The organism is Candidatus Nitrosotalea sinensis (genome assembly GCF_900143675.1).
Classification (GTDB): domain Archaea; phylum Thermoproteota; class Nitrososphaeria; order Nitrososphaerales; family Nitrosopumilaceae; genus Nitrosotalea; species Nitrosotalea sinensis.
In genome coordinates this window covers 1-57299 of the sequence record NZ_FRFC01000001.1, presented here as the reverse complement: position 1 = coordinate 57299, position 57299 = coordinate 1, and the positions used below count along the sequence as shown (strand labels likewise).

64 protein-coding genes and 2 tRNA genes (1 of these 66 running past the window's edge) are annotated in these 57299 nt (G+C 37.3%); 40 read left to right on the top strand and 26 right to left on the bottom strand.

What is annotated here, in order from left to right; genetic code table 11:
• Positions 1-187, bottom strand: partial view of a nickel pincer cofactor biosynthesis protein LarC gene (gene larC, locus NSIN_RS00330; RefSeq protein ID WP_101008834.1) — the 5' portion only. It extends 1046 nt beyond the left edge of the window; only the first 187 of its 1233 coding nucleotides appear in the window; its start codon is at positions 185-187; its stop codon lies off the left edge, out of view.
• A gap of 121 nt (positions 188-308) precedes the next feature.
• Here larC and NSIN_RS00325 point away from each other — a divergent pair, with 121 nt between their 5' ends.
• Positions 309-1217: a malate dehydrogenase gene (locus NSIN_RS00325; RefSeq protein WP_101008833.1), complete on the top strand. Its 909-nt coding sequence runs from the start codon at positions 309-311 to the stop codon at positions 1215-1217.
• A 42-nt stretch (positions 1218-1259) separates the two neighbouring features.
• Complete coding sequence (gene larB / locus NSIN_RS00320; RefSeq protein ID WP_101008832.1) at positions 1260-2039, top strand: nickel pincer cofactor biosynthesis protein LarB; 780 nt, start codon at positions 1260-1262, stop codon at positions 2037-2039.
• On the opposite strand, the gene NSIN_RS00315 is transcribed toward larB, so the two are convergent.
• A complete protein-coding gene (locus tag NSIN_RS00315) occupies positions 2029-2745 on the bottom strand; it encodes a VIT1/CCC1 transporter family protein (protein WP_101008831.1) in 717 nt (238 codons plus the stop codon). The genes larB and NSIN_RS00315 overlap by 11 nt on opposite strands.
• A 108-nt stretch (positions 2746-2853) precedes the next feature.
• Here NSIN_RS00315 and NSIN_RS00310 point away from each other — a divergent pair, with 108 nt between their 5' ends.
• Positions 2854-4419 carry a B12-binding domain-containing radical SAM protein gene (locus tag NSIN_RS00310; RefSeq protein ID WP_101009000.1) on the top strand — a complete coding sequence of 522 codons (1566 nt, stop codon included), beginning with the start codon at positions 2854-2856 and terminating at the stop codon, positions 4417-4419.
• On the opposite strand, the gene NSIN_RS00305 is transcribed toward NSIN_RS00310, so the two are convergent.
• The 6 genes from NSIN_RS00305 to NSIN_RS00280 all read right to left on the bottom strand — a co-directional run bounded on the left by NSIN_RS00305 (position 4412) and on the right by NSIN_RS00280 (position 9383).
• Positions 4412-4750 carry a hypothetical protein gene (locus NSIN_RS00305; RefSeq protein ID WP_101008830.1) on the bottom strand — a complete coding sequence of 113 codons (339 nt, stop codon included), beginning with the start codon at positions 4748-4750 and terminating at the stop codon, positions 4412-4414. The genes NSIN_RS00310 and NSIN_RS00305 overlap by 8 nt on opposite strands.
• Before the next feature lie 105 nt (positions 4751-4855).
• A complete protein-coding gene (locus tag NSIN_RS00300; protein WP_165775206.1) occupies positions 4856-5791 on the bottom strand; it encodes a PEFG-CTERM sorting domain-containing protein in 936 nt (311 codons plus the stop codon).
• 116 nt (positions 5792-5907) lie between these two features.
• Positions 5908-6759 (bottom strand): PEFG-CTERM sorting domain-containing protein, encoded by an 852-nt coding sequence (locus tag NSIN_RS00295; RefSeq protein WP_101008828.1) that lies wholly within the window; start codon positions 6757-6759, stop codon positions 5908-5910.
• Between the two features lie 67 nt (positions 6760-6826).
• Positions 6827-7711: a PEFG-CTERM sorting domain-containing protein gene (locus NSIN_RS00290; RefSeq protein ID WP_101008827.1), complete on the bottom strand. Its 885-nt coding sequence runs from the start codon at positions 7709-7711 to the stop codon at positions 6827-6829.
• 151 nt (positions 7712-7862) lie between these two features.
• Complete coding sequence (locus NSIN_RS00285; RefSeq protein WP_101008826.1) at positions 7863-8417, bottom strand: PEFG-CTERM sorting domain-containing protein; 555 nt, start codon at positions 8415-8417, stop codon at positions 7863-7865.
• A 63-nt stretch (positions 8418-8480) separates the two neighbouring features.
• Positions 8481-9383 carry a PEFG-CTERM sorting domain-containing protein gene (locus NSIN_RS00280; RefSeq protein WP_245871848.1) on the bottom strand — a complete coding sequence of 301 codons (903 nt, stop codon included), beginning with the start codon at positions 9381-9383 and terminating at the stop codon, positions 8481-8483.
• 171 nt (positions 9384-9554) lie between these two features.
• Between NSIN_RS00280 and NSIN_RS00275 the strand changes: the two genes are divergently transcribed.
• The 7 genes from NSIN_RS00275 (at position 9555) to NSIN_RS00245 (ending at position 18838) form a co-directional block, all read left to right on the top strand.
• Positions 9555-9806, top strand: a complete 252-nt coding sequence (locus NSIN_RS00275; RefSeq protein WP_101008825.1) for a DNA-directed RNA polymerase subunit H — start codon at positions 9555-9557, stop codon at positions 9804-9806.
• Complete coding sequence (locus NSIN_RS00270) at positions 9806-13153, top strand: DNA-directed RNA polymerase subunit B (protein ID WP_101008824.1); 3348 nt, start codon at positions 9806-9808, stop codon at positions 13151-13153. The genes NSIN_RS00275 and NSIN_RS00270 overlap by 1 nt, the downstream gene beginning before the upstream one ends.
• Positions 13153-16947 (top strand): DNA-directed RNA polymerase subunit A', encoded by a 3795-nt coding sequence (locus NSIN_RS00265; RefSeq protein ID WP_101008823.1) that lies wholly within the window; start codon positions 13153-13155, stop codon positions 16945-16947. The genes NSIN_RS00270 and NSIN_RS00265 overlap by 1 nt, the downstream gene beginning before the upstream one ends.
• A complete protein-coding gene (locus NSIN_RS00260) occupies positions 16940-17257 on the top strand; it encodes a ribosomal L7Ae/L30e/S12e/Gadd45 family protein (RefSeq protein ID WP_101008822.1) in 318 nt (105 codons plus the stop codon). The genes NSIN_RS00265 and NSIN_RS00260 overlap by 8 nt, the downstream gene beginning before the upstream one ends.
• Positions 17258-17331: 74 nt before the next feature.
• Positions 17332-17790, top strand: coding sequence for a NusA-like transcription termination signal-binding factor (locus tag NSIN_RS00255; RefSeq protein ID WP_101008998.1), 459 nt, complete (start codon positions 17332-17334; stop codon positions 17788-17790).
• Between the two features lie 5 nt (positions 17791-17795).
• Entirely contained in the window at positions 17796-18233 is a 438-nt protein-coding gene (locus NSIN_RS00250) for a 30S ribosomal protein S12 (RefSeq protein ID WP_101008821.1), read from the top strand.
• A gap of 5 nt (positions 18234-18238) precedes the next feature.
• Complete coding sequence (locus tag NSIN_RS00245) at positions 18239-18838, top strand: 30S ribosomal protein S7 (RefSeq protein ID WP_101008820.1); 600 nt, start codon at positions 18239-18241, stop codon at positions 18836-18838.
• Between the two features lie 25 nt (positions 18839-18863).
• On the opposite strand, the gene NSIN_RS00240 is transcribed toward NSIN_RS00245, so the two are convergent.
• Positions 18864-18966, bottom strand: a tRNA-Gln gene (locus tag NSIN_RS00240).
• A 31-nt stretch (positions 18967-18997) separates the two neighbouring features.
• A complete protein-coding gene (locus tag NSIN_RS00235; protein WP_101008819.1) occupies positions 18998-19318 on the bottom strand; it encodes a hypothetical protein in 321 nt (106 codons plus the stop codon).
• Between the two features lie 37 nt (positions 19319-19355).
• On the opposite strand from NSIN_RS00235, the gene NSIN_RS00230 reads away from it, so the two are divergent.
• Positions 19356-20057, top strand: coding sequence for a YkgJ family cysteine cluster protein (locus NSIN_RS00230; RefSeq protein WP_101008818.1), 702 nt, complete (start codon positions 19356-19358; stop codon positions 20055-20057).
• Positions 20058-20067: 10 nt separating this feature from the next.
• On the opposite strand, the gene NSIN_RS00225 is transcribed toward NSIN_RS00230, so the two are convergent.
• Genes NSIN_RS00225 through alaS form a run of 3 tightly spaced genes read right to left on the bottom strand, consistent with a single transcriptional unit; the run spans position 20068 to position 26703 of the window.
• Positions 20068-21075, bottom strand: coding sequence for an NAD(P)/FAD-dependent oxidoreductase (locus NSIN_RS00225; protein ID WP_101008817.1), 1008 nt, complete (start codon positions 21073-21075; stop codon positions 20068-20070).
• Between the two features lie 45 nt (positions 21076-21120).
• Positions 21121-23991 carry a leucine--tRNA ligase gene (gene leuS / locus NSIN_RS00220; protein WP_101008816.1) on the bottom strand — a complete coding sequence of 957 codons (2871 nt, stop codon included), beginning with the start codon at positions 23989-23991 and terminating at the stop codon, positions 21121-21123.
• 3 nt (positions 23992-23994) lie between these two features.
• Positions 23995-26703: an alanine--tRNA ligase gene (alaS, locus tag NSIN_RS00215; RefSeq protein WP_101008815.1), complete on the bottom strand. Its 2709-nt coding sequence runs from the start codon at positions 26701-26703 to the stop codon at positions 23995-23997.
• Positions 26704-26780: 77 nt separating this feature from the next.
• On the opposite strand from alaS, the gene NSIN_RS00210 reads away from it, so the two are divergent.
• From NSIN_RS00210 to NSIN_RS00200, 3 genes are all read left to right on the top strand, one after another.
• Positions 26781-27287, top strand: a complete 507-nt coding sequence (locus NSIN_RS00210) for a hypothetical protein (protein WP_101008814.1) — start codon at positions 26781-26783, stop codon at positions 27285-27287.
• 64 nt (positions 27288-27351) lie between these two features.
• On the top strand, positions 27352-27654 hold the full coding sequence (gene rpl12p / locus NSIN_RS00205) for a 50S ribosomal protein P1 (protein ID WP_101008813.1): 303 nt from the start codon (positions 27352-27354) through the stop codon (positions 27652-27654).
• Between the two features lie 110 nt (positions 27655-27764).
• Positions 27765-28349 (top strand): TRIC cation channel family protein, encoded by a 585-nt coding sequence (locus NSIN_RS00200; protein WP_101008812.1) that lies wholly within the window; start codon positions 27765-27767, stop codon positions 28347-28349.
• 7 nt (positions 28350-28356) lie between these two features.
• Here NSIN_RS00200 and rplJ read toward each other — a convergent pair whose 3' ends face one another.
• Complete coding sequence (gene rplJ / locus NSIN_RS00195) at positions 28357-29223, bottom strand: 50S ribosomal protein L10 (RefSeq protein ID WP_101008811.1); 867 nt, start codon at positions 29221-29223, stop codon at positions 28357-28359.
• A gap of 1 nt (position 29224) precedes the next feature.
• Entirely contained in the window at positions 29225-29881 is a 657-nt protein-coding gene (locus NSIN_RS00190; RefSeq protein ID WP_101008810.1) for a 50S ribosomal protein L1, read from the bottom strand.
• Between the two features lie 188 nt (positions 29882-30069).
• Here NSIN_RS00190 and NSIN_RS00185 point away from each other — a divergent pair, with 188 nt between their 5' ends.
• Entirely contained in the window at positions 30070-30504 is a 435-nt protein-coding gene (locus NSIN_RS00185; protein WP_177346280.1) for an Lrp/AsnC family transcriptional regulator, read from the top strand.
• 1 nt (position 30505) lies between these two features.
• Here the strand turns inward: NSIN_RS00185 and NSIN_RS00180 are convergent, their stop codons facing one another.
• The 6 genes from NSIN_RS00180 to NSIN_RS00155 all read right to left on the bottom strand — a co-directional run bounded on the left by NSIN_RS00180 (position 30506) and on the right by NSIN_RS00155 (position 32520).
• Positions 30506-30988 (bottom strand): 50S ribosomal protein L11, encoded by a 483-nt coding sequence (locus tag NSIN_RS00180; RefSeq protein WP_101008808.1) that lies wholly within the window; start codon positions 30986-30988, stop codon positions 30506-30508.
• Positions 30989-31024: 36 nt separating this feature from the next.
• Positions 31025-31480, bottom strand: coding sequence for a transcription elongation factor Spt5 (locus NSIN_RS00175; protein ID WP_101008807.1), 456 nt, complete (start codon positions 31478-31480; stop codon positions 31025-31027).
• A 1-nt stretch (position 31481) separates the two neighbouring features.
• Complete coding sequence (locus tag NSIN_RS00170; RefSeq protein ID WP_245871847.1) at positions 31482-31667, bottom strand: SecE/sec61-gamma family protein translocase subunit; 186 nt, start codon at positions 31665-31667, stop codon at positions 31482-31484.
• A 47-nt stretch (positions 31668-31714) separates the two neighbouring features.
• Positions 31715-31963: a hypothetical protein gene (locus NSIN_RS00165; RefSeq protein ID WP_101008806.1), complete on the bottom strand. Its 249-nt coding sequence runs from the start codon at positions 31961-31963 to the stop codon at positions 31715-31717.
• Positions 31947-32243 carry a hypothetical protein gene (locus tag NSIN_RS00160; RefSeq protein ID WP_101008805.1) on the bottom strand — a complete coding sequence of 99 codons (297 nt, stop codon included), beginning with the start codon at positions 32241-32243 and terminating at the stop codon, positions 31947-31949. Before NSIN_RS00160 ends, NSIN_RS00165 begins: the two co-directional genes overlap by 17 nt.
• An 82-nt stretch (positions 32244-32325) precedes the next feature.
• The gene (locus tag NSIN_RS00155; RefSeq protein ID WP_101008804.1) at positions 32326-32520 is read right to left on the bottom strand and encodes a hypothetical protein; all 195 of its coding nucleotides are present in this window, start codon (positions 32518-32520) and stop codon (positions 32326-32328) included.
• A gap of 92 nt (positions 32521-32612) precedes the next feature.
• Here NSIN_RS00155 and NSIN_RS00150 point away from each other — a divergent pair, with 92 nt between their 5' ends.
• A complete protein-coding gene (locus NSIN_RS00150) occupies positions 32613-33389 on the top strand; it encodes a D-aminoacyl-tRNA deacylase (RefSeq protein ID WP_101008803.1) in 777 nt (258 codons plus the stop codon).
• Positions 33386-33682, top strand: coding sequence for a methylated-DNA--[protein]-cysteine S-methyltransferase (locus tag NSIN_RS00145; protein ID WP_101008802.1), 297 nt, complete (start codon positions 33386-33388; stop codon positions 33680-33682). The genes NSIN_RS00150 and NSIN_RS00145 overlap by 4 nt, the downstream gene beginning before the upstream one ends.
• A gap of 2 nt (positions 33683-33684) precedes the next feature.
• On the opposite strand, the gene NSIN_RS00140 is transcribed toward NSIN_RS00145, so the two are convergent.
• Positions 33685-34134 carry a 50S ribosomal protein L19e gene (locus NSIN_RS00140; protein WP_101008801.1) on the bottom strand — a complete coding sequence of 150 codons (450 nt, stop codon included), beginning with the start codon at positions 34132-34134 and terminating at the stop codon, positions 33685-33687.
• Entirely contained in the window at positions 34118-34519 is a 402-nt protein-coding gene (locus NSIN_RS00135; protein ID WP_101008996.1) for a 50S ribosomal protein L32e, read from the bottom strand. Before NSIN_RS00135 ends, NSIN_RS00140 begins: the two co-directional genes overlap by 17 nt.
• 101 nt (positions 34520-34620) lie before the next feature.
• Here NSIN_RS00135 and pckA point away from each other — a divergent pair, with 101 nt between their 5' ends.
• Positions 34621-36225 (top strand): phosphoenolpyruvate carboxykinase (ATP), encoded by a 1605-nt coding sequence (pckA, locus tag NSIN_RS00130; RefSeq protein WP_101008800.1) that lies wholly within the window; start codon positions 34621-34623, stop codon positions 36223-36225.
• 2 nt (positions 36226-36227) lie between these two features.
• On the opposite strand, the gene NSIN_RS00125 is transcribed toward pckA, so the two are convergent.
• Entirely contained in the window at positions 36228-38252 is a 2025-nt protein-coding gene (locus NSIN_RS00125) for a S8 family serine peptidase (protein WP_101008799.1), read from the bottom strand.
• 76 nt (positions 38253-38328) lie between these two features.
• On the opposite strand from NSIN_RS00125, the gene NSIN_RS00120 reads away from it, so the two are divergent.
• The 18 genes from NSIN_RS00120 to NSIN_RS00035 all read left to right on the top strand — a co-directional run bounded on the left by NSIN_RS00120 (position 38329) and on the right by NSIN_RS00035 (position 50054).
• Positions 38329-38952, top strand: a complete 624-nt coding sequence (locus NSIN_RS00120) for a superoxide dismutase (protein ID WP_101008798.1) — start codon at positions 38329-38331, stop codon at positions 38950-38952.
• 68 nt (positions 38953-39020) lie between these two features.
• Positions 39021-39443, top strand: a complete 423-nt coding sequence (gene pfdA / locus NSIN_RS00115; RefSeq protein ID WP_101008797.1) for a prefoldin subunit alpha — start codon at positions 39021-39023, stop codon at positions 39441-39443.
• Between the two features lie 11 nt (positions 39444-39454).
• Positions 39455-40798, top strand: a complete 1344-nt coding sequence (gene ftsY / locus NSIN_RS00110) for a signal recognition particle-docking protein FtsY (RefSeq protein WP_101008796.1) — start codon at positions 39455-39457, stop codon at positions 40796-40798.
• Positions 40795-41709, top strand: a complete 915-nt coding sequence (gene argF, locus NSIN_RS00105) for an ornithine carbamoyltransferase (RefSeq protein ID WP_101008995.1) — start codon at positions 40795-40797, stop codon at positions 41707-41709. The genes ftsY and argF overlap by 4 nt, the downstream gene beginning before the upstream one ends.
• Positions 41710-41757: 48 nt before the next feature.
• The gene (locus tag NSIN_RS00100) at positions 41758-42246 is read left to right on the top strand and encodes a 50S ribosomal protein L18 (RefSeq protein ID WP_101008795.1); all 489 of its coding nucleotides are present in this window, start codon (positions 41758-41760) and stop codon (positions 42244-42246) included.
• Positions 42243-42878, top strand: coding sequence for a 30S ribosomal protein S5 (locus tag NSIN_RS00095; RefSeq protein ID WP_101008794.1), 636 nt, complete (start codon positions 42243-42245; stop codon positions 42876-42878). Before NSIN_RS00100 ends, NSIN_RS00095 begins: the two co-directional genes overlap by 4 nt.
• A gap of 8 nt (positions 42879-42886) precedes the next feature.
• Positions 42887-43354: a 50S ribosomal protein L30 gene (locus NSIN_RS00090; RefSeq protein WP_101008994.1), complete on the top strand. Its 468-nt coding sequence runs from the start codon at positions 42887-42889 to the stop codon at positions 43352-43354.
• Position 43355: 1 nt separating this feature from the next.
• Positions 43356-43778, top strand: a complete 423-nt coding sequence (locus NSIN_RS00085) for an uL15 family ribosomal protein (protein WP_101008793.1) — start codon at positions 43356-43358, stop codon at positions 43776-43778.
• Complete coding sequence (gene secY / locus NSIN_RS00080; RefSeq protein ID WP_101008792.1) at positions 43775-45214, top strand: preprotein translocase subunit SecY; 1440 nt, start codon at positions 43775-43777, stop codon at positions 45212-45214. Before NSIN_RS00085 ends, secY begins: the two co-directional genes overlap by 4 nt.
• On the top strand, positions 45201-45791 hold the full coding sequence (locus NSIN_RS00075; RefSeq protein ID WP_101008791.1) for an adenylate kinase: 591 nt from the start codon (positions 45201-45203) through the stop codon (positions 45789-45791). Before secY ends, NSIN_RS00075 begins: the two co-directional genes overlap by 14 nt.
• On the top strand, positions 45781-46413 hold the full coding sequence (locus NSIN_RS00070) for a DUF106 domain-containing protein (RefSeq protein ID WP_101008790.1): 633 nt from the start codon (positions 45781-45783) through the stop codon (positions 46411-46413). Before NSIN_RS00075 ends, NSIN_RS00070 begins: the two co-directional genes overlap by 11 nt.
• A 1-nt stretch (position 46414) precedes the next feature.
• Positions 46415-46999, top strand: a complete 585-nt coding sequence (locus NSIN_RS00065; protein WP_101008789.1) for a cytidylate kinase-like family protein — start codon at positions 46415-46417, stop codon at positions 46997-46999.
• Positions 46971-47969 carry an RNA-guided pseudouridylation complex pseudouridine synthase subunit Cbf5 gene (locus tag NSIN_RS00060; RefSeq protein ID WP_101008788.1) on the top strand — a complete coding sequence of 333 codons (999 nt, stop codon included), beginning with the start codon at positions 46971-46973 and terminating at the stop codon, positions 47967-47969. The genes NSIN_RS00065 and NSIN_RS00060 overlap by 29 nt, the downstream gene beginning before the upstream one ends.
• Before the next feature lie 26 nt (positions 47970-47995).
• Positions 47996-48439: a hypothetical protein gene (locus NSIN_RS00055; protein ID WP_101008787.1), complete on the top strand. Its 444-nt coding sequence runs from the start codon at positions 47996-47998 to the stop codon at positions 48437-48439.
• Positions 48440-48520: 81 nt separating this feature from the next.
• Positions 48521-48618: transfer RNA gene (locus NSIN_RS00050), tRNA-Ser, on the top strand.
• An 86-nt stretch (positions 48619-48704) separates the two neighbouring features.
• Positions 48705-49052 carry a DUF488 domain-containing protein gene (locus NSIN_RS00045; protein ID WP_101008786.1) on the top strand — a complete coding sequence of 116 codons (348 nt, stop codon included), beginning with the start codon at positions 48705-48707 and terminating at the stop codon, positions 49050-49052.
• A 51-nt stretch (positions 49053-49103) separates the two neighbouring features.
• The gene (locus NSIN_RS00040) at positions 49104-49700 is read left to right on the top strand and encodes a MarC family protein (RefSeq protein ID WP_101008785.1); all 597 of its coding nucleotides are present in this window, start codon (positions 49104-49106) and stop codon (positions 49698-49700) included.
• A 93-nt stretch (positions 49701-49793) separates the two neighbouring features.
• A complete protein-coding gene (locus tag NSIN_RS00035) occupies positions 49794-50054 on the top strand; it encodes a hypothetical protein (protein ID WP_101008784.1) in 261 nt (86 codons plus the stop codon).
• A gap of 13 nt (positions 50055-50067) precedes the next feature.
• On the opposite strand, the gene NSIN_RS00030 is transcribed toward NSIN_RS00035, so the two are convergent.
• Complete coding sequence (locus NSIN_RS00030; RefSeq protein ID WP_101008783.1) at positions 50068-51033, bottom strand: 2-hydroxyacid dehydrogenase; 966 nt, start codon at positions 51031-51033, stop codon at positions 50068-50070.
• Between the two features lie 291 nt (positions 51034-51324).
• Between NSIN_RS00030 and NSIN_RS00025 the strand changes: the two genes are divergently transcribed.
• From NSIN_RS00025 to NSIN_RS00015, 3 genes are all read left to right on the top strand, one after another.
• Positions 51325-53238, top strand: coding sequence for a 2-oxoacid:ferredoxin oxidoreductase subunit alpha (locus tag NSIN_RS00025; RefSeq protein WP_101008782.1), 1914 nt, complete (start codon positions 51325-51327; stop codon positions 53236-53238).
• Positions 53228-54193: a 2-oxoacid:ferredoxin oxidoreductase subunit beta gene (locus tag NSIN_RS00020; protein ID WP_101008781.1), complete on the top strand. Its 966-nt coding sequence runs from the start codon at positions 53228-53230 to the stop codon at positions 54191-54193. The genes NSIN_RS00025 and NSIN_RS00020 overlap by 11 nt, the downstream gene beginning before the upstream one ends.
• A 74-nt stretch (positions 54194-54267) precedes the next feature.
• Complete coding sequence (locus NSIN_RS00015; RefSeq protein WP_101008780.1) at positions 54268-54702, top strand: hypothetical protein; 435 nt, start codon at positions 54268-54270, stop codon at positions 54700-54702.
• Here NSIN_RS00015 and NSIN_RS00010 read toward each other — a convergent pair.
• Entirely contained in the window at positions 54695-55222 is a 528-nt protein-coding gene (locus NSIN_RS00010) for a hypothetical protein (RefSeq protein WP_101008779.1), read from the bottom strand. The genes NSIN_RS00015 and NSIN_RS00010 overlap by 8 nt on opposite strands.
• 434 nt (positions 55223-55656) lie before the next feature.
• Here NSIN_RS00010 and NSIN_RS00005 point away from each other — a divergent pair.
• Positions 55657-57299 (top strand): YncE family protein (locus tag NSIN_RS00005; RefSeq protein WP_165775205.1); only part of this gene is annotated, 1643 nt, incomplete at its 3' end.

The following is a 57299-nucleotide window of genomic DNA, read 5'->3' as shown; positions in this document are numbered from 1 at the left end:
TGGCAGATGTTCCATGTTTGATAATTTTCTCAAAATCTAATTTTAGAATTTTTGAGCCATTGAGATATTCCTCTGCAGTATATACTCTGTCAATTATTTTAGATTTATTTGCACCCATGTTAACCAATGAAGAAAGTAACATGTCGCCTGAAATCCCAGCTATTTGTGAGTCAATAACTAATACCATGATTTCTAAACTCTTGAAATGCATATAAATTATAATTTAGTTTGTTGTGCTTGAAATCTACATAATGTAGATCTAACAAGAAACAGTCAAGTTTAATTATAGATCACATGGAGGGCCTTTTATGATTACAATTATCGGTTCCGGTAAAGTGGGCGGTGCTGCTGCATTATTTACCGCTCTGAGAAAAGTTACTGATGAAATACTCTTGTTAGATGTAGTACAAGGTCTTCCTCAAGGAGAGGCCATGGATATCAATCACATGTTAGCAGAAAAAGGAATTGATGTAAACGTTAGAGGTTCAAATGATTATTCTGAAATGAAAGGCTCTGATATCGTAGTAGTTGTTGCTGGATCAGGAAGAAAACCTGGAATGACCAGGATGGATCTTTTGAAAATAAATGCATCCATAGTCAAGGGTGTAGTGGAAAATATCAAAACATATGCAAAAGATTCAATGATAATTCCCGTTACTAATCCGTTGGATCCTATGGCATATCTAACCTACAAGGTTTCAGGATTCCAAAAAAATCGTGTATTTGGAATGGGTGGCATGCTTGACTTGTCACGATTTGTACAATTTATTCATGAGTCTACTGGTTATTCTAGAAACTCAATACGTGGTCTTGTAATAGGTGAACACGGGGAAAACATGTTGCCACTACCGAGATTTTCTACCGTATCGGGGGTTCCACTAAATTCTCTATTACCTAAAGATAAAATTGAAGAAATTGTGCAAGGGACAAGACAAGTTGCTGCAAAAGTAATAGAATTGAAGGGCGCAACAGTTCATGCACCTGGTAATGCAATATCTACCATAATTGAAGCAGTTCTAAATGATACTAAGCAGGTAATTCCCGTTGCAACCTATTTGGATGGAGAATATGGTTACTCTGATGTTACAATCGGTGTTCCTGCAGTAATAGGTAAAAATGGTGTTGAAAAAATAGTGGAATTGGATTTGGATTCCAACGAAAAAGAATGGTTCAAAAAAGGAGTAGAAAGCGTAAAAAATGCCATATCTAATCTGTGATACTGATTAAATTTTTAACTACATGCTTATTATGATTATTAATTGGATCTTACAGAAATATTAGAATCTCTTGATCTTGGAAAAATAAGTATAACTAAAGCTAAAAAAATGCTTTCTCTCTACGCTGTGGAAAAAATTGAAGATTTTGCTAAAATAGATACGAGTAGAAAACTTCGTCGTGGTATTCCAGAAGTCATATTTGCTGAGAAAAAAGAACTTGATGATCTCAAAAAGATAATACTTGCAACAACCATCAAGTCTGATTCGGTTCTTGTTTCTAGGATAAACAAAGATGACTATAAGAAAATACTGTCTTTTTCTAAAAAAAATAAATTGAAAATACACACAGGAAAAAATACTACAACTTTACTCTTTTCTAAAAAGTTACACTCTACTGGTGGAAAAGTGGGAATACTTACTGCAGGAACATCTGATGTAGGCATTGCAGAAGAAGCAAGATTGGTATGTGAGGCCATGGGATGTAAATGCATCTGTAGTTATGACATTGGAATTGCAGGGATTCACAGAGTTTTTCCTGTAATAAAGAAATTAATCAGTGAAGAAGTAGATGCAATCATTGTAGTTGCTGGAATGGAAGGTGCATTGGCATCTGTAGTTTCATCACTTGTAGACATTCCAGTAGTTGGAGTCCCATCTTCGGTTGGTTATGGTTATGGGGAAAAAGGGATTGCTGCATTAGCGTCCATGTTACAAAGCTGCACCTTGGGATTGACAGTCGTTAATATCGATAATGGTATAGGTGCAGGTGCATTTGCAGCTAATGTTGCTAATAGAAGTATTAGAAAGAAAACTATGCCTTGATGATGCCTAAACTTCCAAGCTCAGAACCTATCCCATATCCTATGAGAGCTATACCTGTACCTAGCCCTGCCATCTCTAATCCTCCACGTAATATGCTGATGTTTGCAATTTTTGATTTTATCGCACCAATTATGAATGACGCAGAAAGACTCACTCCTATTGCTACAATCAATGGGACATATCCGCTTAGAAAAAAGTATGGTATTATTGGTAATATTCCTCCTAGCAAAAAAGCCCCAAACATGCGAAATGCACTCTTCAATGGACTTCCTACAATATCCAAATTCAATTTTAGCTCTTCTGTAAGCATTGTATCTAACCACACTTTTTTGTCAGATGTTATCTTATTGACTATGTTTTCTAATTCTTGACCTGAAAATCCTTTTGCTCTGTACACATCTTCGATCTCTTTCCGTTCTGCTTCCGGAACATTATCCATCTCCCATTTCTCACGCTCAATCTCTGAATCTAATATTTGTCTCTGCGATTTTACTGCAAGATAGTTTTGGACTGCCATTGCTTTTGCACCTGTAAACATGGCTACAATAGCTGCAAGTATGATTATGTTGGATGATACTTCGGCTCCTCCAACCCCTGCTACTAACCCTAGTGAGGTGTTTATGCCATCTCCAAATCCAAACACGAAATCTCTTATTGAGCTACTCTCCTTCTGGTGTGCCTCTATATGTCTTGGCTCAACACTCATTGCTTGTAGTTGAAAGATGCCTGTTTATATGTTCAAAGTAAAAAACTTTCAAAAAAACGTAACAAGGTAAACGATTTATATCATAGTAGAAAGAACTCGAAGAAAGGAATGGCAGGAAGGAGAATTGTTCTAACTGCAGATCGTAGTCTTATGACAAATTATAGAGGTAATTTTCTCTATGGTTTCATTGCATGCGGTCCGTATGAGGTAGTCCCTGAATGGGTTTTCGATAAGGTATTTTGTCCTCCAGTTGAAACTGATCAAATAACTGGTGAAGCAAAGGTTGCGCAAGTAGGGTTACGCCGAGTGGAATCTGCTCTATTGCAAGGTTATAAACGAGAAGATGTCTTTATTGCAAATCCTGATCATCTAGAAAAATGCATTGGTCCTGATACAAAGGTTGTTGGAATAAATGTGATGGATCCACTCGGTATGGCTCCTGTAACTACCACCATGTCACCAGAAAAACTTTCGTATGTTGCAATGAAGTTCAAGAGAATGTGTGCTAAAATAATTCAATTAAAAAAGCAATATAATTTTCATGTCGTTGTTGGTGGTAACGGTGCATGGGAACTTGCTAAGACTGATAGAATGAAAATTCATGGTATAGATACTGTTGTTGTAGGAGAAGCAGATGAATTAGCTTTAGATCTTTTCCATGATCTTGAACAAGGTGATGCACCTGAATTGATGCATTGTTTTGTTAAAAATATCCAAAATATACCAATGATCCAAGGACCTACCGTCAATTCCTTGATTGAAGCAATGCGAGGATGTGGACGCGGTTGTGACTTTTGTGATGTTAACAAAAGATCCAAAAAAGATCTTCCTCTAGAACGATTACAACAAGAAGCCAAAATGAATCTGAATTATGGATTTGATTCTATTTGGTTACACTCTGACGAAATGTTGCTTTATGGATGTGATAACAGAAACTTCCAACCAAACTATGATGCTATAATTGAATTGTGGAAAGGTCTCAAATCGTTAGGTGCAAGGTTTGTGGGAACTACTCACATGACATTTTCAGCAGTATGTGCTGATCCAAAACTTCTACATGACATGTCTGAAGTAAATGGTATGAGCAATGAGAAATGGCTTGCCACAAATCTGGGAATTGAAACTGTTGCACCTAGGATGGTAAAAAAACATCTTGGTGTAAAAACAAAACCATTTTCAACAGATGAATGGGGTTGGGTTGTACGTGAGGGTGCTAGAGTGATGAATGAAAATCATTGGTTCCCTGCTGCAACAATAATAATCGGCTGGCCTGATGAGACACCTGATGAGACTCAATATACTATAGACCTGATTGAAGATTTCAAGAAAACTAGAATGCGTGGTCTTGTGGCGCCTCTGTTATATCAAGACTTTAATGAAAAGAACTCTATGCATTTTGGTAATCTTAACGAGGCTCAATTTACTCTATTCTGGAAGTCATGGGAGCACAATCTGAGAGTTATTAATGATATAATTCCTATAATTATAAGAAACAAGACTTTCGGTCCTCCTATGAAACTAGTCATGTACGGTATGATAAAAGCTGGAACTTGGGCAATCATGAGATACTTGAGAGGTCTGTCTAAAGATTTGTTCAATGGTAAACTTCCAGAAGATATCATGGAGAAGTATACTAGAAGTAGATCTGTTAATGCACCTACCTATACTAGGTAGTTATTTTTTCTAAAGTCTTAATTGCTCCATCTGCAATTGTATTTGATTTAGGAGTTAGTACTACAAAATAGATCTTGTCTGATCTTTCTGCTGTATCTACCATCTTGAATTTTTTCAAATTCATGTCAAATTCTAATAATTTGCCATCGAGTTTTCCTTTTGTATATATCATCAAGTATGAATTTCCTGAAGCCGGTGTCAAAGGTATCATTGAAAAAATATATCCTTTGTACGAATTTATTGGCAAAATGCTTTTCATTGGGGGTGCCATTGTCGCCATTACTGTGAATATATCTTCTGGAGATTCAAACTCTTCAAATTCAAAATCCATGAATTTTGTTTTCAAGTCTTGTATAATAATCTAATTTGTTTGAATAGTGTGTAATCAATAAAACTTGGCTGTAAATGTATTGGGGTGGCGGTATGTGCTAAAAATTTAGTATTTTGGCATAAATCTTAGTCCAGTCTTTGCTGAAACTGCAATTATTGATATTATTGCAATTGCAAGTACTAGAGCTGCGATTGGGCCAAACTCTGGAACTATGACTGTACCGACAATGTCTATCTTGGAATCTCCATTGTGGAACGGAATGCTAAGTATTCTTACGTATTGGTTCTTTGTTTCAGTAAATTGTGTTACTTGCTTTCCATTGACTGATACAATGAATGTGTTATCCTCTAATTGTGAAGTGTCTACTTTAGCTCCTGTCAAATTTGCATCAGGGTTTGGAGGCGGAGGTACTTTTGCATCGATCATGTTTCTTGGTAATGTGAGGGTGATAGAACCATCAGCATTAGTGTTTAGTGCAATTTCTAAGGTGTACTGTGGTGCAAGTATGCTCATGCTACTTACTGTACCTCCTTTTATTATGTATGGGATATTATATGTCTGCCCTCCTGATTGTAATGCATATGTTGAATTGATAGCTTTTGTAATTGTAGAGCTACCATCTCCACCATTGTAGTGGAATGTTGAGTTTGTATTTGTGTATAAACCATATTGTGCTACTATTGTATAATTACCAGCTGCCTTCCAAAGCGGACCTGTGGCTAGGAATGTCTTGGTAAAACTTCCATCAGCTGATGGAAGTAATTGTGCTACTGAAATCATATTCTTTAAGGAGTTGAAAACTCGAAGAGTTACAGCTGTGGCATTTTGTGTATCTCTTACATGTCCTGTGATAACTATTGTGTCACCTTGATTGTATGTTGGCAAATCTGTGTTAACAACCAGTGGTGCTAATGTTGCCTTACTTATGCCACCTGTTTGATTGGCTTCTTGTTGTAAAAGATCATATGCTGTTGTTTGATTGCCTTTCGGATTTGTTACTGGTGTTTGCCCGAAAACTGGTAAAGCGATTGGTGCTGCCATTACCATGATCATTAATAATGTTGAATAAAAGACACTTGATCTTTTCATACTTGCTAGCAAATACTCATGGATCTTGAGTATTTATGTATTGATAAAAGAAAATTTGACTTCTAGTTCTAGTATTTTGGCATAAATCTTAGTCCAGTCTTTGCTGAAACTGCAATTATTGATATTATTGCAATTGCAAGTACTAGAGCTGCGATTGGGCCAAACTCTGGAACTATCTGTGTACCGATTATTTCTATATCTTGATCTCCTTGTAAGAATTGAACTGTTATGTTTCGATAGTCGTTGTTTGCAGATTCGCTTTGCGGTTTAACTTCTGCACCGTCTATAAGTATGATGAATGCATCATCCTGACCAGAACTTGTCTTTGCATCTATGAGTGCTCTCGGTAATTGTAATGATATGGTTCCATCATTTGTAGAGTTCACCGATACAATAACTGATAGACTCTGAGCATCTATAGTCATTGTTTTAACACTACCGCCACTTATGGTGTAGTTTACATTGAATGTTTGCTGGCTACCAGGATCCTTGAGCTGAAATACATTGTTTGTAAAGACTGGTGTGCTCTGAAAATCGAATGTAGCCTGTGCGGTCACATTTGGAGGTCCGTATTGGACTTTTACAGTGTATTTTCCATTTGATTTCCATAATGCGCCTGTAGCTTTCATAGTATCTGTATATTTGCCGTCTTGTGAGACGTCGATTTGTGCAACTTGAACAAGATTGTTTGTAGGATCTAGAATTTGTATGGTAAGTGGCGTACCAACCACTACTGCTTGCACTTGACCTGAGATTACTATTGTATCTCCTAACGCGTATGCTGATTTGTCTATGTTTACAGTAATCAAGGCTGCTGTGGGAGGGGATAGCGTTGGTGTCGCAGTTGTTGTATCTGCAAAAATAGGAACAGACATGGATGAAAATAATAAAACCATTATGGAAATGGATGAATATCGCATAGCGTTTTTGTCTTTCAGTTGTATATTTCCTTTACTATGTATATAAAAAATGAAAAAGTAGAACGTTCTAGTATTTTGGCATAAATCTTAGTCCAGTCTTTGCTGAAACTGCAATTATTGATATTATTGCAATTGCAAGTACTAGAGCTGCGATTGGGCCAAACTCTGGAACTATCTGTGTACCGATTATCTCAATCTTTTCAGATTCTGCTTGGAATGGAATTGTGACATTTCTAGCATCTGTTGCAGGTGAATCTGTAAATTGTTCAGCTTGTTCACCATCAATCAAGACTGCAAAGCTGCTATCGCTTGCACCTTTCTTGGCATCAAGCACTGATCGTGGTATGTTCAGTGAAATTTGACCATCATTTGGTGCTTGTATTTTGACACTTAATGTCTTTGATGCCATATCAAGTGTTGCTCCTGAAGCTGTTCCTCCTTGAATTGTATAATCAATACAGTACAATTCACTACCAACTGTAGCTGCAAGCTGCTGTGGTGCGCAACTGTTTTGTCCGCCACCTGGAAGAGTGAATTGTGTTTTTGCTGATAGTCCTTGTTGTGATCCTGCTTGAGCGTATATTGTGTAAGTTCCGCCTGCTGACCATAGTGGACTTGAAGTATTGATCTTGTCTTGGAAGTTGCCACTGCTATCCAATGTTAACTGGTCTACTTCTACGATATTCCCATTAGGATCAGAAACTTTCATTGTTACTGCTTGTCCTGCTATTGAATTCTGGACATGACCTGTAACAATTATTGTCGATTGTCTATCGTATGCATTTTTGTCAGTAGACACTGTAATTGGCAGCATCTGTTGAGATATAGTACTTGGGCTGATTTGGCTTGAATATGTTGTATTTGCCTGTGATACTGCAAATGCAGGCATGATGCCTACTACAGCTGCCGTAGCAAGAATTGCGATCAACGCATATTCTTTATGAGTACTCATCTTAGTTGCGATTAAGAAGTAAGACTATTTATGTATATTTAAAAAGACTAGGAAATTTAGTCCAACTTTCTGAAATTTCTAACATTTGATATTTTTTACAAGTGCCTAATCTCATTGTTTAAAATCATAAAAAATGAAAAAGTAGAGAGTTCTAGTATTTTGGCATAAATCTTAGTCCAGTCTTTGCTGAAACTGCAATTATTGATATTATTGCAATTGCAAGTACTAGAGCTGCGATTGGGCCAAACTCTGGAATTGCTGGTGCTTCACCTGCTAGCTGGAATACGGCTGAATTTACTCTTGCTTGCTCATCTCCGTATTGTGCTGTAATGGTATATTGTCCATTCTCAAACCACATGTTACCAACTGTGCTGGCTTTTGTGACAAAATTTCCGTTATTGTCAAGGGTTACTTGAGCTACTGATACAACATTGCCTGATGGGCTTGTTATTTTTACAGCTACATTTTGTCCTGGGTATGGATTTGCAACATGCCCTGTGATCATAATTTGTGAATTGTGATCATAAACTGGTTTGTCAGTTGCCACTGTCAATGATATTGGAGGTGTCTGTTGACCTGTACTATTGTTATCAGGACAGTCTGGACATGCACTGTACGGATTGTTTGCGGCAAATGCCGGCATGATGCCTACTACAGCTGCCGTAGCAAGAATTGCGATCAACGCATATTCTTTATGAGTACTCATCTTAGTTGCGATAAACCATAATGGATATTTATGTATATTTAAAAAATGAAAAAGTAGAGAGTTCTAGTATTTTGGCATAAATCTTAGTCCAGTCTTTGCTGAAACTGCAATTATTGATATTATTGCAATTGCAAGTACTAGAGCTGCGATTGGGCCAAACTCTGGAATTATCCATGTACCGATTATCTCTATTTCCTCAGTTCCATCTGTAAATGGAATTGATAGAGTTCTATCGGTTGTTGTTGTGCTTGTCTCCTGGAAATCAGCTTCTTGACCATCGTTTAATACATAGTATGGGTCATCTTGGCCGTTTACTTTTGCATCAATCAATCCTCTAGGTAGAGTTACTGTTAGCACTCCATCTCCAGTGGTTTGTATTGACACAATAAGGGACTTGGACTGTGTATCTGCCTTTATGCCCAAGACTTTGCCATTTGTAATGCTGTACTTTACTGGGTATGTATTGCCATCTATTACAACACTGACTGCGTTTCCGCCTTGTCCTCCAGATGATCCTGCAAATTGGAATGTTGTTTGTGCTGTCCTCTCAGGTCCACCATATTGTACCTTTACAGTGTATGCTCCTGCTGCTTGCCAGAGTGTACCTGTTGCGGTGATGGTTGTTGAGAAGGTTCTGTCTGATCCTACTGTTACCTGATCAACTTTGACAAGATTTCCTATTGGGCTGATGATTCTCACAGTTATTGGTGTATCAGAGATGTAATCTTGTGTACTTCCTGATATTGTGATCTTATCTCCGTCATTGTATGTAGTCTTGTCTGTTGTTACAGTGACTGCACCTGTGGACGAACTTGAGATCATTCCTGTATTTCCAGATGTAGCATTTGTAGAATTTGCACCTGTTGAACCCTGTAGAGCATATGGTGATGCAGCAAAAACCGGCATTACTCCCATAGTGCAAACAAGAATTGCAAGTAACGCAAATCCTTTAAAGCGAGTACTCATCCTGGTTGGAGGTGATTTTTTTTACTATTTAAAGTTGCGGAAAAAATTATTGACAAATGATACTATTTTTGACACGCCCCCGATTAGATATATATTAACCTCTCGGTGGATGCATCTTAGTTTGCAGATTAATCATACGTTTACAGCTAATGTTCAAAGGAGATTTTAAAAATGATAAGTAAAAAAGAAAAAATACTCATTCCAGATCACATCTATGTTCCAAAACATGAAATAATGACTAAAGATGAAGCTGAAAAAGTGCTTGAAAAATATCATACCAAACCTACCGAAATGCCACTGATCTACGTCAGTGATCCTGCTATTAGAGGACTAGGTGTAAAACCTGGTGATATGATAAAAATTACAAGAAAGAGTCCAACTGCAGGCGAGAGCTTGTACTATCGATACGTGGTGGAAGAATAATGGCAAACATTTCAAACAAACGCTGGCCAATAATTCAAGATATTCTAAAGAGGGAAGGAATAGCAAGACAACATCTCAATTCATACGATGAATTTCTTGAGAGGGGATTGCAAAGTATCATAGATGAAGTTGGTCAAATTGAGATTGAAAGTGCTGAATATCCATATAAAATTCAACTTGGAAAAGTAAAGCTTCAACAACCACGTATGATGGAACTGGATGGTTCCATAACTCACATCGCACCTATGGAAGCACGACTTAGGAATGTAACATATGCATCTCCAATAATGCTTGAAGCAAGTGTAGTTGAAGATGGAAAAATTCTAGAATCAAGATACATTCACATTGGAGACATGCCCGTCATGGTTCGCTCAAACGCTTGTATTTTGCATAATCTTTCTGAACAAAAACTTGTAGAACATGGTGAAGATCCAAACGATCCTGGTGGTTATTTCATCATCAATGGATCTGAACGTGTCATAGTTGGGCTTGAGGATTTATCTTACAATAAGATTATTGTAGACAGAGAGACTGTTGGTGGAAACACTGTATTCAAAGCAAAAGTCTATTCGTCAATAGTTGGCTATAGGGCAAAACTTGAATTGATAATGAAAAATGATGGCCTTATAGTTGCAAAAATTCCTGGTTCTCCTGTTGATATTCCTGTAGTTACATTGATGCGTTCACTAGGTCTTGAATCTGACAGAGATATTGCAGCTTCAGTGTCTCTTGTAGATGATATCCAAGATGAACTTGAGGGATCCTTTGAAAAATCTGGTGATGTACCAACTGCAAAAGATGCCATAGTCTACATTAGTAAAAGAATTGCACCTGGTATGCTTGAAGAATTCCAGATAAAAAGAGCAGAAACATTGCTTGACTGGGGTCTTTTACCACACTTGGGCAAACATCCTGACAATAGAAAAGAAAAAGCATTGTTCTTGGGTGAAGCTACATGCAAATTAATTGAACTAAAACTAGGATGGATTGCAACTGATGATAAAGATCACTATGGAAACAAAGTGATAAAGTTTGCAGGTCAAATGCTAGCTGATCTTTTCAGGACCGCATTTAGAAATCTTGTACGGGACATGAAATATCAATTAGAACGATCAGGCCAAAAGCGAGGTATTAATGCTGTAGCAGCTGCAGTGAGACCTGGAATTGTTACTGACAAGATGAATAATGCTATTGCAACTGGAAACTGGGGAAGAGGTAGAGTTGGAGTAACTCAACTTCTTGATAGGACTAACTATCTTTCAACAATAAGCCATCTCAGAAGAATTCAATCTCCTTTGAGTCGAAGCCAACCCAACTTTGAAGCAAGAGATCTTCATGCTACACACTTTGGTAGAATCTGTCCAAGTGAGACACCAGAGGGCTCTAATTGTGGTCTTGTCAAGAATCTTGCCTTGTCTGCAATAATTTCTGTTAATGTACCGTCCGAGGATATTATTGAAAAACTCTATGACCTTGGTGTAACTTATGTGTCAGATGCAAAAGATGAATTGAAAAAAGAAGGTACTAGAGTTTTTGTTGACGGAAGACTGATTGGGTACTTTAAGGATGGACAAAAACTCGTTGATTCTCTAAGGGATCTTAGGAGAAACTTCAAGATTCATCCTCATGTGGGAATCTTTTTGTATCAATCTAGCTTTGAAGGCTCTACTAAAAGACTCTATGTCAATTGTAATGCAGGAAGAGTTTTGCGTCCTCTTATCGTAATTAAAGAAAATAAAGTCCTCTTGACACAAGAACTCATTGATAAGGTGAGCAAAAAATTCCTCTCTTGGACTGATTTGTTACACATGGGAATAATTGAATTAGTTGATGCTAATGAAGAAGAAAACTCTTACATTGCAATCGATGAGACTGATATTAAGAAACATACTCACATGGAGGTCTTTCCATCTGCTATCCTTGGCGCAGGTGCATCAATAATTCCATACCCTGAACACAACCAGTCTCCAAGAAATACATACGAGTCTGCGATGGCAAAGCAAAGTTTGGGCTTTTCAACTCCGTTGATGAATGCTAGTACATATGTTAGACAACACTTGATGCTTTATCCGCAAACTCCAATTGTAAATACAAAAGCTATGAATCTATTAGGATTGGAGGACAGGCCAGCAGGTCAGAACTGCATTGTAGCAGTTTTACCATTTGACGGCTATAACATTGAAGATGCAATCGTTCTAAGTAAATCATCTATTGATAGAGGACTTGGAAGAACATTCTTCTACAGAATCTATGAAGCAGAGGCAAAACAGTATCCTGGAGGCATGAGAGATAACTTTGAGATTCCAACTGCTGAAGGAAATGTTCGTGGATTTAGAGGAGACAAGGCGTATAGATTGTTAGAAGAAGACGGAGTAATTGCAACTGAAGCCACTGCACAGGGTGGTGACATATTGATTGGAAAAACAAGTCCACCTAGATTTATGGAAGAATATCGTGAATTTGAAGTAAAAGGACCGTACAGACGTGATACATCAATAGGAGTAAGACCATCTGAAAATGGAGTTGTAGACACTGTTGTAATGACACAATCACATGACGGAGGACGAATGTATAAAATTAGAGTAAGAGATCTTAGAATTCCTGAAATTGGTGACAAGTTTGCATCAAGACACGGACAAAAAGGAGTAGTAGGATTACTTGTAAATCAAGAAGATCTTCCGTATACTGCAGATGGAGTTGTACCGGATGTAATGATTAACCCACATGCTTTCCCATCTAGAATGACGGTAGGAATGTTCCTTGAATCTGTAACTGGAAAAGCAGCAGCACTGCGTGGAAGCAAGATGGATGGTTCTGCATTTGTAGGTGAAAAACTTGAGGATGTAAAGGGTGTATTAGAACAAAATGGTTTCAAGTATTCTGGAAAAGAAGTAATGTATGACGGAAGAACAGGAAAACCATTTGCTGTAGATGTTTTCATCGGTGTTGTCTATTATCAAAAACTTCACCATATGGTTGCAGATAAGATTCATGCAAGAGCAAGAGGTCAGGTACAAATGCTCACCAAACAGCCAACAGAAGGTCGTGCAAGAGGTGGAGGATTGAGATTTGGTGAAATGGAACGAGATTGTCTTATTGCATATGGTGCATCAATGATGTTGAAGGACAGATTGCTTGATGAATCTGATAAGGCTGATATCTACATCTGTGAAAGATGTGGACTAGTTTCATATTATGATATAAAACAACGAAAATTCGTGTGTAGAGTTTGTGGTGATAAGGCAAAAGTCACATCAATATCTGTAGCATATGCATTCAAATTGCTCTTACAGGAAATGATGAGTCTTGATGTTGCACCAAGATTATTGATAAAGGAGAGAGTATAATGGCACTCGAAACAATAAAAGTAATTGATGGGATTAAGTTTTCAGTATGGTCTCCAACTGAAATAAGAAAATACTCTGTTGCTGAGATCACTGCTCCTGAAACATATGATGAAGATGGAATGTCTGTTCAAGGTGGATTGATGGATGGACGACTGGGTACTTTGGAGCCAGGACAAAAATGTCTTACTTGTGGAAATACTGCTGCAAGATGTCCGGGTCACTTTGGACATATTGAATTAGCAGAACCTGTATTACACATTGCATTTATTGATAATATCTACAAGTTGTTGTTAACTACTTGCAGATCATGTGCAAGACTAAAGATTCCTCAAGAAGAATTAGAAGAATACCATCGCATTATGAAAAAAGAGGCTGCATACACTGTAATTTCAATTAAACATATTCCTACTGAAATAATCGAAAGAGCAAAGAAGGAAAAGACATGCCCTCACTGTGGAAAATCACAATACGAACTAATATTCACAAAACCAACAATTTTCATAGAAAGAACTGAGCTTGGTGAAAACAGATTGTTGCCAATCACAATACGAGAAAGATTCTCCCACATGATAGATGAAGATCTGAAATTACTGGGATACGATCCAACAACTGCAAGACCAGAATGGTTTATCTTACAAGTTCTTCCGGTACCTCCAGTCACAGTAAGACCTTCAATTATTCTTGAGACAGGAATTAGATCTGAAGATGACTTGACTCACAAACTTGTAGATATCATTCGTGTAAACCAAAGACTCAAAGAAAGCAAAGAGGCTGGAACTCCACCTCTTATCGTACAAGATTTGGTTGATCTCTTGCAGTATCATGTTACGACCTATTTTGATAATGAAGTTTCTGGAATTCCACAAGCTCATCACAGATCAGGAAGACCTCTCAAAACTCTAACTCAGAGACTGAAAGGAAAAGAGGGAAGATTTAGAGGTTCATTGTCTGGTAAGAGAGTTGACTTTTCAAGTAGAACTGTTATTTCACCTGATCCAAGCTTACAGATTTCTGAAGTAGGTGTTCCAGAAGCAGTTGCAACAAAATTGACAATTCCTGAAGTAGTAACAGAATGGAATATTGACAGACTGAAGAAACTTGTCATAAATGGACCAAGTAAATTCCCAGGTGCTAATTATATCGTAAGACCAGATGGAGTAAAAATAAGACTTGACTTTGTAGAAGATAGAGAAACAATTGCAAACAATATTGAAATTGGTTATCTCGTAGAAAGACATCTCTCTGATGGTGATATTGTAATGTTTAACAGACAACCATCATTGCACCAAATGTCTATCATGGGACATTATGTACGAGTCTTGCCTGGCAAAACATTCCGATTACATCCTTCTGTATGTCCTCCATACAACGCTGACTTTGATGGTGATGAGATGAATCTCCACGTGCCACAAAGTGAAGAAGCACGAGCAGAAGCTATACTATTGATGCGTGTACAGGATCAACTTATCTCTCCAAGATATGGAGGACCAATCATAGGTGCATTGCGTGATTTCATCACTGGTGCATATTTGCTTACAAAAGATGATACCACTCTAACACCACAAGAATTTGCGAACCTTGCAATGTTGGCTGGTTACAATGGAACATTTCCAGAACCTGCAGTAAAAACAAAGACTGGCTCACTTTATAGTGGTAAACAATTATTCTCACTCTTCCTGCCTAAAGACTTTAACTATGTTATCACATCAAAGTGGTCCAAGGGTACCAAGGGTCCTGTCAAGGATGTCGTGATCAAGAATGGTCAACTAGTAAGTGGAGTAATTGACAAGGCATCAATAGGTGCAGAAGAACCGGACAGTGTATTGCATAGAATTACTAAAGATTATGGATATGAAGAGGCAAAGAATTTCCTCAATTCTATATTAATAATGCTAAAACAATTCATCACTGGTTATGGATTTAGCTATGGTTATGCTGATCTTGAGCTTGCAACAAAGACAAAAGAAGGAATCCTTGAAAATATTCAAGAGTCATATGATAAAGTATATGACTTCATTGCACAAGCAAAGAAAGGTACCCTGCAGCTAAGTAGAGGTCTATCAGCTGAAGAAGCATTAGAGGCTTATATTGTAAATGAACTCTCAAAAGCAAGAGACAAGGCTGGCAACTCTGCAGACAAGTCTTTTGATGAAACCAATGCAGGAAGAATAATGGCAACTACTGGTGCTAGAGGTTCTTCATTGAATATTGGTCAGATGGCAGGTGCATTAGGTCAACAGTCTATTAGAGGTAGAAGAATTCTCAAAGGATATAGTAATAGAGCATTACCACACTTTAAAGAAAATGATGCAAATCCAGATGGTAAAGGATTTGTAAAGTCTAACTACAGAGAAGGATTGTCCACCTTGGAATTTTTCTTCCATGCTATGGGAGGAAGAGAAGGTCTTGTAGATACTGCAGTAAGAACACAACAAAGTGGTTACATGCAGAGAAGACTCATCAATGCACTAGAACATCTAAAACTGGAATATGATGGAACTGTAAGAGATCCTCACGGACACATAATCCAATTCCTTTATGGAGAAGATGGTATTGATGTTGCAAAAAGTGATCATGGTGAAGCGTTTAGAATTACAAGATTGATTGAATCTGAGAGCATCATAGATTCAGGAAAGAAAGCAACTAAAGAAGAGATAACAGAATTAGTGAAAAAATACACCAAGACTTTCAATCCACGTCTGGCACAGACAGTACATGATGCACTAATTGAATCAAAATTAAGCAAGGAAGGTGTAGACAAGGTCTGTAAAAAAGCACTAGAACTATACGATAATGCCAAAGTAGAACCTGGTCAAGCGGTTGGTGTAGTAACTGCACAATCTATTGGAGAGCCCGGTACTCAGATGACTTTGAGAACATTCCACTTTGCAGGTATCCGAGAACGAAACGTAACTTTGGGTCTTCCACGATTAATTGAACTTGTTGATGCACGAAAGAAGCCTGTAACTCCTACAATGGATATCTACTTGGAAGAAAACCACAAGAAATCAAAGGAAAAAGCAATCAAAGTAGCAAGAGAGATCCTGCATACCAAGATCAGCGCATTGATATCTAGTACTGAAACTGATTACTCTACAAAGATCAAACTAAATCTTAACCAGGATAAATTACGAGAAAGAGCATGCACCATTGAAGATGTGGTTGATGCACTACAATCTTCTAAAAAGAAATTCGAAATAGAACCAAGTGGAAATTCAATCACACTTACATTACCAGAAGAATCTGATACTCAGACTGTTCTTGCAATGAGAAACAAAGTCCTTTCAACTACTGTAAAGGGTGTAACTGATGTGGAACGAGTTACAATTGTGCAGCAAGGAGAAGAATGGGTCATTCAAACTTCTGGTTCGAACATTGCAAAAGTGTGGGAAATTGATGGAATTGATAAAAAGAACATACGAACTAACAATATCTTTGAGATAGCAAGTACTTTGGGTATAGAGGCAGCACGAAATTCACTGATAAATGAATTAAGCTCTACTCTTGAAGACCAAGGTCTAGAAGTTGATATTAGATATATTATGTTGGTATCAGATTTGATGTGTTCTAGAGGATACTTGCAACAAATTGGAAGACATGGAATTGCTGGAACAAAGACAAGTGTTCTCGCAAGAGCAGCATTTGAAATTACAGTTCCTACAATCGCAGAGGCTGCACTAGCAGGAGAAGTTGAAGAACTCAAAGGAGTAACAGAAAATGTTATAGTGGGTGCAAATATTCCAATTGGTACAGGAACTGTTGATCTATACATGAAAGTGGTTCAAGATGGCTAAACTATTAGAAAAAATAATAAAAGATGCAATAGATGATGGCAAGTATGCCTTTGGTACAAAGGAGGCAATAAGTACCATCAAAAGTTCCAAAGCAATTGTCTTGTCTACCTCTATAAAACAACAAACACTTGAAAAAATACAAGAAGCTGCAAAAAGCTCCAAAGTTCCGACCATTAATTACAATGGATCTTCTGTAGAACTTGGAAGATTATGTGGAACGCAATTCCGAATTTCGGCAATATCGCTCAAGGCTCTAAGCGATACTAATCTTAAAGCAATAACAAAAGAACTTGAAACAGAGACGAATTAATCAAATGTACTTTTACTCACATATTTTCTATCAAGATTTAAATGTCCCACCAAGAGATCGAGTTTAAAAAAGATATGACGGAAACAATCAAACTGACAACAGATCAGATAAAACTAATGTCGCTTTTTCAAAATGTAACAGGAGCTACAGCACGAGACTGTATTGAGGATGAAAAACAAGATAGAGTGATTTTTGTTGTAAATCAAGGTAAGATGGGATTAGCAATCGGAAAAGGTGGTTCTACAATTAAAAATCTACAAAACGTAGTTAAAAGAAATGTTGAACTTGTAGAATATTCTGAAGATCCAGCAGAGTTTCTAAGAAATATGCTCAATCCAAAACTAGTCTCTGAAGTAAAGATAAACAAGAGATTGGATGGTTCATTACAGGCAATAATTCTAGTTGATGCAAAAAAGAAAGGAATTGTAGTGGGTAGAGAGGGCCGTAATGCAGAAAAGGCACGATTGTTGGCAAAAAGATACTTTCAAATTTCCAGTGTTCTTATACAAAGTCCGGAGAAAATAATGGAGTAGATGTTATGGCAAAATCACCACTAGGTCTATTTGCAGGAAGAGTTCTCAAGGATAAGAGAAAAAGGCAAAAATGGTCTATAGGCACATACAAGAGAAGAGAGTTAGGTCTTGACAGAAAAGCAAGTCCTCTTGGAGGTGCTCCTCAAGCTCGAGGCATTGTATTGGAAAAAGTCGGAATAGAGGCAAAACAGCCCAACTCTGCAGTCAGAAAATGTGTTCGTGTTCAACTCATAAAGAATGGTAAAACAGTTACTGCATTTCTTCCTCGTGACGGTGCCCTTAACTTTGTTGATGAGCATGATGAAGTTCATGTGGAAGGTATGGGTGCATCTATGGGAGGAGCACTTGGAGATATTCCTGGTGTCAGGTGGAAAGTCTTTAAAGTAAATGGAACATCACTCAAAGAACTTGTTTACGGTAAGAAAGAAAAACCAAGGAGATAATCAAAATGACTGAGACACAAAATCTATTATTATTTAGAAAATGGGATATCTCAAATATTGATATCAAAGACCCAGGCCTGAAAAACGTAATCTCACTTAAACAAGAAATAATGCCCATGTCATTTGGCAGATCTGCTCTTAAAAGATTCAATAAAGCAGAGATAAACATTGCAGAAAGACTAGTTAACAAATTATCTCACTTTGGAAAAAAATATGCCAAGAACACAGGAAGAATGGGAGGCAAGAAAATTCGTGCAATAAATACGGTCAAGGCTGCTTTTGATATCATTTATTTGAAAACTGGTAAAAATCCAGTTGAGGTCTTGATACGAGCAGTAGAAAATTCTGCTCCAAATGAAGACACAACAAGAATAGTTTATGGTGGAACTGTCTATCACGTTTCAGTAGATGTTGCACCTCTTAGGCGAGTTGACTTGGCATTACGATTCATTGCTGAAGGTGTAAGGGATGCATCATTTTCTAATCCAAAAGCAGTTGAAGAAAATCTTGCAGAGCATCTCATACTTGCGTCTGCAAATGACATGAATGCTCCTTCTGTCAAGAAGAAAAATGAATTAGAAAGAATTGCAATGGCTTCACGATAAGCCTTTTGACTTTTTAAAAATTAGATAGCCCGAGGCAGATTCGAACTGCCGTCCCCAGGTGTCCTCTCGTAAGATCCAGAGCCTGAGATCCCTAACCCAAAATTGTTTGGCCACTAGACTATCGGGCTACCGAGACGACTTGTATTTCTTGAGAATATATTATTTTGTACTGGCCTCTCTTACTGCAGTGGCATAATCACAATTTGCTCCAAGTCTCATATATGGAATCAATCTGTAATGAATTGAGTAAAGATCATTTTCTTTATACAAAATTCCCTTTAACAATAGTGACACAAAGCCTCCTGCAATTTTAGATGATGGTATGTCAAGTTCTTTGCAAACTTGATCACGTCTTTCTTTGTATTGTCCTGTGGTAAAAGTAGTTGTGTTTAATTGCAAAATTAACGGCCACATAACTTTCTCCCAAACAAATCTTCTATTTTGGGTAGCAGATGCGTATTTTCCCTTCTCTTCCAACATTGACAACGTTCAAAAAGTTCCAATCTCAATTTAATAGTTGATGAAATCAAATATTGAAGAAGCACTGGACACATTATCTCAAAGTTGGATGATTGAACCAATAATTCGAGATTTCATTTTGGGTAAAAAAACAAACGTATCAGATTTTGCAATAAAAGTAAATGATGTAGTGTTTCATATTCCATATATCGGTGGTGACGATGGATATGTTCTATGGAAATGTTATTGGCCTGATTGTCATAATTGCTGTAATAGACAAGGACGACTACCTCTTACAAGCAATGATTTGATAACAATCAGCAAACATCTGAAGTACGAAAAGGCATCAGATTTTGTAAAAAAAGAGACTAACATAGCAACTTGGGAAGAAAGAGGACCTTCTGGAAATCCTGTTGTAATGACTATGATAAATCTAAAACGCAAGGAAGATGAGACTGAAGCAAATGATGGCACCTATATCCGGTGTAGGTTCCTTGATGAGAAGGGTTATTGTGGATTACATCCGTCAAGACCAGGAGTATGTTACATGTATCCTTTTTCATCCTGGCTTGAAAATGAGAAAGGACAAGTTAGGGTTCATGCAACATTTCAATTCACAGGTGATTGTCCGGGATTTTACTTTGCAAAATCTGTTGATGAAATGAAAAATATTCTAATAGAGTATTCAAAAATGATATATGACTATACTATGAATTCCAGCAGAACTACTAGAGAAAACTTTGGTTATGTAAGTATGTAATTATTGTTGGTTAGGCTTTTGCAACTTTCATCATGTCAGTCATTTTGATTTCCATTCCAAATCTTCTCTCATTTTTCTTCATGTATCTGTAAATTGCTAGCATATCAAAAAAATTCTTCATCATGCCAAATTTGCTATCCATTTTATTTCTTACAAATGATAACACCTTTGAATATATTGCAAATTTTTCAAGAACCGTCTGTCTGTATCTTTCATTGTCTCCAAGTGTATCCACAAAGATATCTCCACATGTCATACTTGGAATTATTCCTTCACCCAGCAATGGGTATACGGTTCCTATTGATTCTCCGACCCCTATGACCTTTCCGTGATAGAATGGCTCACACATGTCTGGAGTTGCAAGACGTATTGGTCTTCCTACTGTCTTTAAGATCTTGCCTCCGTATTTTTTCAAAAATGCATTTGTCTCTACTATGTGGTTTCTGTTTTTATCGCCTGCTCCAATATGTGCAATGTTGTCCCCTAGAGGGAAATACCAGAAATACCCACTAATGGAAGAGAATGGTTTTAGATAAAAGTCATCAAATGGTACACCATTTTCATATTCTACCTTATACTGATATGTTGGCAAGTGAAAGTCTTTTTCAAGTCTTGGTAGATATGATCTGTGAAAACCTGTAGAGTCTACTATGATGTCAAATTCTGATTCTAAATCTTGAAGTTTTGGAGCAGCACCATAGTGTATCTTACAGCCTTTTGCCATGTCTTTTATCAAACCAATTTTATTGTAAGTACACAATCCCTTGAGTTTGATCTGAAATCTTTCAGAATTCATGTCAATGTACATCTGCTTTCCGTCATGTATTACATAATCATCAAAATCTAGACCTACCTTGTTTGCAAATTCTTCCATTGGAGCCTTTGATGTACCCCAAGCGCATATAGAATCATGATTTTCAATAGTGGATCTCTCAAAACCTACCACTTCGTGTTGATTCTTTAATCTTGCAAGTAGATATGCTCCGGCAACCCCTATGCCAACTACAGCTATCTTCAAACTACCTTATACCTGAAATAACCTAATAAAAACATGTGGCAATTGCTATTCAATCAAAATGGCAGGTTTGTATGGTCTTGATGTTCTTGCTTTGTTTTTTGGATCATATTTTTCTTGGTCTGATTCTGCAAACACTTGAGATGTAATTCCAAATTCTGCTTGTATCAACGAATTCATCTCTGCAAAAATCTTCTTTTCATCAATGAGACCTGTCTTGTTTTTTGCCTCTCGTTCTTCTTGTGATTCTGCTAGTATGTCATTTACTGTTTTTTTCACAAAATCAGGATCCTTTTTTACATCTTCTGTTTCCTTATCTGCGATAAGATGTTTTATCAGAGCTCCTATGTTCATTTCACCTGCAACAATCTTTGATAGAATTTTTTGATATGCTTTTACTTTCCATTGGGATGGTGTGTAGATGGTTATCTTTTTTGGAGTTATCTTTGTAACCTTGATTATATTTTTGATATCTTCTATTGTGTTTTTGAGCAAGTTTTCTGACTGGAGAGATTCATAGTCTATCATATTGTCATGATATTCAGGCCAATTTGATTTTGATACCATTCCAGAGTTTCCAAGCCTTGACCACATCTCTTCTGATGCATATGGTGCAAATGGTGACATCATTGCTACTCGTGTAGACAGTATGTTATGTAAGATTCCTGCAAAGTTTTCACGCTTCTTGGCAAGAGCTCTCTTCATATACCATTGAAGATCAGAATCAAACTCGTAGAGAATAAGATGTAGTGCTTCTCTTAATCTCATCTTCTTTATTGATGCAGTAGTTTTGAGAACCAATTGCTCAGCTCTACTTTTTATCCACCGATCTTCTTGTTCTAGACCAGTATATTGAGAAACTGTATATTTAGAACACTCTTCTAGCATGTTTTCTAATTTGCTTTTAATTCCCTTTGCAGCTTCCTGATTAAAATCAGCATCCTGAAGTAATTCTGCAGAAATCAAAATTGTCAGTCTTATGGTATCTGCACCATGTGTTCTTATGGCATCTCTTAGTGGAATTATGTTTCCTTCTGATTTTGACATCTTTTTTCCGTCCATAAGTACTGAACCATTGACTACAATTTCCTCTGGCCAGTATTTTTTTGGAAATATTGCAATGTGGTTAAAAATGAAAAATGTCAAATGATTTGGAACTAGATCTCTTCCAGAATGTCTTGCGTTTACTGGGTAAAAATACTGGAATTCTTTTTTTATCTTCTCTAAAAGATCAAGCGATATGTTACATTGGGTTGATACATTGTTTGCATCTCCCTTGTCTAAAAATACGTAATCGAAAAATACACTAGGTGTATTTTCTGGTGTAATTTCTTTATTGTTTACATATTTTGATATTGTATAGTATGCCATGTAGATGACAGAATCTGCAAGACTTTCTATTATCCAGTTCTTGTCCCATGGCAATTTTGTTCCAAGTCCGTGCTGTCTTGCACATGCTCTCTCTCTGAGCCAATCAACCACATTATTGAATTCATTTCTGATGTCCTCTGGAAGAATCTTCATTTCGTTTATCCATGAATGCACCTGTTCTTTCCATTGTGGATCAGAGTAATTGAGAAACCATTGGTTATTGAGAATCTTTACCACACATTCTGCACCACATCTACATCGTATTGGAATCTCATTCAGCTCGTATAGAATGTCTGCATTTTTTTCTTGCAGCATCCATTTTTTTACCTCTTCTTTTGCGTCTGCAACTATTTTATTTGCAAATTTACCTGTGTTTTGTTTCAGCTTTCCACCGTAAAACTCCTTTGAGTATATCTCTTTGGTGGCCTCATCTAGTTTTGGACTGTTCTGGTTATCTATCTGGAATTTTTTTATGGCATCTAATGCCGGAACTTCACTATACCCATCAGTTTCGATTATTGATATTGCTTTAATGTGTTCGACTTCTGAGAGTTCTGGATGTTTTGTAATCTCTTTTTTGAGATCTTCTAGGGCTTGGTAATCAAAAGGTGCGTGTGCGGGAACAGACATTACAATGCCTGTACCATTTTCACTTTTGACAAAAGTTGCGGGCAGCAACAGAATTTGATCATTTCTTTCTGGGACCTGAACTTTTTTACCTACTAGTTGTTTTCCTGGTATCTTGTCTAACCTGGTTATTGTCTTGTTTTGAAATTCTAGCTTTCTTGCACATTCGCTGCTTACTATCCATGTCTCATTATCGACTTGAATTATTTCGTAAATGAAATCTGGGTTTATCCAGATGTTTGTCACTCCAAAAATTGTTTCTGGTCTAAGTGTTGCAGTGGGAATGATGTACTTGTCATACTTGAATTTGATTATTGTATACTCTGTGAAACTTGGTTCTACATCTCCTTGTGTGTCATGTTGTGATACTGGGTTTTGATCTTTTGGACACCATCCTACAGGGTGGGTGCCTTGGATTATGAGATTTTTTTCTCTCAGTCTTCCAAATTGCCACTCGATAAACTTGCTGTAAACAGGATCTATTGTTGTAAATTCTCTTCTCCAGTCTATCGAGTATCCCATCTCAATCATTCCTGCTTTAATCTCCTGGTGGAAATAATCTGCAATCTTTACTGGTTCGACAAACTCTTCTATCTTCTCGTCTGGAACCTTGTACAAAGTGCGAAATGTTTCAAGCAATTTCTTATCGTTGTCTTGAACTCTTCTTGCCATGCCGAGAATTGGTGTACCTGTATAGTGAAATCCCATCGGAAATAACACGTTGTACCCTAACATACGCATGAATCTTGCATGTACGTCTGCCAGCGTGTATGTTCTTCCATGTCCTACATGTTGAGGTGAATTTGGATACGGGTATGCCACTGTTACAAAGAATTTTTTATCATTATTTGGGTCAGTCTCAAAATACTTTCCTTGCTCCCACTTGTGTCTCCACTTTTCTTCAAGTGATATCCAATCCATGTGTTATTTCTCTCCGGTGACTAGATTCTCAATGGTTGACAAGGCATCTTTTATCTTTGAGAGATCTTTTCCTCCTCCTTGACCAAATGTGTCTTTTCCACCTCCTGATCCTCCTAGTACCTTGGAGACTTGTTTTACCAAATCTCCTGCCTTGCTAGTTGATATCGCATCCGTGCCGCAAAATGCTATTATCTTGATTGTTTCATTTTTTATGACAAGTGCACAATAGATTAATGACTGGTCCATCTTTGTTGCAAGTTCTCCAACCGGTATGTGGAATTCTTCATCAAGTTCCTCGTCTGCTATTGTGTATAGTTTGATTTTGCCAATGTTTTTTGCTTGAGAGATTGCTTGTTTTGCGGACGTTTCTGACGTTCTTTTAATTAATTGTCTTGATTTTTTCTTGGCATCTTCCGAGTCTTTCATGGCACGATCAAAAGATTCCAACAATTTTTCTTTGCTGGAGCCAAGAGACTTTACTAGATGTGTTATTTTTCTGTCTTGGGACTGGGTGTACTTGAGTGCAGATTGGCCTGAAACGAATTCTAATCTGACTACACCGTCCTGGATTCTCTCTGCTTTTGTAATTTTTATCAGTCCAAGCTCTCCTGTTTTTTGTACATGTGTTCCACCGCAAGCTTCTACGTCAAAACCTTCGATGTTTACAATTCGCACTAGCTTTACCGGTACTACTCCTCCTTGGTAAATTCTAAATCCATATTCTTGTTCTGCCTGTCCTCTTTCAAACTGGTTGATTAAAACTGGAATGTCTTTTCGTATTGTTGTATTAGCAAGATCTTCTATCTTTGTTATGTCTTCATCTGTGAGGTTTGAGTGGTGTGTAATGTCCAGTCTTGCATAGTCTTCATCTTTAAAGGCAGAATGCTGCCATACCCATAAACCTAATGTGTTTCTTGCAGAGGCATTTAGTACATGTGTACTGGTGTGGTTTCGTGTTATTCCGTATCTGCGCATAGAATCAATATTGCATTTAATCACTGCGCCTTCTTTTGGAACTCCTCCACTGGTTTCATGCAGTACTATGTTTCCATGTTTGCTTACGTCTATGACATCAAATTGAGCAATCTTTCCATGATCTGGTTCCTGTCCTCCTCCTCGTGCATAAAATGATGTCTTGTCTAATACCACGAATTTGTTGTTTATTATCTTGAGTACTTTGGCTTCAAATTCATGTGGGTCATTTTTGTAATATAATAAATCCGTATCAGGTATGCCGTCTAAATTGAATTCTTCTTTCTTTTCTGTCTTCTCAGATTGGTGCAAGTCTGCAAGTCTCTCGTAAAATGTAGATGGTATCTCTGGTATTATTTGAGATTCTTTGAGAAAATCTGGAGTTATACCATCTGATTCGTATAGACGAATTAAGTCATCTACTGATAATTTCTTGTTTTGTGTCTTTAATGTGGAAGCCATGTTCTTCATTCTAACTTTAGATTCAATGTAGCGATTTTTTTCTATCTCGATTATTGTTTTGACATCATTTCGTGTGTGTTCAAGTTCAGGATATGTGGACTTGAGATAGTCTATGTGAAGGTCAATTAGATCATTTAGATCAAAATTCCAGCCAAATCTGTCAATTGTAGCGAGCGTCCTTCTTAAGATCATTCTTAGATTGTATCCTCCTCCAACATTGCTAGGTAGTGCTCCGTCCGAGATTGCAAATATCAAAGTTCTCAAGTGATCTGCTACAGTATAAACTCCCTCAAGTGGAGAAATCATCTTATCAAGTTTTGAATCGTCTAGACCTGTAATCTTTGCCGCATTCTTTCGTACTAGTCCCATGTCATCTGATTCTGAAAGGGATTTTGCTACTGCCATGAAATATTTTGAAATTATGCTGGAATCAATGTCGATACCTATCTTGCTTGTCATGTAATTTGTAATTGGTCCAAAACAACAATCATACGCGGTAGGAGTTCCCATTGTTACCCATGCAAATCTCTCAAGACCTGCTCCCATGTCTATAATTTTTTGATCTAGTATGGAGTAATTGGTAAGATCTCCTTGGAATTCTGTAAATACTGCATTACCAAGCTCTAATCCTCTGACAAAATATTCAAGTGATGATCCAAAAGATCCTCCACCTGCCCACACATCTTCTACAAATACTATCTCTTTTTTATTAATCCCGAATCTTTCTGTTAAAAGTTTGAAGTCAAGCTCCACACATTTATCCTTCCAATATCCTTGAGCATTTGGTATGCTATGCTGCCCAATCATGCAAAAACTCGAGAAATGTCTACCTGTGACTCCTACATTTTCAATATCTTTGAATCTAAGACATGTTTGTGGGACAATCAATGGGTTGGCTGGAAATTCAAAGACTACCTTTGATCCCATGACTCTTTGAAAATCTACAATTGATGCAATTGTGAAATAAAGGTCATCACGCCATCTGCAAACTACTGGATATCTTCCAACTGACTTGTGATTATTTTGAACAAAAAATGATTCTACTTCTTTCCATGCTTGGGTGTAATCAAATCTCTTATTTGTGGGCGGTTCGCCTATGAATGAATAGCTATTTTCTATGTGATCAGGGCACAAGATTATTCCATCGTCCAAAGTCCAGAAAAACCTCTTACATTTGACGCAGGATTTTCTTCGAAAACCTTCCTTTTCAAATAATTCTACCTTGTAATATCTGTCAGGCTCGGTAGAAAATTTTGCGAGGATCTGGTCCTTGTCCATTTCACAATTTTTTCTTCTGACTGATATTAAGCATTCTGAACCAACACATTAAATATGATTTATTGGAGAAATTTCTTATGTTTGTAAGAAAGGGCTGGAAGGAGGGAGACCATGTCTTTGCATCAAAGCCTAATGGGGAATACAAAGATATTGTTGTAGGTATTGTAACGGGAGTAGAAAATTCCAATATTGGAGTTAATGGAATTATAATAAATCCTGTAGGCTTGAAAAATAAAGTAGCACAAGGAAAGGCTGGCCCTCAATCGCTTGAAATTTTAAAAAATCCAAATCCGAAAGAATGCATCTTTGCTTTGATATATAGAGTAGAATACAATAATTTTACTGGAGTCTTTGACGTTAACACTGACTCTGTTGAAAAAGTTCACAAAAATATACATAACATTATTTCTGGTTGGGTTAGAGAGTCAATTCCTGAATTGATCAACAATGTACTTTCATTGCCTGAAGGTCAAGAAAGAGAACAAGCAAAGCGACTCTTAAAACAAAGAATGGATACACTTTATGATAAGGATCTAAAGAAATACATGTATTCGATCTGTCGTGGTCTGAAGATATTGAATTAAAAAACTAATTTTTTCTTTTAGGCTCCATAGTTTTATATTATGCCTCTTGCAAAAATTGTTTACAATGGAATACGTATACGCTGCGTTGCTTTTGCACAAACAAAAGAAGGAAATCAACGAAGCAAATATTGCTAATGTTATCAAGGCTTCCGGTGCTGAGGTAAATGAGGCTCAAGTAAAAGCACTCGTTGCTGCACTAGCTGATGTTAACATTGAAGAAGCAATCAAGGCTGCTCCAGTAGCAGTTGCTGCACCAGCAGCAGCTCCAGCAGGTGGAGGTGCATCAGAGGCAAAGAAAGAAGCCGAGTTGCCATCTGCCAAGACTGAAGAACAAGCCATGGAAGGTCTTTCCGCACTATTCGGTTAAACCTGTAATCTACCTTTTTTGTAATCTCAAACATTATTTACTTTGGTCTAGTTTAACCTGTTAATTTGACGACATTATTTTCAGTCCAGGATATCGTACTTGTTCTGGACATGTTTGGAACGATGGCATTTGCAGTTACTGGTGCATTTAAGGCAATTGAACACAAGGCAGACATTGTAGGAATTATTATTCTTGCAACCATAACTGGTGTTGCAGGTGGAACTATACGTGACATTGCACTTGGGCATTTTCCTCCTCATTCTATATCTGATCCAACATATGTAATCATAACAACCCTCACTGGTGTTGTCATCTTCTTTTTGTATCCGAAAATGCAAAAACATTGGAATTTGTTTTTAAAATTTGATGCTATTGGTCTGGGTGTATTTACTGCAATTGGTGCTACTATTGCTTATCAATTGTTTGGAATGAATTTTCTTGCAATAGTTATGGCGGGAATGGTAACAGCTGTGGGGGGAGGAATATTGCGAGACATGTTTGTAAATGAGATTCCGTTGGTTTTTGTAAAGGAATTATATGCTTCGGCTAGTTTTCTGGGAGTTGTTGTTTTTTATGTCTTGTTGGCCTTTACATCTATGTTAGAACTAGCTACAATCTGTTCCATCTTGATGACAACGGTGTTGAGATTGGTTGCTATGAAATACAACTGGAACTTGCCAAAAGCAATCAGGTAATGGTTACTTATTGAGGAGTGTAACCTTTTGCTTTTGTTGCCACTGCTTTTGCCTGGCCATGTGCTCTCTGGATTGTTGCTTCTTTGGTATCTTCTGTGAGGAAGCCTGATTCTATTGCAAGTGATCTTGCCTGCTGTGAAGCTCTTGCTAGTATGATGTTGATGTTTTCTTTGGTTATGTAGCCTATCTCTATTGCTAGTGACATTGCTTCCTGGTGTGCTTGTGCAAATGCTGTTCTGTATTGCTCAACATCTACTGTAAGCTCATCCTGATTGTATACTACCTTGTCCTCTAGAGCTGAATTTAGGACAATGCCTGCCTCTACTGCTTTGACATCAAGTTTGCTCAAAAGGGTGGCTAACTTTCCTGATATGATGTCTCCCTTCTTTGCAGCTGTTGAATCCTTTGTAATCCAAACTGTTCCTTGATCAATCTTGGTGGATACTCCTGCTTCCTTGAAATCTGTGAGAATTGGACCTGGTGTAATTCCTGTGTTTCCTGCCTTGATTACTACATCTATACTTGCCTTATCTCCGCCTCTTGCAGCCATCATTACTTTGTTCTTACCAAGTAAAATGTTCAATTTGATGGGGCTCATGTTGGTAAACATTAGTACACATTGACCAACTAGGTTTGCTGCAAGTTTTTCAATACCTGGAATCTTTAATGTAGAAAGTGCTTTCTGGGCAACTTTATCTTTTACACTTACAATCTCTACTTCGCCTTTGAATTTTTTTCTCAATGGCAATAATTGGGATGATCTTACTTTTTCCATTCTTACAAGGGCCACAACTTTGTACTTGTTTGGCAACTCTTGTAATTGCTGGTACATTTGGGCTTTCTTTTGAGGATATGTTTTTCTGTTCTCGTGCATTTTACTTCGTTCCTTGTTGTGTTGGTTTTGAGATCTTACCCATGCTTGTCTTGATCATTATTTTTTTAATATTCTTGTCTCCACCTGGCAATTTTTTCTCTACTGTTCCAATTACTGCATTTGCATTTGCTAGCAAATCTTCATCAGACATTGTTTCATCACCAATCTTGCATGCTAGTGATAGAGAATTTTTCAGTCTTACTCTTATTGAGGATCTAAATCTTTCCAATATGGAATCAATTGGAGCATTAAATGGAACTGGTGTTGGCATCTTTCCTCTCGGACCCATGAATTGACCCAATGTTTTACCTACATTTGCCATCACTGTAGTGTCTGCAAGGAAAAAGTCATAACCGTTGATTAATTTACGAGACTCTCTTTTGTTTGAGCCCATCTGTGTTACTTGTGCACTGTCTACGACTAGGTCTGCATTGGCACTTTTTGCCTTTACTCCCAAATCACCTGATGCAATTACGCATATTGCAGAAGACTTGTTCATTTTCTTTGGAAGCTGAACTATCTCATTAATTGCAAATCCTTTCTTTACATCTATGTCCTTGAATACCATGATTAGCTCTACTGCCTGCTTGAATTTTCTTTGTTTTGTACTCTTTTTAGCATCAGTTATCATCTGAGCTATCTGGGACTCGGTAATCATTACGAATGTTTTCTAAATTGCCTATTTAAAATCCTTTAGAGATAAAATCCTTCGAGAATTGCATATTTGTAAAAATTTTATGTATTATAATTGGCCTTGAAACAAGAATACTTTTGGAAAAGTAACTTACATTTATTAAATAGTAATAAAAACAAGTCGCAAAGTTGCACAAATTTGATGAATTAGACATGAAAATAATTACCGAGCTGAGCCGTGATGGTAATACTTCGGTTCCACATCTCTCAAAGAAACTAGGTGTGAATACATCTGTTCTCTATAGTAGGGTAAAAAGGCTTGTCAAGAAGAAACTCATAAAAAAATTCACAATTGTTGTTGATGAATCATTGATTGGAATTGGGGTAAGGGCAACAATGGGAATTAACAGAGATCCAAAATTAAAGGATCAGATACACAAAGCATTGCTGAAAACTCCTGAAATTGTTTCAATATCTGAAGTTACAGGAAGGTTCGACATACTGCTTACTTTGCGTGCACGAAATCTTGAAGAACTGCACACTGTGGCTATAGAAAAGATAGGAAAGATAGAGGGAATACAAAACACTGAAACTTTTGTAGAATTGCAAAAGACTGACAAAGATGCAGTTTATACTGTTACAGAATAATTTACTTGAATTTATCGTCCCAATTGCCTGCTTCTAGCTCGGCAGTTGCTTCTTTTGGATTCTTTCCGTTTATCTTGATTCCTAATGCAAGACAAGTTCCGATTATCTCTTTTGAAGCAGTCTTGATGCTTAATGCATAAGATGAATCTATTTTTAATTTGGCAACCTTGACAACTGAATCAGTTGTAATGTCTCCTACCCATGTTGCACCTGAAGTTCCAGAACCTTTCTGAATTCCTGCCTCTTTTAGAATTAAAGCTGCAGCAGAAGGAATTCCTACTTCGACTGTCCATTTTTTTGTTGCCTTGTCTACATTTACTGTGACAGGAACTTTCATTCCTTCAAAATCTTTTGTCTTGTCATTTATGGCAGTGACTATTTGTAATATGTTCACACCTAAAGGTCCCAATGTAGGTCCCAATGGTGGGCCAGCACTAGCTTGACCTCCTGTTACAAGTGCAGAAACAGTTTGCATATCTGCCATGTTTTATTTTCCTTATAACTGCGAATTTAATCCTTGCTACTGAGTTGATGGTTTAAGGTAGTTTGCATCAACAGTTACTGGTAATTGGTATGGAGCGTCAAGTAAGATGACAGTAGCTTCTTCTTTGTCATGATCCACTCTTGTAACAGTAGCTTTCATGCCCTTGAATGGACCACCGATGATCTCAACTACTTGGTCAACTACAAGTTCTGAAACAGTAGATTTCTTTACCAAATATCCTTCAATATCCTTGAATGCTAATTCCCCGCGTAGCTGTCCTCTGATATGTCTAATTCCTTGTAATGCATCAAATGCAGCATTGGCATCTATTGCTTCTACAACTACATACCCTTTGAGACTGTCAAGTAGCAATACTGACTGTATGTTGAGTTTCTTTAGTTTGATTCTGTTTTCCAGTAGGCCCATGACTACTTTCTCTTGACCTCCAGTGGTCCTAACTGCAAAAAAGTGTGATTTTGTTTCTTGAGCCATTTTATCTATGTCCTAAATTAATAACAGCAAAGGTGAATTGAATTATGAATCCGATGGCACCAAGTGTAGCCATACCAAGTACAACCAATCGTAGATGCTCTGCATAGTCTTCCTTGTCTGATTTCTTGGCAAGTTTCATAGTGTTGACCATGTCCTTGAGCATCTGCTTTGGGTTTACCTTTACCATTGCAGGACTTTGCCAAAGTGTCCTTATAATTCTTATTTTAAAGTGGGTTACTTTAATGGCTGAAATGTTAACAGGCGTTCTTCCTTGCCAAAATCAAATGTTATTGTAACCTTTGTAGTTATTTTCTTAATGCCTGTCTTATTAAAATCTGTAATATCCTTTGGATTCAATGCCAACCACTTTTCTATGAGATCCTCCCTGCTTCTGTTTTCTAGGATGTTTAATGATTCTGTGAATTTCTCATTTTTGTCTATGTGATGTCTGTCTTGCACTTTGCGTTCAATCCTTTTTATCATTCATTTTTCTTCCAAAATTTTCATACTCTGCTGATTTCTCAAATGCTTCTTTTATGGGAACCAGAGTAGTGATGATGTTTTCTTTTTGTTTTTCAACCATAGTTCTAATTTCATCAAACTCTGATTTTCTTGGTAGTCTATCTATTATACTGTACAAGACGTTGATTTCATTTAATGTATTAAGAGATACTTTGTATGATACACTGAGAAAATGACTAAGTGTGGATATTGTACTGAATACCATCCACATCTCTTCTTCCTCATTTGTAACATTGGCCATTCTTCTAAACAGTTGCTGTTTCTATCTAGTATGTCAGAAACTCGTGTCAAATCTTTTTCTAATTCTACAGAACGAGACATTCCTATCTCTCTTTTAGATCGTTCTTGACTTTTTTTGGATCTTCATCTTCTAACCAAGTCTTTAACGCAATTTCAACTAGTTGTGATAAATCAAGTTCCCTGTCAATTGCATCTTTCTTTGCTTCTTTCCAGACAAACGGATCTATCTTGATTGATGTTGTATCTCTTTTCACATTTGGATCTAATTTTACTCTCATTATACTATCATACTACTAGTATTATTTAAATTTTGAAGTATGTGTCAGTATACATCCTTTGATATAATAAAGCGAGATTTTGATCATTAATTGTGGAATTACTAATCGCATACGAATCTGATCCTGCTGGATATAACATGGCATATTTTATTTCAAAACAAATGAAAAAAGATGGTGAAATCTACCGTGGAAAATATTTTGATCTTGTGGTGATACCAACCCCTGCAATATCTGCGGATTGGATTGAAGACAAGTATCATTATGATGGCTATGTATTCTTGTCAAAACATGCTGCTGAGAGTGGCACTCTTGCATTGACATGTCATAGTACGGGAAACTTTGGAGATGCCATGTTTGGTGGATTTCCAAGACAAGTAGCAATACCTCATCCTCACATACAAAAGTCATATATGAAGAAATTATGGGAGAGAAAAAACCTCTTTTCAAAGTTTGATATCATAATTGAGGCAACTCATCATGGACCAACAGCACTTGGCAAACCAAGTTTGTTCATTGAGATAGGCACCACTGAAAAGGAATGGAATGACAAACAGTTGTGCGAAGATGTATCTGAGGTAGTAGTAAATACAATGTCTGAAAAACCACAAAAAAATGATGTTGCAATATGCTTTGGAGGTACTCACTATCCTAGTAAATTCAATAAAGAACTAATAGAAGGTAAATTGGCTCTGGGAACCATAATTCCAAAACATGGTCTTGATAATGTAGATTCGGAATTGTTTGATCACATCTTAAAACGTAACAGTGAAGCAAAACTTGCTCTAGTTGACTGGAACGGACTAGGTAGCAATAAACAAAAAATAGTAGATATGATAAATTCTTCTAGGCTTGAGATGATAAAAATTTGAAACTAGAACATAAAGTGTATGAAAAACTCTTACAGGTTCCAAAAGGTAAAGTGACAACATATGGGGAACTTGCCAAGGCAGTTGGTTTGAAAAATGGTCAACGAGCCATTGGGAGAATGATGAACAAGAATCCTTTTCCTGTTATTGTACCATGTCATCGCGTGATAATGTCTGATGGAAAGGTAGGAGGATATGCGTGGGGGGAGAAAGTAAAAACAAACATGTTGTCAAGAGAAGGAATTGAAATCAAGAAAGGTAGAATTCAGAATGCTGATGTAATCTTTAGATTTTGAATTTACTTTTTGATTCTAACTTCTTCTATGAGGCTTCTAAGGTGGGCCAAGTTTCTAACTTGATTTCCGCTTACTTGCTTGTATAGTTTCCAATAGTTTTCATTTGCTATTTCTTTTCTTGATTTTGAAACCTTTAGCTGGTGTCTCATTGCTCTTATTCTCTTTACGTATACTTCCTTCTTTCCTACTCTGGATCCTTTTCGTCCCTTCTTGGAACCTTGTTTAGTTCCACGCTTGCGTCTCTGTGATTTTTTAAAGTGTGATCTTCCTTTTGAAGTTCCAACAACTGGTTTTACTTGTATTGTTCCTGCAGTAATCAAACTTCTAATGTTGTCACGGGTGATTGCATCAGTGATATCATCTAGATACTCTGGATCAAATCTTACTCTACCTACTCCGACTCCAAGAATTCTGGAGACCAGCTGTCTTTTTGACTTAAGATTTACTACCACTTGCTGACACTCTCGCGTTGAATACTTTAAAGTTCTTCTCTATTGCCTTGGTGATTATTTCGGTTCTCTTCTTTGTTCCTACTCCATGACCAAATCTGATTCCGTCTTTTTTTGGATCAAGTTTCTCCAAGTCCCTCAAATTGTAAACTAGATTATCTGTAAATCCTGATGGATGTAATCCTCTTGCGATCTTTGGTCCACCATATCCAACTCGAACAAGAGCTGGCCATCCTTTCTTTTGTTTTCTCTGGTGGTTGTCCATACCTTTTGGTTTTCTCCAAGACTTTGCTAATTTTGAATATCTCCAACTCTCTTGTCTTACAAATTCTGGTCTGTGCTCAGACACCTTCTTTCTAAGTTCAAGAGCTTCTTTATTGATCGGCATGTACACGACTATGATTAAATTTTACAATAAATACGTTTCTTGTTTGGGTTTGCATGATCCGAAGAGATAATAAGGATTTTCATAGGAAGTCGACTTACCAGATGATAGAGGATTTGGAGCCTACGATCACTCGTCACGTTGTATCGCAATTGGAGCAAATGGGCATTAAACCCGCAAAGATCCAGAGAAATTTGCAGGTGGATGCACTCATTGATTTAATTGAAGAAAAAAATGAAGGAATTCTGACTGCAAATGGGGCAATAGCAGTAAAGACTGGAAAATATACTGGAAGATCACCTGATGACCGTTTCATAGTGGATGACTCTCAAACTCATGATACTGTTGACTGGGGAAAAATCAATCACCCATTCCCAGATGATAAATTTGATAAATTATACCAAAAAATGAAGCAATACATTCAAGGAAAGGAGATCTTTATCTTTGATGGATTTGTAGGTGCTGATACAAAACACAGACTACCAATTCGAATCATAACTGATCATCCTTGGCAAAGCCTGTTTGTAAGGCAATTATTCATACGACCAACTCCATCGGAATTGGAATCCCACAATCCTGAATATACTGTTATTGCATTAAATGATTTCAAGGCAACTCCTGAAACAGATGGCACAAGGACTGATGCCTTTATCATTCTAAATTACTCAAAGAAAGTCGTACTGATTGGTTCTACATCCTATGCTGGAGAGATAAAAAAATGCATGTTCTCTGTCATGAACTACATCTTGCCATCACGTGGTGTTTTTCCTATGCACTGTTCTGCTAATATTGGAAAAGGAGGAGACACAGCTTTGTTCTTTGGGCTTTCCGGTACAGGAAAGACTACGTTGTCTGCTGATTCTAATCGTAGGTTGATTGGTGATGATGAACATGGATGGTCTGATACTGGCGTCTTTAATTTTGAAGGTGGATGCTATGCAAAATGCATCAATCTAAACAAGGAAGCCGAACCTCAAATTTGGGACGCAATAAGATCAGGTGCTGTGCTTGAGAATGTAGTGATTGACAAATCTACAATGATGCCTGACTTTAATGATGGCAGCCTCACAGAAAATACCAGAGCCGCTTATCCTCTTGATTACATTCCTGGTGCTGTGATACCTAGCTTGGGAGGAAATCCCAAGGTGATAATATTTTTGACTGCTGATGCATTTGGCGTGTTACCTCCGATAGCTCGTCTGACAAAGGAAGGTGCAATGTATCACTTTATGTCTGGATATACTAGCAAGCTTGCAGGAACTGAGAGAGGAATCACTGAACCAAAAGCTACTTTCTCAGAATGTTTTGGTGCTCCTTTCATGTCACGACATGCATCAGTTTATGCAAAACTCTTGGGAGAAAAAATAACCAAGCACAATACTATAGTATATTTGATAAACACTGGCTGGTCAGGCGGACCATATGGAATTGGAAAGAGAATGAATATTCATTATACTAGAAGCATGGTTACAGCAGCATTGTCAGGCGAGCTGGACAAGGTTCAGTATAGGCATGATGATGTGTTTAATCTTGATATTCCTGTAACATGTCCAAATGTTCCATCTGATGTACTAAATCCGAGAAACACTTGGTCTGACAAGGATGCATATGACTCGTCTGCCAAAAAGTTGGCTCAGATGTTTGTTGATAACTTTAAGAAATTTGGCAACGTGGCACAAGAGATAGCAAATGCTGGACCGTACACCTGATTTTATCTGCGTCTTAAAACAAGTCCAACTACAACTGTAATGATCATTATACTTGAAATGATCTCTATTTGTTTTAGTGGGATTTGCAAAATGTTTTCAATGTCAAAATAATTTCTTGTGATGTGGTTTACAGTCAATGTTTGATATGCATAGTCTGTTTGATTTCCTACTTTGATGTCTGCTTGAATCCAATATTCTCCTATATCATCAATGAAAACAGTCTTGTAACTCTGTGGTGTAATTCCAATTGTTTTTGTGTCATGTGAACCGGTCTTTGTAACTGATATCTTTGCATATGACCATTTTTCTGGATAATTGATTGCAAATCTCATTGATGTGTCATTTTGGTTAGCTACTAGGGTGCCTTTTGTTACATGGACCAGAACGGGTATACGGTATGATATTTTTGAATCATCAACTAGTATGAATCCTTCATAATCTCCTTGCATTTTTGACTTGTCTGTAATTTCTACATTTATGGTATCATTGTTAACAGAATGTTTGAAGATTAAATCTGGATTACTTGACAAAAATTGAATCTTCAATTGCGGGATGGTGTCATTATTGATTGTCTTCAAGTGTAATGTCTTGGTTTGATTTGGCATATCATATGACAGGTCGTAGACTAGTTGGTGAGGGGTGATTATCAAATTTGCATAAGTTGCTCTTGTAATGTTTAGTCTACCGCTACCTGCAACCTCGATTGGAAATGTATTCCCATATGCGTCTGTGACAGGATCAGTTGTTGTGGTTATCAGGGATGCTATCTCTGTGGGGTCCAAATATGGATGTTCTTGCAGTAATATGGCGACTGCTCCTGTGACATGAGGTGTTGCTATGCTTGTTCCGCTAGTCAAGTTGTACTTTCCTCCAATTGTTGTTGTGTTAACATAAACTCCTGGCGCTACAAGATCTGGTTTTATGTAAAATGGAGAAACTGGTCCGCGTGAGCTAAATGGTGCAACAAAATCTGGATGATAAAATATGTCAAGGCTGGCTATTGTATTACTTTTTATGGATTCTTGCAACCTTGATCCGTCATAGCCTGACATTGAAATGACTGGAATTCTTGGACTATAGTTTTTAGTTGCATTTGGTCCTGCTATTTCTCCGTAGAAAATTCCGCTTTGATTGTTAAATATGATTAGGCCTTTTGCGCCCCTGTCTGCCGCATTTTTTTCTTTCTCTGAGAAAAATACTTTTTCTCCCTTGATGTCACTGCCTCGTTTTTCAAGTAATATGGAATTTTCCACATCAAGGTCTTTTAGATCTGATACTCTACCATATCCTCCATAAACAATTTTGCCTTGTATTGTATTTTCTAAAATGCTGTCACCTAACATTGGCATTACGCTGTATGATTTGTTGCCAATCTTTAGAGTTGATACGATGCTTGATGCTATGTTGTTGTAGGTTGCACCTACTGTTATTGCATTGAAATCTCTTCCAGGACTTCCAATTGTCTCATTGTCTGGTCCGTTATTTCCAGAAGCTGTAACTACGACAACTCCATTTTGTACTGCCTCGTCAACCATATTCTCTAATTCGTCATTGGTTTTGTTTACTCCTAAACTTATGTTGATTACATTCATCTTGTCTTTTATTGCAGATGATATTGCTTCAACGATATATTCTGATGAGACTGCCTCACCTGTAGAGGAGACTTTGTATGAAAATAACTGTGATCTTGGAGCAACTCCGACAAAACTTCCATTGGCACCAATTATTCCTGAAACTTCAGTACCGTGACCGTTTACGTCTAATGGTTTTTGATCTGAATTGACAAAATCATATCCGCCGGCAATTCTGCCTGTTGGTCCATATCCTAGTAAATCTGGATGGTGGAAATCAATTCCTGTGTCTATTACTCCTACTTTGATTCCTTGACCATTCAAACCATGTTGATTTGGTGACTGGATCCCAACAAGCTTTAGACTCTGTGAAAAATTTTGTTCATGGGAATCTGTGATAAAATATGTGATGGACAAAACCAGAATTAGAGAACAAGCTAGTGATTTGTATGTCACATTGTATGTGGATTGAGACTAGATAAAATGCATTTGCAACAAAAACCATAAATTGCAAGAAATAGTTGAGTTTTTTATGGCAAAATATGAACTTCCAAAAGTACCATACTCGTATGATTCCTTGGAACCGCACATTGATGCAAAGACAATGGAAATTCATCACACAAAGCATCATCAGGCATATACTGATGGTTTGAACAATGCGCTTGCAAATGTAGGTGCTGAAATTCAAAACATGGAACTAACCAAGTTGTTGTCAGACTTGAATCAGGTTCCAGAAACTGTTAGAGGTGCCGTAAATTTCCATGGAGGTGGTTATGAAAACCATGCTCTATTCTGGAATAGTATGAAGCCAAGTGGTGGTGGAAAACCGGGCGGTAGCTTGCAAACAGCTATTGATTCTGTGTTTGGAAACTTTGACAGCTTCAAAGAGAAATTTGTTAAAGATACCATTGCTATACAAGGAAGCGGCTGGGGTTGGTTAACTTACAATCCACAGACTAGGAAAGTTGAGTTTACTACAATGCCAAACCAAACAAGTCCACGTACCAAAGGTCTAATACCCTTGTTGGGTCTAGATGTTTGGGAGCACGCCTATTACCTCAAGTACCAAAATAGACGAGCAGACTATGTGAACGCTTGGTGGAATGTAATAAACTGGGATGAAGTCGATTCACGACTCTCCAAAGTAAAGGCATAATTCCTTTCTTCTTTTTGTTTTGCTCTTTTTCAGAATGAATTTATAGTCAACAAGAGAATTTTTTGCAAATGAGTGAAGAACAGGCCCAAGCATTGTTGCAGCAAATGCAGTCACTTGAAACATATCTAAATGATCTAGTGCAGCGAGAAACCACTGTAATGAGACTTGTACAAGAAGCAGTAAGTGCAGTGGATTCTGTAAAGGGAATGAGTGGAAATGTTGATGTTGAAACTTTGGTACCTGTAGGTCTTGGAGTATATGTCAAGGCGAAAATAAATCCGGAACAAAAAATGATTGTAAATATTGGTGCAGGTGCAGCAATTGAGCAAGACAAGAATTCAGCAATTAATTATTTAGAGTCTAGGATAAAGGAACTTGAATTAGTGTTACAGCAATTGGCTGGACAAAGAAATGAGGTCTCTATGCAACTAGAACGGGGACAACATGAAATGAACAAACTTATACAATCCGGTCGCAGTTCCCCACAGTAAGGCAATAAAACATGTTTGAGAAACTACGTAATGCATTTTCATTAGCTGCTAAAAGTTTTGGGGAAAAAGAACTCAAAGAGAAAGACATCGATGAAGTTTTGTTTGAGCTTGAAATTGCATTGCTTGAATCAGATGTTGCGACTGAAGTTATCGATTCGATAAAAGATGATTTGAAAAAACAACTGATTGGTTCAACTGTCAATAAAGACAAGATTGCAGAGACAGTAAAACAAGAACTACGAAAAAGTATCTCAAATATGTTCAATGATGCTGGAACTGTTGACATTTTATCAAATATTCAGAAAAAAAAGGAAAAGGGAGAACCGTATATCATATCTTTTATGGGGATAAATGGAACTGGTAAAACCACCACCATTGCTAAATTTGCAAATCTTTTGCGTGAAAACAAGTATTCTGTAGTAATTGCTGCTGCTGATACCTATAGGGCAGGTGCAATCGAACAAATAAGTGAGCACGGGAAACGGCTCAACGTCAAAGTTATTGCACAAAACTATGGTTCTGATCCTGCTGCAGTGGCAAGAGATGCGGTCTTGTATGCCAAGTCTCACAAGATAGATTGCATTCTCATTGATACTGCAGGACGAATGCAAACTAGCAAAAATTTGATGGACCAGATATCTAAAATCAACAAGGTAGTAAATCCTGATCTAAAACTGTTTGTAGGGGATTCTCTTGCAGGAAATGATACTGTCAGTCAAGCAAGGGAGTTTCACAATTACACAAAATTTGATGGTGCCATACTGACAAAAAGTGATGCTGATGCACGTGGAGGTTCTGCGATTTCTATTGTTAAGGTTACTTCCAGTCCTATTCTCTATTTGGGAGTAGGACAAGAATACTCTGATTTGAAATCTTTCAACAAGGAGGTATTTTTAGAAACTATCTTTGGTCCAGAAGAATCTGTTGAGGAAATAAAGAAAAAACCAGAACCTAAAGTTGAACTAAAACCAGAACCTAAAGTTGAACTAAAACCAGAATCTAAAGTTGAACTAAAACCAGAATCTAAAGTTGAACTAAAACCAGAAAGGTCCACACAAGAAATATCTAATGATGACCCATTTGTTGGAATTTCAACACAGGACATTGAGAAATATTCTGATATCTTTGATGTATCGCCTCCTGAAAGTGATGATCAGGCACGAAAACTTGCTGCTGACATTAGAAAATGGATTTCTGCAGGACGTCCAAAATCAAAACCAAAGGATGAACCAAAATCTAAACCAGAACCAGAGATGAAAACCAAAGATGAATCAGAGGAAGAAGACGAAGTAGACTCTGAAAAAGATGAGAAGCCTATAAAGAAGCGCTCATTATTTGGATGGCTAAAGAAATGAAAATTCAAACAAAAGATCTTCTTACACTAAATGAATTAAGTAAAAATGAATTACTTGGCATAATTGAAAATGCTATAAAATTAAAAAAAGATCTAAAAAAAGGAATCTCAAAGCCTGTTCTTAAAAATAAGACACTTGCTATGATTTTCCAAAAACCCTCAACACGTACAAGGGTTAGTTTTGAAACTGGAATGTTCCAACTTGGTGGACATGCTCTTAATTTGTCTGCTGATGATTTACAACTAAAAAGGGGTGAAACAATTGAAGATACTGCAAAAACACTCTCACGATATGTCGATCTGATTATGGCTCGAGTGTATTCACATGACGAAGTCGAAATGTTGGCAAAAAATTCGACAGTCCCTGTAATTAATGGTCTCTCTGATTCATTTCATCCGTGTCAGATATTGGCAGATCTCATGACCATACAAGAAAAAAAGAAGAAACTCAAAGGACTGAAAATTGCCTGGATAGGAGACGGAAACAATGTATGTAATTCTATGATTTACGGATGTGCAAAGACATCTATTGATATTCATATTGCAACTCCTAAAGGATACGAACCAAGTCCTGATGTAGTTAAAGAATCAAAAAAACTCACAGACGTTCAATTGGTAACTGACCCAGTATTGGCAGTAAAAAATGCTGATGTAATAGTGACTGACACGTTTGTATCGATCCATCACCAAGCAACTGATAGAACAAAAGCTTTCCTGCCTCGCTTTCAAGTAAACTCTGATCTAATGAAAAAAGCAAATCATAACGCAATTTTTCTTCACTGTCTTCCTGCAAAAAGGGGTCAAGAAGTTACAAGTGAAGTCATAGACGGCCCACAATCTGTGATATGGGATGAGGCAGAAAATAGACTACATGCACAAAAAGCGCTCATGGCCTCACTAGTTCGAGTCTAACGTTTATAAGAGCTTCACCAAAATTTTTTGTAAATAGGATTAGTACATATGGCATATTCACAAATATTACGCAGATCTCGGGAAGAGAAGACCAACTATAGGAAGAGAAGACATCTTCTTATGGGTAGAAGAGACTTTATCACAGTTCAGATATCTAATGAAAATACTCTTGTGCAAATCCATAAACCAGAAATGGAAGGAGATAAGGTGCTTTCATCTGCTCATTCTAGATCGCTTCTAAACAAAGGATGGAAGGGATCACGAAAAAGTATCCCTGCAGCATACCTAACTGGTTATCTTGCAGGCAAAAAGGCACTCGCCAATGGGACTAAGAGTGCTGTACTATATACTGGTACTAGAAAATATACTCAAAGAATCGCAGCCGCATTGAAAGGAATAATAGATGCTGGCCTTGAAGTGCCTGCAGACGCCGAAACTTTTCCATCTGACGAGAGGATTAGTGGAAAGCATCTCAAAATTGCAAATGAGATCACTAAAGTGAAATCTGCAATAGATAGTGAGGTTAAATCCAAATGAGCAAATCAGAACAAAGATCAAGACCACCACGAAAAGAACCAGAACAAGTATGGACTCCACGAACCAAGCTGGGAAATCTAGTTGCAACTGAAAAGATCACAACTATGAAAGAAATTTATGAAAATGGTTATCGTATTCAAGAAGCAGGAATTATCAAGAAATTATTGCCTGGAATAAAGACTGAAGTAATTGATGTTGGTATAGTTCAAAAACAGACAACTAACGGTGAATATACTAGATTCAAAGCACTTGTTGCAGCAGGAGATGAAAATGGTTGGTTGGGAATAGGACAAGGAAAATCAAAACAAATGAGAATTGCAATTGAAAAGGCAACAAATCAAGCTTATCTTAATGTAAGTCCAGTAAAACTTGGCTGTGGAAGTTGGGAATGTAGATGTGATCAACATCATTCTGTGCCATTCAAAGTAAGAGGAAGAGGTGGAAGTGTGACTGTTGAAGTTATTCCTGGACCAAGAGGTCTTGGCCTTGTAGCTGGTGGAAATATTAGAAATCTTCTAAAATTGGCTGGTTTGAAAGATGCATGGACAAAAAGTACTGGATCTACAAACACTATGACATCTACTTCACGAGCTGTTTTGGACTGTTTGAGACAAACATTTAGTCAGGGTTGAATGAGAAGATGGGTAAAGCTTTCTTAATAGTTAGAATGAAGGGAACCGTTAACGTTCCATACTGGGCTAACACTACGATGGATCTTTTACACTTGGATAAAAGATTCAGAGCTACCATAATTCCAGAAAAAGACAATACAAAAGGAATGCTCAATAAAATAAAGCACTATGTATCATGGCAGGAAATTGATGTATCAACTGCAAAAGAACTATTAGAGAAAAAAGCACGAAAAGGTGGATATCAAAAAATTACTGCTGAAGATATGACTAAACTAGGATTCAAAAGCACTGATGATCTTGCAAAATCACTTGCAGATGGATCTGTCGCATTATCTAAATTAAAACCGCTAAAACCATGGTTTGCATTATCTCCACCAAAACATGGCTTCAAAAGAAATACCAAGAAGATGTATGGAGAAGGCGGAATTCTTGGTAGTCATAAAGAACTCTTAGCACAAGTGAGGTTAATGATGTAACATGCCAACACGAGCAAGAAAAACAAGAAAATATAGAGGAAGCAGACACTGCGGATGGGGACAGATAGGTCAACATAGAGCAAGTGGTCACAAAGGAGGACTTGGCCAATCTGGTTTGCACAAACATCATTTCATACGAATGCTCATGACAGATCCAAGACACTTTGGTCATGATTCTACTCACCCACCACATCCAAATCTAGTTCGAAAATGGGCTAGTGTAAGAGATTTGGATGATATCTATGCTAAATTTGGAAAACAGGAAGGTGGCAAGAAATTGATAGACCTTACTGAACTAGGCTATGACAAGCTGTTGGGAGGAGGACAGACTGAAAATGCTTATGTTGTTAAGGTGGAAAAATTCTCTGCTTCCGCCGAAGAAAAAGTAAAAAGATCTGGTGGAGAGGTGCAAGCAGTAGCGTGACATCTGAAGAAGGAACAACCTCTGCAGGTTTTTTAAGAACAATTATCTCAAAAGCTGAAACCTATATCCCACAAGTACCCAAGCCGAAAAAGAAAGTATCATTACAAGTTCGTTTGATGTGGTGTGGAATTGCATTATTTATCTACATGATAATGGGTCAGACACCTCTTTATGGTGCATCCACACCGTCCTTTGATTTCCTTGCATTTGCAAGAGTAATCTTTGCATCCCAACAAGGTACTTTGATAGAACTTGGCATTGGACCAATAGTTACCGCTGGATTGTTGATGCAACTCCTCAAGGGTTCTGAGATATTTCATCTTGATTTTAAGAAACCAGAGGATAGAGAGTTGTATCAAACTGCAACTAAGATTGTCACTTACATTGTAATCATTGCTGAATCTTCTTTGTACGGGATGGCAGTTTATGGCCCAAGAATGCCAAATCATGAAGCTATCTTCATCTTGGTAGGGCAATTAATCGGTGCATCTGTTATAATCATGTTACTAGATGAACTGGTCCAAAAAGGATGGGGACTTGGTAGTGGAATTAGTTTGTTTATCGCAGCTGGTGTGGCACAGCAAGTAATCTGGAGCATGTTCAGTCCTATACCGGCAGGAGACGGTGGTCCAGTAGGTGTATTTGCAAATATTGTACACGGTGCAATACATCATGACTTTAGTAATCTGTTCTTTAGGGCAAATCAATTGCCTGGAATATTTGGATTGCTGATAACTGCAGGTGTTCTGTTAATTCTTGTATATACTCAAGGAATCAAAGTAGAGATTCCAATTGTATCTACCAAGTATAGAGGATTTTCAGCAGTATATCCAATCAAGTTAATGTACGTATCCAACATTCCTGTAATCTTGGCATCTGCACTTACAGCAAACGCTGTATTTGTGGGCCAGATAATGTGGGCTAACTTTAACCCGCGAAACGCAAATCCTTTCCTGAATTTCCTTGGAATGTTTGATCCTACCTCTCCATCCACTCCTACAGGTGGTATTCTTTACTATGTTACTGCACCACGTGGATTGGATATAGTGGCACTTGATCCAACCAGAGCTGTTCTCTATATTTTATTCATGATTGGAATTGTGGTTCTATTTGGAAGATTGTGGATTGAACTTGGAGGCTTGTCAGCAAAAAGTGCTGCCAAGAACTTGTTAGATGCAGAGGTTCAGATACCTGGATTTAGACGTTCAAACCAACCAGTTGAAAACCTACTCCAAAAATACATTCCATCTGTTACCATTATCGGTTCTATCATACTTGGACTATTAGCAGGTACCTCAGATGTACTAGGAACATTCGGATCTGGAACAGGAATGTTGTTGACAGTTGATATCTTGATTAACTATTACAATTTACTTGTTCGTGAAAGAGTCGAAGAAGTAATGCCTACTCTGGGTGCATTGCTTGGCAGAAAGTAAGAGAATCATCATTGTAGGAATTCCAGGAGTAGGTAAAACTACTGTCGTATCAAAGGTAGTGGAGTTACTAAAAACGAAAAACATCAAAGTAAGTGTTTCAATATTTGGCACCGTCATGTTTGATGAAGCAAAAAAGAGGGGAGTGCAAAATAGAGACGATCTCAGAAAACTATCTGTAAAAGAACAAAAGGAATTACAATCTACTGCTGCACGAGCAATTTCGTCAATTACTGATGATGTAGTAATTGTGGATACACATGCATTCATTTCTACAAATGAGGGATTTTACCCTGGGCTTCCACATAATGTATTGGAAATTCTCAATCCTGATAGTTTTATCATGATAACCGCACGACCTGAAGAAATTTACAATCGCAGAATGACTGACACTACTAGAACAAGAGACATTGTATCAATAGATGCAATAAAAAAAGAACTTGATGTAACAAGTGCAATGCTTTCTACATGTTCTATACTATGTGGTTCTCCAATCAAGATGGTTCTTAATACTGAAGGTAAAGTTGATGAGGCGGCACGAGGCATCATAAGTGCAATGGGGTATAACCATGGAACATAGTCTAATTCTTAATTTTCTCAATTCTATCGTACTACAGATACCTGGTCTAAGTAAGGGACCACTAGGAAGTGCAAATCCAATTGTAAAGGGAATGATTCCTTCTGCACTTGGAATCATGTCTATCTCAATAGGTCTGAACTTGCTAAATGCAGTGATCAAAAGAAAGATGGTTGACCAGGAAAAACTAAAGCGACTGCTAAAAGAAACACGTGCTTGGCAGAAAGAAAGAATGGCTGCATTCAAGTCAAAAGACCAGGCAAAAACTGATGAGCTTAATAAAAAATCTGCATACATGAACAAGATGAACATGGAAGTGATGCAGATGAACATGAGGCCAATGATGATTACTTTTCTTCCATTGATTTTGATCTTTTACTTTGTTCTTCCGCCTTTGTTCTCATACACTGTAGCTATATCTCCAATATCTCTGAACTTTATTCCGGGAGGATTTTTTGAGCTTACTTGTACTGCCGCAAAAGTAGCTGAATCGCAGTTGGCAGGTCATCCACATGTATGTCAACATGTAAATGAATTGTATTTCTGGGCTTGGTATTTCCTTTCTTCTGCTGCCTTTAGTGGTATCATAATGCGAGTTACAAAAACTACAATGGATACAAGCTAAATTGCTCCGTTCAGTAATAATTTCTGGTCCTCCAGCCATCGGAAAGACTACGATAGCAAAAGGTTTGGGAGAAGAATTTGGACTCAAATATCTAAGTGGAGGAGATGTGCTCAAAGAGATGGCAAAAGATCAAGGATTTGAAACTGATAGGGATGATTTTTGGGATACAGAAGAAGGAATGAACTTTCTTAATATCAGAAAAGGAAATCCTGAATTTGACAAACAAGTAGATGAAAAATTAAAAAAAATATTTCTTACTGAAGATGTAATAATTACAAGTTATACTTTGCCATGGTTGGTACAAGACGGAATAAAAATCTGGCTTGCAGGATCTCATGAAAACAGTGCAAAAAGAATGACCATGAGAGATGATATCTCCATGTCTGATGCTCTTGAAATTGTTAAAAAAAGATATGATGAAAATAAGACTCTATATCACAGACTCTATGGGTTTAATTTTGGCGAGGACTTGTCTGTGTTTAGTATAGTGATACATACTGATGACCTTGGACCTAAACAAGTTCTTGAACAAGCAAAAAGTGCGGTAAAAAAATACTATGACTCTCAAACAATTACAAAATCTTAGAGTAATAGACCAAGACATCACTAATGATGCTCATGGGACATATTATGATAAAAGATCAATTGAGCAATTATTGGAGTATGGTTTTATCTTGCTGGACAAGCCAAATGGTCCTACAAGCCACGAGACAGTGGCATGGGTAAAAAAGATTCTACATGTGCCAAAAGCAGGACATAGCGGTACACTTGATCCACAAGTGTCTGGAGTCTTGCCAATAGGGTTTGGTGAGGCAACTAAAGCGCTTATAGTGTTATTGTTGGGACCTAAAGAATATCATGCACTTGGAAGACTGCATGTACTTCCTCCACAAGAAAAATTATCTGATGTGCTCAAACAACTTACTGGCAAAATATTTCAAAAACCACCGCAACGCTCTGCAGTGTCAAGGCAAACTAGAATACGACATGTATATGAAATTGAAGTAGTAGAACAAAAGGAAAGATTGTTGCTTCTTAGAATTTTATGTGAAGCAGGTACGTATGTGAGAAAAATATTCTATGATATGGGTGAAATTCTCAGTGAGGGTGCAACAATGATTGAACTTAGAAGGACCAGGGTGGGACATTTCAATGAAGAATCTAATCTTGTAAAGATGCATGATCTTGTTGATGCATATGCATTATGGAAAGAAAATGGGGATGACACAAAGCTTCGAAGAATAATCATGCCAATAGAACTTACATTAAGTGAGATAAAGTCAGTTGTAATACGGGACTCTGCAGTAGATGCATTATGTCATGGTGCGCAACTTGCAATACCTGGAATTTTGGAAATATCTTTTGGACTAAAACGTGGAGATCTGGTGGCAATATACACTCAGAAAGGAGAGGTTGTTGCACTGGCAGAGGCAATATTAAATGAAGATGAAATTGTTGAAAATACAAAAGGATTTGCTTTTAAAATAAAGAGAATAATCATGGCTCCTAATACGTATCCGAAGAATTGGAGATCAAAGGCTGTAGTTAACAGTTAAAAGGGAATCAACTTAAAATTTTCAAGTTGATACCAAAAGGTGCTGCTATATTTTTTATAGTTGGTTTGATAGCAGCTGGATTTTTAGGAATTTACTTGTCTCACATTGCAAATCAAATTCCTGTGTTGGTGTATGTGAGTGGTCCGTCTCTTACCGTAATACCTGACAAGATAAACTATCACATGGGAGAACCAGTCAAAATCCGAGTGATAAACTCAGGAACTGTGCCTCTTTTGTTTTCTGATTCATCATATGGTGTCAAAATTGAGCAACTTGATGGCACTGTGATATATTCTCCAGTCTCTGCTCAAGTTGTATCAAAACTAGAACCAAAGGAGGAAAAGATCTTTGTTTGGGATCAGACTAAAAATGATGGAAGCAAAGCATATCAGGGAAGATATCGTATAGTTTCAAGTACAAATGATTCCAACATGTTGAGGGAATCTGTTACAATAAACATCCTCAAGTAGTTGTGATATGGTGAAAAAATTACCCTTCTCTTACAGTAATATATGGTAGGTTTTGCAACGAAATTGAATTGGCGAAATAATGCCGGGGTCGCCTAGCCTGGTAGGGCGCGCGCCTGGAAATTCATTACCATAAAGCGCGTACTCGCAAGGGTTCGAGAGTTCAAATCTCTCTCCCGGCGCCTCTTAATTCCAATTCTTTTTGCTTGAAAATCACAATATGTCATAAATTCTATAACGTGGATTCTAAACGTTAGAGAAATAATCTATGATCAAAATAAAGAGAATTTATGAAAAATATTCTGCCGATGATGGTTTTCGAGTATTGGTTGATAGGCTATGGCCTAGAGGAATATCCAAGCCTCATTCACATGTAGATCTATGGCTAAAAGAAATAGCGCCAACAAATGACTTGAGGAAATGGTTTTCACACGATGCTGCCAAATGGAAGTCCTTTGAAATAAAATATCGTAAGGAATTACAAGAAAACAAAATGCTGATTGAGACTATCAAAGATCTTGAAAAAAAGCACCACACCATCACGCTACTTTTTTCTGCAAAAGATGAGCAACATAACAATGCTATGGTTTTACAAAGGTTTATGCTTGATATGTAGTGAATGATGGAAACACAATGACTGAAATAATTCGAATGTTATACTAAAAACATGGTCCAAGATTTTCTAGCAGATTTGGTAAAATCAATAGTAACACTACTTGTAGTTATTGATCCAATTGCAAGTGTGCCTATAATAATTGCGCTTACCGGAAAAATGGAAAAGAAACAGAGGACCTCTGTCTCAAATGTTACTATAGTGACTGTAGCAATTCTTCTCTTTGTTTTTGCATTTGTAGGATCTACAATTCTTTCCACTTTTGGCATCTCAATATTTAGTTTCATGATTGCAGGAGGAGTGTTACTCTTTCTTGTTTCAATCGAATTGTTGACACATGGCGAATGGAGATTTGGAAGTCAAAGCTTGCAAGATGAATCTGGGATTGTACCACTAGCTTTTCCGCTGCTTGCAGGGCCTGGAGCTCTAACTCTGGTAATATTGTCCTTTGAAACATACGGTATGTGGGTTACTATAATCTCAATTGCCGTTGTATTAGGCATAACCTATGCAATTCTCAGATCAGTTTCTCCAATATATCGACTGCTTGGAAAGAGAGGCTCGATGATTGTGACAAGGATATTTGCAATCATAATAGCTGCATTTGCAGTCCAGTTTGTGATTGATGGAATAAAGCAAGTATTTCATTGATTTTTGGCATCTACAACTTGATTTCCAAAAATGTATATGAATACAAACAAAATATTGTCAAAGATTAATATTCCAAAATACAAAAAATAATTCATGTTTCCAGAACGTTGCTCCATACGGGAAAAGGGAAGAGATTGTCCAATGCCGCCTGAATTTGCGATATCTGTCAAGTCAAATGATGGGGAGTATATGGTTGGGGTCACATGTGATAGGCACAAAGCTGCATTTACAGAAAAATTAACATTATTGCAAAAAGATGGTAAAGTACCACAAGGGACAATCAACTTTACTGGATTGAAACCTGTGGGTACTAGTTGTATCAAAGTAGATCCAGATGAATTAATTCAGTTGTAATGATTTTGTATTGTTAATTTCCTTTTACTTGATAAATTGGCTTTTTGTCCGAAAGTGCATATATTAAATTTTTAACTGCAATTTCAGCCATCTGTTTTCTTGTTTCTACTGTTGCACTTCCACTATGCGGCATCAGTATTACATTATCAAGTCTTGTTAATGGATTCTTGGAATCCGTAGGTTCTTTTTGAAATACATCAAGAGCTGCGCCTGCAATTATTTTTCTTTTCAATGCTGCTACAAGATCTGTTTCATCTATTATCTTGCCTCTTGCAGTGTTGATAAGAAATGAAGTATTTTTCATCTTCTTGAGTAATTTCAGATTTACAACTTTGTCTGTTTGTGATGTATGAGGAGAATGTATGCTGACTACATCACTAGTTCTAAAAAGTTCGTCAAGTGATACGTATGTTACTTTTAATTTCTTTTCCTCTTCTTTTGATAAGCGAGTTCTATTATGATATATTATGTTCATCTCAAAACCTGCTGCTCTTTTTACCACTGCTTTTCCTATTCTACCCATTCCGAATATGCCGAGAGTTTTTTGATACAGGTCAGTTCCGAGAAACTCGTATGGGCCAAATATTGTCTTCCATTTGTTGTTGCGAATTAGTTTATCTCCTTCTGGTATTCTTCTAAACAGAGATAGCATTAGAGCCATTGTAAGATCTGCAGTGGCCCGAGTCAATACTTCTGGTGTGTATCCTACTGTGATGCCTCTCTTCAATGCGGTTTTGACATCTATGTGGTCATAGCCCACACTATATGTTGAAATTGCCTTGAGATTCTCTCCGGCATTTATGACCTCTGAGTCTATGATGTCATAAGGATAGCAAAGAAGGCCATCTTTGTCCCCTATCTTTGACATCAATAGTTTCTTTGGCATTGGAATCTTTCCAGTATGTATTTCTACACTGTGTTTTTTTTCAAGTTCTTTTAGAGCAAAATCGTGAATTTTACGTGTAATTAAGATCTTCATTCATACTGGTAAATCAGGAGACGATTTTAAGCGTATTCTGTAACTGGAATTTGATGATTTACAATAACTCATTTATAATTAAACTTGGTAACCATATGTGATTGAAACACAAAGAGGAGTTTGCTATTTGTGTACAGTGTAGGAATCCGCTAGAGAAATGTGTCTGCGTATGTCCTTTCTGTGGAGAGCGTGACAAGTGTGAGTGTGCTTTATTTGATGCTGCTACCGGCGGTTGAATTTGATCTAGGAATTTATAGCATTATTAATATTTGATGAGAGTCTAGATTCTACATGTCCTCTATTGATTTAACTTGGGTTATTGGCGGTCCTCAAGGAGGAGGAGTTGAGACTGCGGCAAATATTTTTGCTGGAGCTTGTGCTGGTTGCGGATTGCAAGTGTTTGGAAAAAGAGAATATTATTCCAACATAAAAGGGGAACACAGCTACTTTGGAGTTCGTGTATCTGACAAAACAATTAGATCTAATGTAAGTGGCATTACAATGCTTGTAGGGTTTGATGCTGAAACAATATTCCGACATGCTGATGATGTATTCGATGACGGTGCAATTGTATACGAATCTGATTTGTCTGCAATAAAAATAGATGAAATACCTACACTTGATGCACCCTTCAAGTCTAGGCTCAAAAAATACCTAGAATCTAAAAACAAACCTTTCACAATACAGGGATTGCTTGATGATTCAAAAGAAAGAGGCGTCATGCTTTATCCTGTATCATTTAAAGAAATTTTAGCTAACTTGTCTGAAGAGACAAAGAATCCAAAAATTCGTGGAATGTTTCGTATGCAAAATGTTCTTGCAGTGTCTGTATCACTTGGATTATTGGGGCTTCCACCTGCTACATTGTTAAAATCTGTATCATCTATCTTTTCTAGAAAAGCAGAGATTGGAGAAATGAATAAGACTGCTGCAAATTACGCATATAATCTTGCTACTGTGAAATATCCAAAATTTAGGTACCAGTTACCCCAAATTGCAAAAAAAGACAGTACCATTCTAGTCCAGGGATTTCAATCTACTGGACTTGGCAAGATAGCATGCGGTTGTAGATTCCAATCCTATTATCCAATTACTCCAGCATCTGATGAAAGTGTGTTTTTAGAATCAAATGAAATATTTGATGTAGAAAACAGTAGGCCTGGATCTACACTAGTAGTACAAACTGAAGATGAAATATCTGCAATTGGTATGATAATTGGAGCAGCTCTTACGGGAACACGATCTGCAACAAGTACTTCTGGTCCTGGCTTTTCTTTGATGGCTGAATCTCTTGGCTGGGCTGGAATAAATGAAGTTCCAATTGTAGTTACATTATACCAGAGAAGTGGTCCATCTACTGGTCTTCCGACAAGACATGGACAAGATGATTTACAATTTGCAATTCATGCAGGACACGGAGATTTTCCAAGGATTGTATATGCATCAGGTGATACTGAAGAAGGATTCTATGATACTGCAAAATGTTTCAACTTTGCAGATGTATACCAAATACCTGTAATACATATGATGGACAAATTCATTGCAAGTACTGTCTCTACCGTTAAAAGATTTGATCCTACAAAAATAACAATAGAGCGAGGAAAACTTTTAGAAAAAATTGACAGTCAGGGATATGTCCGATTTGCACCTTCTCCTGATGGAATATCTCCAAGATCAAGACTCGGGCTAGAGAATGGAATCTTTTGGAATACTGGTGATGAGAGTGACGTGATTGGGCATATATCCGAAGATCCTGAAAATCGCATATACAAGATGGATAAACGTGCACGCAAATTGGATGTCGCACTAGAAAAGATACCAAAAGAAGATCAAGCCGTAAACCACGGAATAGCGGATTATTGCATTGTTAGCTGGGGTTCTACAAAGGGGCCTATTCTAGATGCTATGGAAATGCTCCAAAAGGAGGGGTATAAGGTTGGGTTTATCCAGATCAAAATGTTACATCCGTTCCCTGCACAATATGTGCAATCCTTGCTTGGAGGAGTAAAGACAATCATCGACATAGAAGCAAATCACTCTGGGCAAATGGGCTCACTTGTCAATGAATATTTGGATAGAAAAGTTGACTATTACATATTAAAATACACTGGCAGACCAATGACTTGTAATGAAGTCTTTGATGCTGTCAAGAAAATCATTGATAACAAAGCAGAGAAAAAACAGGTGCTAAAATATGGTGTCTAATGTAGCTGATTACAAAACTGAGGTACACAATGACTGGTGTCCGGGATGCGGAGACTTTGGTATAGTAAGTGCGATACAGATGGCTCTAGCAGAAATGGACATACCAAGACACAAGGCAGCCATATTCTCAGGTGTCGGATGTTCTGGTAAAACCTCACATTATGTCAATACCTATGGAGTTCATACTTTGCATGGCAGAGTGTTGACTTTTTCACAAGGTGCCAAGCTTGCAAATCCTGAGATGACTGTGGTTGCAGTCGGGGGAGATGGTGATGGACTAGGAATTGGTGCAGGACATTTTGTTGCTGCAGGGAGAAGAAATGTGGATATGACTTACATCATATTCAATAATGGAGTTTATGGATTAACAAAAGGTCAGGCATCTCCTACTCTGAAACTTGGATTAAAAACTAAATCTCTGCCAGAACCAAATGTCAATCAATCTGTAAATCCTATTGCATTGGCAATTGCAAGTGGTTATACATTTGTTGCACGCGGATATGCATATGATGTAAGACAACTTAAGGATTTGATAATTGCAGCAGTAAAACATAGAGGATTGTCATTTCTCGATGTATTACAACCATGTCCTACTTACAATGACATCAATACTAGAGATTGGTTTTCGGGAATGGACAATATTGATGAAATTACGAATAAACCCAGGCCCAGAATATACAAGCTTGAGGATACTGGTTATGATGCATCTGTACACATTGATTCTCCGGATGAGGAGAACGAGAAACTTACCCAAGCCTTGATAAAATCAAATGAATGGGATTCCAAGATTCCTACTGGAATATTTTACAAAAATGAGATAATTGCACCATATGATGAAAGAATGTCCGAAAGAATTCCAAATTATGTGGAAAATCCTCCCTCTAATCAAGAAATCTCTTCTGGAAACAAATCAATAACCAACATTTCAAAGATATTGGATTCTCTGCAAGTATAGATAGTGGATATGTTGATTCTTTCTAGTATTGACAGAATCGTTATTAGCATGTTCTGAAGAAGAGTAATTCTAGTTTGAATCTAGAAGAAGTTAACAAAATATTTCGAAAATCAATAATCGATGGATATTTTGAACCAAATCTCGTGAAACTAGATTTCAAAAAATCAAACTTCAAACATCCTACCATAAGAGATGATGGACTGATGCAGACAAACCTGTTACACCTTTTCTTTGATATTGATACAGGATCTGATTATCCTGATGGTGATGAATGGTTTATGGCCGAATTTCTTTTTCCATATGGAATAAAAATTCCAGATAGTCTCAAGGGTCCTGATTATTTTAGCACTTTATCGGTAGGGGAAGGAAAGAATTTTTGGAGACATCGGGAATTAATTCGATACAAATATGGAAAATCAAAGAAACTAGAAGAATCACTTGATTTTATTGAAAAAAAATATCGTGAATTACATTCTATGCTAGAACCTTTAGAAAAAGAAATTAAATAATCTTCCATTCGTTTTCTGTAAAATGATATGTCTGATCCTCTGAATTTGATATGATCTTCCATCTTCCTGTCATGTCGTCAAATTGGTATGATATCTTGATGATGTCAATTGGCATTTTTTTTGGATCTAGGTGATATGGTAATAATTCTAAAACAAAGTCAATCTTGTCTACTGCCGTATCAAATGAATGTCTGTCATCTAGATCTATTGTGAAAATAATATTGGGTTTTCCAGAAAAGCCAATGTAGACACATAAACTCTTTCCTCCACCTCTTCTACGTTTCATTTCTTTTATTATTCCCTTGATCTTCTCCCATCTTTGTATTCCAAACTGTTTGAAGAATTCGTCATTAAATGACCATGGAAATGTGATATCTAATAGAGTTGTAAAGTCATCTTCCTGGGCGGCATTTGGATCCTCTTGTACGTTGAACAATTTGTGTAAAGTGCTATACAACACTTCAGTCTCCCATGGAGATATGCCATAAAATTTCAGGTATAGTGGAAGTTTTGCACTCATTTATGGAATGATAGTGAAAATTTCTAATTAAAGGTTCACTACTGTTGAATAATTTTCTAACTGTGGTTTGTTAATTATTAGGATTCAAACCCTGTAAGATTTGAATGCTCAGACCTGAAATCCTAAAATACGTTTTGATTATCTGTTTTGGTTAATTTTTTCTTTGATCTGGATGCATTTTCAAATGATACCGTGCTGCAGTGGATTTGTGCAATCAAAAACTTGATGGACTAGAATTATTTTTTTAATACTGCACACACCGGTAACATCTAATTTTTTTTAAATGAAATTACACCATCTTCTAAAAAACGATAACTTTCTAATTTTAGAAATTAAAAAACAATCTTTCTATTTTTTGGGAAATTTAGAGGATCCATAATTTTATAAAAAATTGCATAGAACATTCTTATAGTGCTATCTTTAGACTAGAAGAATTGAAATCAGTTTTAGCTTTCGTTTTGATCTTTTCTGTAGTTGTAATGTCTACTGGAACAATTCCTGGTTTGTCATATACTCAAAATGCTTTTGCATCTTCGCCACCATCTGCATCAGTTACGTCGCCTGCCAATGGTGCCACATTAGCGTCTAGCACTGTAACAATAACAGGCACTGCATCTTCCTCATCAAATACTGTAACCAGTGTACAAGTATCAATTGATGGCGCGCCATATGTGACTGCTACAGGAACAACTATCTGGTCTTATACTGCCAATGGACTTGCAAATGGAGTCCATTCTATTACTGCCAAGGCAATAGATAACCAAGGACTGATTGGGTATAGCACAAATGTCCTCACAGGAGCCACAATACCTACAGGTAATGGACAGGAACTAGTCTTTGATCCTGCAAATGGAAATATCTATGTTGCAAATATTGCTCAAGGTACTATCTCTGTAATTAGCAGCACTACAAACCATGTAATAAGCACGATATCTGGAATCCCTGGCCCAACGGGTATTGCTTATGACTCTGTAAACGGTTACCTTTACACAGCAAATTATAATTTTAATAATATTTCTGTAGTAGATACAGCAACCAATCACGTTGTGACCACGATTAGTGCGGGTGGTGTTCAACCATTTGGTGTAGCATATGTTCCAAACGGCAAGATCTATGTTGCCAACACAGGGAGCAACACGGTCTCTGTAATCGATCCTTCGACAAATACTATCGTTGGAACCATTCCTGCTGGTGCTCATCCACAAGATTTCGCATATGATTCTACAAGTCATCTTCTTTATATGACAAACCAAGGATCTAACAATGTCTCTGTAATTGATCCTTCGACCAACACTGTTGTTGCCACAATCTCAGTAGGTATCTCACCAAGAGGCATATCATATGATCCTGCAAACGGTGACATGTATGTTGCAAACTTTAACTCTAACACTGTCTCTATAATCGACACTTCAACCAACACTGTTTCTAGTATTTCTACAGGTTCTAGCGGTGGTCCAAATGGTGTAGCATTTGATCCAGCTAACGGATTTGTCTACGTGCCAGACTTTGCAGGTACGAGACTAAATGTAATAGATTCTGCAACCAACGCTTTCATAAATCCGGTCATACTTCCAAGTGCTCCTTACTATTACTATGCAATATTTGATCCAGTAAACTCTGATATCTACATAACTAGTGGCACTAACGTTGCAATAATCCAGACTCAGACACAATTTACAGTTACAGTGCAGGACACAACAGCACCTGTTGTCACAGTCCCAGCACCAATTACCACATCAGCTACTGGTCCATCCGGTGCTGTAGTAACATTTACCACATCTGCAACAGACCCAGATGACACTGCAGGTCCTGTCCAATGCAACACAGCTTCAGGTTCCACATTCCCAATAGGTACAACCACCGTAACATGTACTTCGACTGATACTAACAGTAACACTGGTACTGCATCATTTACAGTTACAGTGCAGGACACAACAGCACCTGTTGTCACAGTCCCAGCACCAATTACCACATCAGCTACTGGTCCATCCGGTGCTGTAGTAACATTTACCACATCTGCAACAGACCCAGATGACACTGCAGGTCCTGTCCAATGCAACACAGCTTCCGTCCACAC

Bases quoted from the DNA above. Each gene is read 5' to 3' on its own strand.
- NSIN_RS00325 (WP_101008833.1), top strand. From the start codon at position 309: ATGATTACAATTATCGGTTCCGGTAAAGTGGGCGGTGCTGCTGCATTA.
- NSIN_RS00315 (WP_101008831.1), bottom strand. From the start codon at position 2,745: ATGAGTGTTGAGCCAAGACATATAGAGGCACACCAGAAGGAGAGTAGC.
- NSIN_RS00310 (WP_101009000.1), top strand. From the start codon at position 2,854: ATGGCAGGAAGGAGAATTGTTCTAACTGCAGATCGTAGTCTTATGACA.
- NSIN_RS00305 (WP_101008830.1), bottom strand. From the start codon at position 4,750: ATGGATTTTGAATTTGAAGAGTTTGAATCTCCAGAAGATATATTCACA.
- NSIN_RS00300 (WP_165775206.1), bottom strand. From the start codon at position 5,791: ATGGCAGCACCAATCGCTTTACCAGTTTTCGGGCAAACACCAGTAACA.
- NSIN_RS00295 (WP_101008828.1), bottom strand. From the start codon at position 6,759: ATGCGATATTCATCCATTTCCATAATGGTTTTATTATTTTCATCCATG.
- NSIN_RS00290 (WP_101008827.1), bottom strand. From the start codon at position 7,711: ATGAGTACTCATAAAGAATATGCGTTGATCGCAATTCTTGCTACGGCA.
- NSIN_RS00285 (WP_101008826.1), bottom strand. From the start codon at position 8,417: ATGAGTACTCATAAAGAATATGCGTTGATCGCAATTCTTGCTACGGCA.
- NSIN_RS00280 (WP_245871848.1), bottom strand. From the start codon at position 9,383: ATGAGTACTCGCTTTAAAGGATTTGCGTTACTTGCAATTCTTGTTTGC.
- NSIN_RS00275 (WP_101008825.1), top strand. From the start codon at position 9,555: ATGATAAGTAAAAAAGAAAAAATACTCATTCCAGATCACATCTATGTT.
- NSIN_RS00270 (WP_101008824.1), top strand. From the start codon at position 9,806: ATGGCAAACATTTCAAACAAACGCTGGCCAATAATTCAAGATATTCTA.
- NSIN_RS00265 (WP_101008823.1), top strand. From the start codon at position 13,153: ATGGCACTCGAAACAATAAAAGTAATTGATGGGATTAAGTTTTCAGTA.
- NSIN_RS00260 (WP_101008822.1), top strand. From the start codon at position 16,940: ATGGCTAAACTATTAGAAAAAATAATAAAAGATGCAATAGATGATGGC.
- NSIN_RS00255 (WP_101008998.1), top strand. From the start codon at position 17,332: ATGACGGAAACAATCAAACTGACAACAGATCAGATAAAACTAATGTCG.
- NSIN_RS00250 (WP_101008821.1), top strand. From the start codon at position 17,796: ATGGCAAAATCACCACTAGGTCTATTTGCAGGAAGAGTTCTCAAGGAT.
- NSIN_RS00245 (WP_101008820.1), top strand. From the start codon at position 18,239: ATGACTGAGACACAAAATCTATTATTATTTAGAAAATGGGATATCTCA.
- NSIN_RS00235 (WP_101008819.1), bottom strand. From the start codon at position 19,318: ATGTTGGAAGAGAAGGGAAAATACGCATCTGCTACCCAAAATAGAAGA.
- leuS (WP_101008816.1), bottom strand. From the start codon at position 23,991: ATGGATTGGATATCACTTGAAGAAAAGTGGAGACACAAGTGGGAGCAA.
- alaS (WP_101008815.1), bottom strand. From the start codon at position 26,703: ATGGACAAGGACCAGATCCTCGCAAAATTTTCTACCGAGCCTGACAGA.
- NSIN_RS00210 (WP_101008814.1), top strand. From the start codon at position 26,781: ATGTTTGTAAGAAAGGGCTGGAAGGAGGGAGACCATGTCTTTGCATCA.
- rpl12p (WP_101008813.1), top strand. From the start codon at position 27,352: ATGGAATACGTATACGCTGCGTTGCTTTTGCACAAACAAAAGAAGGAA.
- NSIN_RS00200 (WP_101008812.1), top strand. From the start codon at position 27,765: ATGTTTGGAACGATGGCATTTGCAGTTACTGGTGCATTTAAGGCAATT.
- rplJ (WP_101008811.1), bottom strand. From the start codon at position 29,223: ATGCACGAGAACAGAAAAACATATCCTCAAAAGAAAGCCCAAATGTAC.
- NSIN_RS00190 (WP_101008810.1), bottom strand. From the start codon at position 29,881: ATGATTACCGAGTCCCAGATAGCTCAGATGATAACTGATGCTAAAAAG.
- NSIN_RS00185 (WP_177346280.1), top strand. From the start codon at position 30,070: ATGAAAATAATTACCGAGCTGAGCCGTGATGGTAATACTTCGGTTCCA.
- NSIN_RS00180 (WP_101008808.1), bottom strand. From the start codon at position 30,988: ATGGCAGATATGCAAACTGTTTCTGCACTTGTAACAGGAGGTCAAGCT.
- NSIN_RS00175 (WP_101008807.1), bottom strand. From the start codon at position 31,480: ATGGCTCAAGAAACAAAATCACACTTTTTTGCAGTTAGGACCACTGGA.
- NSIN_RS00170 (WP_245871847.1), bottom strand. From the start codon at position 31,667: ATGGTAAAGGTAAACCCAAAGCAGATGCTCAAGGACATGGTCAACACT.
- NSIN_RS00165 (WP_101008806.1), bottom strand. From the start codon at position 31,963: ATGATAAAAAGGATTGAACGCAAAGTGCAAGACAGACATCACATAGAC.
- NSIN_RS00160 (WP_101008805.1), bottom strand. From the start codon at position 32,243: ATGGCCAATGTTACAAATGAGGAAGAAGAGATGTGGATGGTATTCAGT.
- NSIN_RS00155 (WP_101008804.1), bottom strand. From the start codon at position 32,520: ATGAGAGTAAAATTAGATCCAAATGTGAAAAGAGATACAACATCAATC.
- NSIN_RS00135 (WP_101008996.1), bottom strand. From the start codon at position 34,519: ATGCCGATCAATAAAGAAGCTCTTGAACTTAGAAAGAAGGTGTCTGAG.
- pckA (WP_101008800.1), top strand. From the start codon at position 34,621: ATGATAGAGGATTTGGAGCCTACGATCACTCGTCACGTTGTATCGCAA.
- NSIN_RS00120 (WP_101008798.1), top strand. From the start codon at position 38,329: ATGGCAAAATATGAACTTCCAAAAGTACCATACTCGTATGATTCCTTG.
- pfdA (WP_101008797.1), top strand. From the start codon at position 39,021: ATGAGTGAAGAACAGGCCCAAGCATTGTTGCAGCAAATGCAGTCACTT.
- ftsY (WP_101008796.1), top strand. From the start codon at position 39,455: ATGTTTGAGAAACTACGTAATGCATTTTCATTAGCTGCTAAAAGTTTT.
- argF (WP_101008995.1), top strand. From the start codon at position 40,795: ATGAAAATTCAAACAAAAGATCTTCTTACACTAAATGAATTAAGTAAA.
- NSIN_RS00100 (WP_101008795.1), top strand. From the start codon at position 41,758: ATGGCATATTCACAAATATTACGCAGATCTCGGGAAGAGAAGACCAAC.
- NSIN_RS00095 (WP_101008794.1), top strand. From the start codon at position 42,243: ATGAGCAAATCAGAACAAAGATCAAGACCACCACGAAAAGAACCAGAA.
- NSIN_RS00090 (WP_101008994.1), top strand. From the start codon at position 42,887: ATGGGTAAAGCTTTCTTAATAGTTAGAATGAAGGGAACCGTTAACGTT.
- NSIN_RS00085 (WP_101008793.1), top strand. From the start codon at position 43,356: ATGCCAACACGAGCAAGAAAAACAAGAAAATATAGAGGAAGCAGACAC.
- NSIN_RS00070 (WP_101008790.1), top strand. From the start codon at position 45,781: ATGGAACATAGTCTAATTCTTAATTTTCTCAATTCTATCGTACTACAG.
- NSIN_RS00060 (WP_101008788.1), top strand. From the start codon at position 46,971: ATGACTCTCAAACAATTACAAAATCTTAGAGTAATAGACCAAGACATC.
- NSIN_RS00045 (WP_101008786.1), top strand. From the start codon at position 48,705: ATGATCAAAATAAAGAGAATTTATGAAAAATATTCTGCCGATGATGGT.
- NSIN_RS00040 (WP_101008785.1), top strand. From the start codon at position 49,104: ATGGTCCAAGATTTTCTAGCAGATTTGGTAAAATCAATAGTAACACTA.
- NSIN_RS00035 (WP_101008784.1), top strand. From the start codon at position 49,794: ATGTTTCCAGAACGTTGCTCCATACGGGAAAAGGGAAGAGATTGTCCA.
- NSIN_RS00030 (WP_101008783.1), bottom strand. From the start codon at position 51,033: ATGAAGATCTTAATTACACGTAAAATTCACGATTTTGCTCTAAAAGAA.
- NSIN_RS00025 (WP_101008782.1), top strand. From the start codon at position 51,325: ATGTCCTCTATTGATTTAACTTGGGTTATTGGCGGTCCTCAAGGAGGA.
- NSIN_RS00020 (WP_101008781.1), top strand. From the start codon at position 53,228: ATGGTGTCTAATGTAGCTGATTACAAAACTGAGGTACACAATGACTGG.
- NSIN_RS00010 (WP_101008779.1), bottom strand. From the start codon at position 55,222: ATGAGTGCAAAACTTCCACTATACCTGAAATTTTATGGCATATCTCCA.